Origin of the sequence: Pseudomonas sp. RL, assembly GCF_000647775.1 — a bacterium.
Lineage (GTDB): Bacteria > Pseudomonadota > Gammaproteobacteria > Pseudomonadales > Pseudomonadaceae > Serpens > Serpens flexibilis.
Genome location: NZ_JBOY01000053.1, coordinates 1 through 55,050, shown reverse-complemented (window position 1 = coordinate 55,050; position 55,050 = coordinate 1). Strand labels below are relative to the sequence as shown.

The 55,050-nt window shown below is 65.3% G+C and carries 53 protein-coding genes and 1 pseudogene (1 of these 54 only partly in view); 21 read left to right on the top strand and 33 right to left on the bottom strand.

Annotation, left to right across the window (positions count from 1 at the left end):
• The 5 genes from AS93_RS20615 to AS93_RS20605 form a co-directional block, all read right to left on the bottom strand.
• A protein-coding gene (locus AS93_RS20615) for a DUF6228 family protein (RefSeq protein ID WP_155956136.1) crosses the window boundary here: on the bottom strand, positions 1-109 show its 5' end (the start). It extends 281 nt beyond the left edge of the window; the window shows 109 of its 390 coding nt (coding positions 1-109); the start codon lies at positions 107-109; the stop codon falls past the left edge of the window.
• 115 nt (positions 110-224) lie between these two features.
• The gene (locus tag AS93_RS0109665; protein WP_155956135.1) at positions 225-725 is read right to left on the bottom strand and encodes a hypothetical protein; all 501 of its coding nucleotides are present in this window, start codon (positions 723-725) and stop codon (positions 225-227) included.
• Positions 726-791: 66 nt separating this feature from the next.
• Positions 792-1,388: a hypothetical protein gene (locus AS93_RS0109660; RefSeq protein WP_027590424.1), complete on the bottom strand. Its 597-nt coding sequence runs from the start codon at positions 1,386-1,388 to the stop codon at positions 792-794.
• A 420-nt stretch (positions 1,389-1,808) separates the two neighbouring features.
• A complete protein-coding gene (locus AS93_RS20610) occupies positions 1,809-2,333 on the bottom strand; it encodes a hypothetical protein (RefSeq protein ID WP_155956134.1) in 525 nt (174 codons plus the stop codon).
• Between the two features lie 11 nt (positions 2,334-2,344).
• Entirely contained in the window at positions 2,345-3,370 is a 1,026-nt protein-coding gene (locus tag AS93_RS20605) for a hypothetical protein (protein ID WP_155956133.1), read from the bottom strand.
• Between the two features lie 249 nt (positions 3,371-3,619).
• On the opposite strand from AS93_RS20605, the gene AS93_RS0109655 reads away from it, so the two are divergent.
• Complete coding sequence (locus tag AS93_RS0109655) at positions 3,620-4,585, top strand: integron integrase (RefSeq protein WP_027590423.1); 966 nt, start codon at positions 3,620-3,622, stop codon at positions 4,583-4,585.
• Between the two features lie 215 nt (positions 4,586-4,800).
• Here the strand turns inward: AS93_RS0109655 and hda are convergent, their stop codons facing one another.
• Positions 4,801-5,505, bottom strand: a complete 705-nt coding sequence (hda, locus tag AS93_RS0109650) for a DnaA regulatory inactivator Hda (protein WP_027590422.1) — start codon at positions 5,503-5,505, stop codon at positions 4,801-4,803.
• 118 nt (positions 5,506-5,623) lie between these two features.
• Positions 5,624-6,652: a DUF2066 domain-containing protein gene (locus AS93_RS0109645; protein ID WP_027590421.1), complete on the bottom strand. Its 1,029-nt coding sequence runs from the start codon at positions 6,650-6,652 to the stop codon at positions 5,624-5,626.
• A 194-nt stretch (positions 6,653-6,846) separates the two neighbouring features.
• On the opposite strand from AS93_RS0109645, the gene purM reads away from it, so the two are divergent.
• Genes purM through AS93_RS0109630 form a run of 3 tightly spaced genes read left to right on the top strand, consistent with a single transcriptional unit; the run spans position 6,847 to position 9,313 of the window.
• The gene (gene purM / locus AS93_RS0109640) at positions 6,847-7,905 is read left to right on the top strand and encodes a phosphoribosylformylglycinamidine cyclo-ligase (RefSeq protein ID WP_027590420.1); all 1,059 of its coding nucleotides are present in this window, start codon (positions 6,847-6,849) and stop codon (positions 7,903-7,905) included.
• Entirely contained in the window at positions 7,905-8,555 is a 651-nt protein-coding gene (gene purN / locus AS93_RS0109635) for a phosphoribosylglycinamide formyltransferase (protein ID WP_027590419.1), read from the top strand. The genes purM and purN overlap by 1 nt, the downstream gene beginning before the upstream one ends.
• Before the next feature lie 47 nt (positions 8,556-8,602).
• Positions 8,603-9,313: a DUF3108 domain-containing protein gene (locus tag AS93_RS0109630; protein ID WP_027590418.1), complete on the top strand. Its 711-nt coding sequence runs from the start codon at positions 8,603-8,605 to the stop codon at positions 9,311-9,313.
• 180 nt (positions 9,314-9,493) lie between these two features.
• On the opposite strand, the gene AS93_RS0109625 is transcribed toward AS93_RS0109630, so the two are convergent.
• The 6 genes from AS93_RS0109625 to argP form a co-directional block, all read right to left on the bottom strand.
• Entirely contained in the window at positions 9,494-10,036 is a 543-nt protein-coding gene (locus AS93_RS0109625; protein ID WP_027590417.1) for a DUF2058 domain-containing protein, read from the bottom strand.
• Between the two features lie 38 nt (positions 10,037-10,074).
• Complete coding sequence (gene mazG, locus AS93_RS0109620; protein ID WP_027590416.1) at positions 10,075-10,905, bottom strand: nucleoside triphosphate pyrophosphohydrolase; 831 nt, start codon at positions 10,903-10,905, stop codon at positions 10,075-10,077.
• Positions 10,906-10,922: 17 nt separating this feature from the next.
• Positions 10,923-13,175: a GTP diphosphokinase gene (relA, locus tag AS93_RS0109615; RefSeq protein ID WP_027590415.1), complete on the bottom strand. Its 2,253-nt coding sequence runs from the start codon at positions 13,173-13,175 to the stop codon at positions 10,923-10,925.
• A 91-nt stretch (positions 13,176-13,266) separates the two neighbouring features.
• A complete protein-coding gene (gene rlmD, locus AS93_RS0109610) occupies positions 13,267-14,625 on the bottom strand; it encodes a 23S rRNA (uracil(1939)-C(5))-methyltransferase RlmD (RefSeq protein ID WP_027590414.1) in 1,359 nt (452 codons plus the stop codon).
• A gap of 39 nt (positions 14,626-14,664) precedes the next feature.
• Entirely contained in the window at positions 14,665-15,567 is a 903-nt protein-coding gene (gene cysM / locus AS93_RS0109605; protein WP_027590413.1) for a cysteine synthase CysM, read from the bottom strand.
• A 301-nt stretch (positions 15,568-15,868) separates the two neighbouring features.
• Positions 15,869-16,765 (bottom strand): HTH-type transcriptional regulator ArgP, encoded by an 897-nt coding sequence (gene argP, locus AS93_RS0109600; RefSeq protein WP_027590412.1) that lies wholly within the window; start codon positions 16,763-16,765, stop codon positions 15,869-15,871.
• A gap of 116 nt (positions 16,766-16,881) precedes the next feature.
• Here argP and AS93_RS0109595 point away from each other — a divergent pair, with 116 nt between their 5' ends.
• Positions 16,882-17,514 carry a trimeric intracellular cation channel family protein gene (locus tag AS93_RS0109595; RefSeq protein ID WP_037008862.1) on the top strand — a complete coding sequence of 211 codons (633 nt, stop codon included), beginning with the start codon at positions 16,882-16,884 and terminating at the stop codon, positions 17,512-17,514.
• A gap of 79 nt (positions 17,515-17,593) precedes the next feature.
• The gene (locus tag AS93_RS0109590) at positions 17,594-20,347 is read left to right on the top strand and encodes a response regulator (protein WP_027590410.1); all 2,754 of its coding nucleotides are present in this window, start codon (positions 17,594-17,596) and stop codon (positions 20,345-20,347) included.
• 66 nt (positions 20,348-20,413) lie between these two features.
• Here the strand turns inward: AS93_RS0109590 and AS93_RS0109585 are convergent, their stop codons facing one another.
• Positions 20,414-22,072, bottom strand: coding sequence for a cation acetate symporter (locus tag AS93_RS0109585; RefSeq protein ID WP_027590409.1), 1,659 nt, complete (start codon positions 22,070-22,072; stop codon positions 20,414-20,416).
• Positions 22,069-22,380 (bottom strand): DUF485 domain-containing protein, encoded by a 312-nt coding sequence (locus AS93_RS0109580; protein ID WP_027590408.1) that lies wholly within the window; start codon positions 22,378-22,380, stop codon positions 22,069-22,071. The genes AS93_RS0109585 and AS93_RS0109580 overlap by 4 nt, the downstream gene beginning before the upstream one ends.
• A 273-nt stretch (positions 22,381-22,653) precedes the next feature.
• On the opposite strand from AS93_RS0109580, the gene AS93_RS0109570 reads away from it, so the two are divergent.
• From AS93_RS0109570 to AS93_RS0109560, 3 genes are all read left to right on the top strand, one after another.
• Complete coding sequence (locus AS93_RS0109570) at positions 22,654-22,872, top strand: DUF2061 domain-containing protein (RefSeq protein WP_027590407.1); 219 nt, start codon at positions 22,654-22,656, stop codon at positions 22,870-22,872.
• 69 nt (positions 22,873-22,941) lie between these two features.
• Entirely contained in the window at positions 22,942-24,489 is a 1,548-nt protein-coding gene (locus tag AS93_RS19105; RefSeq protein WP_051587426.1) for a beta (1-6) glucans synthase, read from the top strand.
• A 122-nt stretch (positions 24,490-24,611) separates the two neighbouring features.
• Positions 24,612-25,448, top strand: a complete 837-nt coding sequence (locus AS93_RS0109560; protein WP_027590406.1) for a DMT family transporter — start codon at positions 24,612-24,614, stop codon at positions 25,446-25,448.
• Positions 25,449-25,605: 157 nt separating this feature from the next.
• Here AS93_RS0109560 and pdxH read toward each other — a convergent pair whose 3' ends face one another.
• From pdxH to AS93_RS0109540, 4 genes are all read right to left on the bottom strand, one after another.
• The gene (gene pdxH / locus AS93_RS0109555) at positions 25,606-26,253 is read right to left on the bottom strand and encodes a pyridoxamine 5'-phosphate oxidase (protein WP_027590405.1); all 648 of its coding nucleotides are present in this window, start codon (positions 26,251-26,253) and stop codon (positions 25,606-25,608) included.
• 49 nt (positions 26,254-26,302) lie between these two features.
• Positions 26,303-26,896, bottom strand: a complete 594-nt coding sequence (locus AS93_RS0109550) for an OmpA family protein (protein WP_051587425.1) — start codon at positions 26,894-26,896, stop codon at positions 26,303-26,305.
• A gap of 174 nt (positions 26,897-27,070) precedes the next feature.
• Positions 27,071-28,219, bottom strand: a complete 1,149-nt coding sequence (locus AS93_RS0109545; RefSeq protein ID WP_027590403.1) for an EstA family serine hydrolase — start codon at positions 28,217-28,219, stop codon at positions 27,071-27,073.
• 128 nt (positions 28,220-28,347) lie between these two features.
• Complete coding sequence (locus tag AS93_RS0109540) at positions 28,348-30,633, bottom strand: beta-agarase (RefSeq protein ID WP_037008859.1); 2,286 nt, start codon at positions 30,631-30,633, stop codon at positions 28,348-28,350.
• A gap of 172 nt (positions 30,634-30,805) precedes the next feature.
• Between AS93_RS0109540 and AS93_RS0109535 the strand changes: the two genes are divergently transcribed.
• The 3 genes from AS93_RS0109535 (at position 30,806) to AS93_RS0109525 (ending at position 34,197) form a co-directional block, all read left to right on the top strand.
• The gene (locus AS93_RS0109535; RefSeq protein WP_051587429.1) at positions 30,806-32,188 is read left to right on the top strand and encodes an adenylate/guanylate cyclase domain-containing protein; all 1,383 of its coding nucleotides are present in this window, start codon (positions 30,806-30,808) and stop codon (positions 32,186-32,188) included.
• A gap of 66 nt (positions 32,189-32,254) precedes the next feature.
• Positions 32,255-33,544, top strand: coding sequence for a M18 family aminopeptidase (locus AS93_RS0109530; protein ID WP_027590400.1), 1,290 nt, complete (start codon positions 32,255-32,257; stop codon positions 33,542-33,544).
• Entirely contained in the window at positions 33,544-34,197 is a 654-nt protein-coding gene (locus AS93_RS0109525; RefSeq protein WP_027590399.1) for an HAD family hydrolase, read from the top strand. Before AS93_RS0109530 ends, AS93_RS0109525 begins: the two co-directional genes overlap by 1 nt.
• A gap of 79 nt (positions 34,198-34,276) precedes the next feature.
• Here the strand turns inward: AS93_RS0109525 and AS93_RS19950 are convergent, their stop codons facing one another.
• The 6 genes from AS93_RS19950 to AS93_RS19090 are packed head-to-tail and all read right to left on the bottom strand — an operon-like array spanning position 34,277 to position 38,054.
• The gene (locus AS93_RS19950; RefSeq protein WP_155956131.1) at positions 34,277-34,720 is read right to left on the bottom strand and encodes a cytochrome c; all 444 of its coding nucleotides are present in this window, start codon (positions 34,718-34,720) and stop codon (positions 34,277-34,279) included.
• Between the two features lie 13 nt (positions 34,721-34,733).
• A complete protein-coding gene (locus AS93_RS19100; RefSeq protein WP_027590397.1) occupies positions 34,734-35,174 on the bottom strand; it encodes a cytochrome c in 441 nt (146 codons plus the stop codon).
• Entirely contained in the window at positions 35,167-35,718 is a 552-nt protein-coding gene (locus tag AS93_RS0109510; RefSeq protein ID WP_027590396.1) for a methylamine dehydrogenase light chain, read from the bottom strand. The genes AS93_RS19100 and AS93_RS0109510 overlap by 8 nt, the downstream gene beginning before the upstream one ends.
• Positions 35,719-35,739: 21 nt before the next feature.
• Positions 35,740-36,330 carry a methylamine dehydrogenase accessory protein MauD gene (mauD, locus tag AS93_RS0109505; RefSeq protein WP_027590395.1) on the bottom strand — a complete coding sequence of 197 codons (591 nt, stop codon included), beginning with the start codon at positions 36,328-36,330 and terminating at the stop codon, positions 35,740-35,742.
• A gap of 15 nt (positions 36,331-36,345) precedes the next feature.
• A complete protein-coding gene (locus AS93_RS19095) occupies positions 36,346-36,903 on the bottom strand; it encodes a MauE/DoxX family redox-associated membrane protein (protein WP_051587423.1) in 558 nt (185 codons plus the stop codon).
• A 5-nt stretch (positions 36,904-36,908) separates the two neighbouring features.
• Positions 36,909-38,054 (bottom strand): amine dehydrogenase large subunit, encoded by a 1,146-nt coding sequence (locus AS93_RS19090; RefSeq protein ID WP_051587422.1) that lies wholly within the window; start codon positions 38,052-38,054, stop codon positions 36,909-36,911.
• Positions 38,055-38,365: 311 nt separating this feature from the next.
• Between AS93_RS19090 and AS93_RS0109490 the strand changes: the two genes are divergently transcribed.
• From AS93_RS0109490 to AS93_RS0109475, 4 genes are read left to right on the top strand one after another with little or no spacing between them, the layout of a single operon-like run.
• Positions 38,366-39,418 (top strand): extracellular solute-binding protein, encoded by a 1,053-nt coding sequence (locus AS93_RS0109490; protein WP_027590394.1) that lies wholly within the window; start codon positions 38,366-38,368, stop codon positions 39,416-39,418.
• 12 nt (positions 39,419-39,430) lie between these two features.
• The gene (locus AS93_RS0109485; protein ID WP_051587421.1) at positions 39,431-40,303 is read left to right on the top strand and encodes an ABC transporter permease subunit; all 873 of its coding nucleotides are present in this window, start codon (positions 39,431-39,433) and stop codon (positions 40,301-40,303) included.
• The gene (locus AS93_RS0109480; RefSeq protein WP_027590392.1) at positions 40,290-41,087 is read left to right on the top strand and encodes an ABC transporter permease; all 798 of its coding nucleotides are present in this window, start codon (positions 40,290-40,292) and stop codon (positions 41,085-41,087) included. The genes AS93_RS0109485 and AS93_RS0109480 overlap by 14 nt, the downstream gene beginning before the upstream one ends.
• On the top strand, positions 41,084-42,073 hold the full coding sequence (locus AS93_RS0109475; protein WP_027590391.1) for an ABC transporter ATP-binding protein: 990 nt from the start codon (positions 41,084-41,086) through the stop codon (positions 42,071-42,073). The genes AS93_RS0109480 and AS93_RS0109475 overlap by 4 nt, the downstream gene beginning before the upstream one ends.
• Positions 42,074-42,230: 157 nt before the next feature.
• Here the strand turns inward: AS93_RS0109475 and AS93_RS0109470 are convergent, their stop codons facing one another.
• Entirely contained in the window at positions 42,231-43,190 is a 960-nt protein-coding gene (locus AS93_RS0109470) for a zinc-binding dehydrogenase (protein ID WP_027590390.1), read from the bottom strand.
• A 100-nt stretch (positions 43,191-43,290) separates the two neighbouring features.
• Between AS93_RS0109470 and AS93_RS0109465 the strand changes: the two genes are divergently transcribed.
• Positions 43,291-45,399, top strand: a complete 2,109-nt coding sequence (locus AS93_RS0109465; RefSeq protein WP_081798273.1) for a carboxy terminal-processing peptidase — start codon at positions 43,291-43,293, stop codon at positions 45,397-45,399.
• A 129-nt stretch (positions 45,400-45,528) separates the two neighbouring features.
• Here AS93_RS0109465 and AS93_RS0109460 read toward each other — a convergent pair whose 3' ends face one another.
• The 6 genes from AS93_RS0109460 to AS93_RS0109435 form a co-directional block, all read right to left on the bottom strand.
• Complete coding sequence (locus tag AS93_RS0109460) at positions 45,529-46,002, bottom strand: sel1 repeat family protein (protein WP_027590388.1); 474 nt, start codon at positions 46,000-46,002, stop codon at positions 45,529-45,531.
• Position 46,003: 1 nt separating this feature from the next.
• On the bottom strand, positions 46,004-46,363 hold the full coding sequence (locus tag AS93_RS0109455; RefSeq protein WP_027590387.1) for a hypothetical protein: 360 nt from the start codon (positions 46,361-46,363) through the stop codon (positions 46,004-46,006).
• Position 46,364: 1 nt separating this feature from the next.
• A complete protein-coding gene (locus tag AS93_RS0109450; RefSeq protein ID WP_027590386.1) occupies positions 46,365-46,688 on the bottom strand; it encodes a helix-turn-helix transcriptional regulator in 324 nt (107 codons plus the stop codon).
• A gap of 89 nt (positions 46,689-46,777) precedes the next feature.
• The gene (locus tag AS93_RS0109445; protein ID WP_027590385.1) at positions 46,778-47,221 is read right to left on the bottom strand and encodes a YkvA family protein; all 444 of its coding nucleotides are present in this window, start codon (positions 47,219-47,221) and stop codon (positions 46,778-46,780) included.
• Between the two features lie 209 nt (positions 47,222-47,430).
• Positions 47,431-48,132: an FKBP-type peptidyl-prolyl cis-trans isomerase gene (locus AS93_RS0109440; protein WP_027590384.1), complete on the bottom strand. Its 702-nt coding sequence runs from the start codon at positions 48,130-48,132 to the stop codon at positions 47,431-47,433.
• Positions 48,133-48,736: 604 nt separating this feature from the next.
• The gene (locus AS93_RS0109435) at positions 48,737-49,717 is read right to left on the bottom strand and encodes a DUF1631 family protein (RefSeq protein ID WP_027590383.1); all 981 of its coding nucleotides are present in this window, start codon (positions 49,715-49,717) and stop codon (positions 48,737-48,739) included.
• 239 nt (positions 49,718-49,956) lie between these two features.
• On the opposite strand from AS93_RS0109435, the gene nadC reads away from it, so the two are divergent.
• A complete protein-coding gene (nadC, locus tag AS93_RS0109430) occupies positions 49,957-50,805 on the top strand; it encodes a carboxylating nicotinate-nucleotide diphosphorylase (protein ID WP_027590382.1) in 849 nt (282 codons plus the stop codon).
• Positions 50,806-50,899: 94 nt separating this feature from the next.
• On the opposite strand, the gene pap is transcribed toward nadC, so the two are convergent.
• Positions 50,900-52,390: a polyphosphate:AMP phosphotransferase gene (gene pap / locus AS93_RS0109425; protein WP_027590381.1), complete on the bottom strand. Its 1,491-nt coding sequence runs from the start codon at positions 52,388-52,390 to the stop codon at positions 50,900-50,902.
• A gap of 113 nt (positions 52,391-52,503) precedes the next feature.
• Here pap and mnmC point away from each other — a divergent pair, with 113 nt between their 5' ends.
• From mnmC to AS93_RS20600, 3 genes and pseudogenes are all read left to right on the top strand, one after another.
• Positions 52,504-54,468: a bifunctional tRNA (5-methylaminomethyl-2-thiouridine)(34)-methyltransferase MnmD/FAD-dependent 5-carboxymethylaminomethyl-2-thiouridine(34) oxidoreductase MnmC gene (mnmC, locus tag AS93_RS0109420; RefSeq protein ID WP_027590380.1), complete on the top strand. Its 1,965-nt coding sequence runs from the start codon at positions 52,504-52,506 to the stop codon at positions 54,466-54,468.
• An 85-nt stretch (positions 54,469-54,553) separates the two neighbouring features.
• Entirely contained in the window at positions 54,554-54,820 is a 267-nt protein-coding gene (locus tag AS93_RS0109415; RefSeq protein ID WP_027590379.1) for a metal-sensing transcriptional repressor, read from the top strand.
• Positions 54,821-54,872: 52 nt separating this feature from the next.
• Positions 54,873-55,050, top strand: a pseudogene (locus tag AS93_RS20600) (sulfite exporter TauE/SafE family protein); the annotation flags it as partial.

Genomic DNA, 55,050 nt, shown 5'->3' with positions numbered 1-55,050 from the left:
AAAGGAAGATATCATTACGTTTGTATGCCACAGTAAAATAGTCGCCCTCGATGTTTGATAGCACTAGCTGTGCGACTGTATCTGCTGATTTGATGACGACTTCATTCATTGCTATGGCTTCTAACACCTAAGTTAAGCCGAGACGCGTAGTGGAGCCAACCACATGGCAAGCTTTATCTGCCATGTGGTTAGTGGAACGAAGCGGCTTCGGCTTGAACGCATTGTTAGGGGTCATGCTCGAGATACTTTCCGTACTCTTTCATGGCCCTCTCCATGGTTGCTTCGGTGTAGCCGTAACTCTGCATTACTGGCCACACGAACGCCTCAAGCAACTCATCCGTAGCTTGGAAGAATGCACGATGTCCCTCAAGCTCGTCGATGCGCTTTTGGTAGTTCTTGAGGTAGATGTCGTCTGCGGCCTCCCGAAAGAAATGGTGGGCTACGTGAGCCCGACGGTCTTTGCTCTCTTGTAGCGCATCTTCCAAGTCTTTCGGAACGGTTGTGACAGACTTGAGTGTGCGAATCAGATTGCCGAGCGTCTTCTCGAACTGGTCCTCATAGAAAGCGTCGAACTGCTCAGGGCTGTATTTAGCGGAAGTTCTCGGGATGAGGTCGAGAAACAGAAGCGCGTTGGCAATTCCGTGCTCAAGAACTTGGGCAAAGTACATTGCCGCGCCGTAATGAGCGCACAGCTCCTTAAACGACTCGCCGTGATCTGCCTCCATGACCCCTAACGCGGATGTTAACCGGCGCGCACTGCGCAGCAGTGCGCGTCCGCGTTGAACTACTTGTTAGGCATATTCGTAATCAACGACCAAACCTTTACCAATTGCGGCGGCCATAAAATCACGAACCATGGCCATCTCTTCTGGCGTAATCAGCTTTAGAACCCGGAAAGTAAATGCCATTTCAAGATTCGCGGTCTTTGTATCAATCTTGGGGTTGAGCGGCCAAGGAAGCGGAATGCGAATTTCTTCCGATTTGCAAGCAACAGAAACTTCAAACCTAGCATTGGTGGACGAATACTTGAAGTAATAGTCGAGAATCTGCTTCTGAACCCACTGAGCCATTTGCTCGTTCTTCTCGTCCCCTTTTTCCTTCGCCGCCTTCATTAGCTCTTCGAAGTACAGACTGATCTTCTCAATTTTCTCAACATTCGAATCACGGCCGGTGAGCGATGTTGACCAACTTGAGTTGCCCCACTGGCTGATCACGCGGGGGATTGCTTCTAAGATTACAAACCCCTTATCCGCTTCATACACCGATTGTCCGGTACGGTAGTCGTTGCCACCGGCGTAGATGTGAATGTGTGCACCTTCTCGATGCTGCTCTGTACCAATTTCGACCGAAATGCTTGATTGCTCGGTCTTCAGTGTCAGTCTCGCCATTTTGCTCTCCTTGTCTCATGGGATGGCTGCACAATGAAGGCGGGCAGCCTTACGCCTCCAGCTACTTGTTAGAACGGTGGCCGGTCCCGCCACACGCGAACGAAGCCACCGCCCTTCTTGTTCTTATTGCCAGCCTCGCTAAGCGCACCGCGACGTGATGAGCACAGGCGCACCCAACGAAGCTATTGCCCAGAAAGATTAGCAGCCGCGGAAGCGATTGCCGCAATTGCGGATGAGCATGACCTCGACAGCACCTGATGCGGCCGCGCCTCGAACGAAGCTACCGGCCGGACAAAGCTCTCCGGCGACGAGGTAGGAAACTGTGCCGAACCCTCAGGGCTCCGCGGCATTCCGATGAAAACGAACAGGACCGGACACGTCTAACGCCGCATTCAGCGGCTTGTCCGCTGCAATGCTTTGTTAGTGCTTTTTTCTGCCTGGTTTCATTCTTTCAAGCATTTCTTCCCGAGATTTTATATCATCGAGATCATCCTTTATTGTGTCCCCCGGAACGAGAGTCAATATGATTGACCAAAACTGGAGAAGAGTAAGGAATGCAATTGCTCCAAAACTTACCGCGCGGAAAATCTCTTTATGGGGATGAAGATAGGTGATTTGTTTCGCTAAAGGCACAGCAAATGACACACCAATTACGACCATCAAAATAACGGTCGAATAAATCATGGGGCGGAAAAGTCTATTTATTTGGTCAATCTCATTTGCTTTTTCTTTGTATGGCTTCTGGCCAAAAGCCTGTGATAGTTTTCCTGGATACAACAAAGCAATCCATGCCCCCATCACTGCAAAGATAATAGCTGATGTGCTTCTTAATCCATCATAAATTGGCATTTGCTCATTGAAAGAAATTTTCCCACCAAAGAACACAGAAGATATGATGATACACGCTGCTGCAACAACAAATAGTAGCCTAATATTCTTGTTCATTCCGGCTCCTTCTATTTGAGCAGACCTAGAATTAAGTCCCTTTTTTCAGTGAGTTGTTCCAAGATACTTTTAGCATCTACGATCTCTTCATCAATTCTCTTTACATCCAACTCAAATTGATCTCTCGCTAGAGAATTGCTCAGCCATCGAGGAACCTGCTCTCCCTTAAGTGTAAACCCGATATCGTCCCATTTAGAGTCATGGCTTTTCTCCCACTCGGCAATCATTTCCTCAAGCTCAGGCTCTGATGGCGTAAATGAGAATTCATAAGAAAAATTTACTTCTGAGTTAAGGTTCCTCTGTTTCTTAAGACCAAGATTAAGCAAAGCCTTTTGCCACAACTCTTGACTCTCAGCTATCTTTGGCGACAGCCTGTTATGCCTCGTTATTTTCCTGATCTGGTTTTTCTGTTCAAGAATATAATCGATCTGTCCAGGCTTTCTGACTATTGATGTTTTAAATTGCGCATGAAGATTTAGAGGTTCGTCGCCATCTTTTTCCGAGTAACCGGCGACATTAAAATCAGCTTCGCCGTCATCAGCGAGAACAACATAATCAGAAAACTTAGAGATGAACTCCTTGAAATACTTGTCGAGATTTTTCTTGCCATTCAGTCTATGCTGGAACCGTATTGTCGCAAACACATTTTTTGATGGTATAAACCAAAAGTAAGTTGCATAACCAGGTATGCTACCCTTTGGAAGCTTCGTAAACTCAACTTTAGCGCTGCCGACTTTGGATTTTGCTTGAACTGCCGCCACTTTTCCTTCATAAGAAGGCGTTTCATTCCAAGTTGTCAGAAGAAAATCACCTGTCACGCCATTTGCAACTAAGTCATAGCAGAAAGTCCGATCCACGTCTTCACTTTCTTCTATTGCATATGTGCAGGTTTCATCTAAAGGCTTATCATTTTTCTTTACCCAAACTTTAAGTTGAGTTAAAAACTCGAGCACCCCTCCGAGCCTAGGATCGTCTGCCCCGTACTCATATAGTCCGCACTTCTCTATCTTATAAAAAGTGACTTTAGCTTCTTCCATTTCTCAGCCCTTGATTATGATTAACTCGGTGCACCAAAAAGCACTAACAGTGATTAGATGGAATCCATGCTAACGAATAACAGTGGATTCGGTATAACTCCACATTCGATCCTCCCGCAAAAGGACGATCCCCTTTTAAATCAATCAGTTGCCTTCGCTCTTCCCCACTACCCCGTATTCGCTTGACTGCCGTCTAACCCTCGCCTAAACCACTGTACAGACATACAGCCATAACCATCTGGAGCCGACATGGACAGCCCTGCTCCCCAACCCCGTCTTCGCGATCAGTTCGAGGCGGTGATGCGCCTGCACCACTACAGCATTCGCACGGAGCGCACCTACTGGTACTGGATTCGTTATTTCATCCGTTTCCACCGCATGCGCCATCCGTGCGAGATGGGCACGCTGGAGGTCAATGCCTTTCTCAGCTGGCTGGCCACGCACCGTCAGGTGGCGGCGGCGACGCAGAACCTGGCGCTGAATGCGCTGGTGTTCCTGTATGCAAAGGTGCTGCTGCAGCCGCTCGGTGAGATTGGCGAGGTGGTGCGCGTCAAACGGCCTGCGCGGCTTCCTCCGGTGCTGACCCATGCGGAGGCCACGGAAATCATCGGTCTGCTGGTCCAGCCACATCGCCTGCTGGCCTCCTTGATGTACGGCGCCGGGCTTCGCGTGGTGGAGGCCACGCGCCTGCGCATCAAGGATGTGGATTTTGATCGGCAGATCATCACCGTTCGCGACGGCAAGGGGGCCAAGGACCGCACAACCTTGCTCCCGGCCTCGCTGATCGAACCGCTTGCGGAGCGCAAGCAGCGGATGTTGAAGGCGTGGCAGCGTGGCGATCTCTTCTATCAGGCGGGCGTCAGCCTGCCCTTTGCCCTGGCGCGAAAGTATCCCGGCGCGCCGCGCGCGTTCGAATGGCAGTGGTTCTTTCCGTCCGCAAACCTGTGCCAGGACGCGACCGGCACGACCGTGCGGCACCATATCCATGAATCCTCGGTGCAGAAGGCCGTGAAGCTGGCGGTGCGCCGTTCCTCGGTACGCAAACCGGCCAGTTGCCACACCTTCCGCCATACCTTCGCGACCGAGCTGCTGTTGCGCGGCAGCGATATCCGTACGGTGCAGACCCTGCTGGGCCACGCCGATGTGCGCACCACGCAGATCTACACCCATGTGCTGGGGCAGGGTTTTGCCGGAGTGCGCAGTCCGCTGGGCTGAGTGGGCAGGCACGCTACCGCCCTCCCCTGACAATGGAGATTCCGTTCTCGTGGGCAGGCGCAGATGCGCCGATTTGTTGGGCAGCATAAGGCGATGTGCCAGTAGAGCCAAGGACTGGAGTGATGGCTTGTGGCTGGGTGGGCGCCGAGGCTAGAGCTCGCGAACGAGTTCGCTCCCACAGGGAGGGAAGGAGGGAGCTGGGGCTTAGGGGCTGTTTACCAGCCGAGGGTTTCCTTGAGGAACGGGATGGTCAGCTTGCGCTGGGCCTGCAGGGAGGCCTGGTCGAGTTGTTCGAGGAGGTCGAACAGGGCGCTCATGCTGCGCGCGCCACGGGTAAGGATGAAGCGGCCGACCTCGTCGGTGAGGTGCAGGCCGCGGCGCGAGGCGCGCAGTTGCAGGGCGCGCAGCTTGTCTTCGTCGGAGAGTTCCTGCAGCTGGAACACCAGCGACAGGGACAGGCGCGACTGCAGGTCGGGCAGCTGGATGCCCAGTTCGCGCGGCGAGGCACTGGCGGCCAGCAGCAGGCGTCGGCCAGCGTCGCGCAGGCGGTTGAACAGGTGGAACAGGGCTTCTTCCCAGTCGGCCCGGCCGGCGATGGCGTCCAGGTCGTCGAGGCAGACCAGTTCGTACTGTTCAAGGTTGTCCAGCAGTTCCGGGCCCAGCGTCACCACTTCGCCCAGCGGCAGGTAGAGGGCCGGTTCGCCATGCTGCTCGAAGCGCAGGCAGGCGGCCTGCAGCAGGTGGCTGCGCCCGACACCGTCGTTACCCCACAGGTAGATGAGGCTCTCCGCCCAACCGGCGTCGGCGTCGCACAGACGCTCGACATAGCCGAGGGCCGCCGCATTCGCGCCGGGGTAGTAGTTGGCGAAGGTGGCGTCATCTCGCAGACGCACACCCAGGGGAAGCTGGACTGGTTTCATGCAGGCCGCTGCAGCAAGGCACTCGGTCGAAAAAACGCGGCCAGTGTATCGCTGCGGCGACGGCCCACACAATGCGCGGGCAGATCAAAGAAAATCAAATACTTAGCCGGAGCCGGCCCTATTGGAAGTAGAGGGCGTTGTCGCTATACGCCTGGGCCAGTGCAGCGCCAGGCTGTGCCGGATCGCTGGCCAGGCGTACCGGCGGCGGCACTTCGCGCAGGCGCAGCAGAGCGAGCTGGGCACGCAACTGGTCGGGGCTGGCCTGCAGGCGGTAGGTCAGGCGCGCGCCCTCGACCTTGCGCAGGCGCGGATGGAAGGGTTCGAGCAGGCGTTCCAGCTCCGCATAGCGCAGCAGATCGGCGTGATCGACCACCAGGGTCACCGCCGCGCCCGCCTCGGGACGCACCACGAAACGCGGCGCCAGGGTCTGCTGGACGGCGAGCATCACCGCATCGCTGAGCGCGGCCAGGCTGTTGCCGGTGGCCTCGCCCTGCAGCAGGTCCTTGCCCATCCACACCTGCCAGTGGCCCTGCCAGTTCCCCCGGGCCGGCTTGGCCTGCACGGCCAGCAGGGCGTCCACGCCGTAGCGCACGGATACCTTGCGCAGCTCCTGGGCGTCGCGGGCCATCAGGACATTGGGGGTGATCAGCATCTGTTCGGTCAGGTCGGCCAGCGGCAGGCGCAGCGGCAGGCCACGGTGCTGGGCGGCCTTCTGCAACAGGGAGGCGCTGTCCTGGGCATCACCGACCAGTTGCGCACCGTCGGGGGTTTCGGTCATCCACCAGACCAGCAGCTCGGGACGATCCGCCCCCCACAGCGACAGGCCGGCCTCGCGCAGCGCCGCGCCGGTCGTGGCGGGATCGAAGTCCACCACCAGGGTATTGCCGTCGTACACATAGCGGCTGACCAGGCGCTGGGGCGCTTCGCGCAGCGCCAGCAGTTCCGGGCGCAGGCTGGCTTCCGGGTCGCCGGTCAGGCGCAGCACCAGGGTGTCCAGGGCTTGTTGCAGGACCAGCAAGCGCTCGGCGGCATGCTGGCTGCCCACGGTTTCGCGCACCTGGTAGAGGCCGGGAACCGGCGCGGCAAGTGCGTTCAGACTCAGCAGGGACAGGCTGCACAGGGCAAGCAGACGGGCGATGACACGCATGTGGGGTTCCCCGAGAAGGCCAGTGGCCATGAGCTGGAAAAGTTCCATACCTTAAACAGCCGCTCGACCAGCGGCAACCGCGACGGCACAGGATAGTCGCTGCCCGGCAAGCCTGCTAAAATCGCGCGCCTTCCCGGACCGCCCCCGATGGCCGGTCGCCTCCCCCGCACTCTCCCCCAGAAGGCCCGGATTTTATGAGCAAGCAACCCTCCATTAGCTACAAGGACGCCGGTGTCGACATCGACGCAGGCGAAGCGCTGGTCGAACGCATCAAGGGCGTGGCCAAACGCACCGCTCGTCCTGAAGTGATGGGCGGCCTGGGTGGCTTCGGCGCCCTGTGCGAAATCCCGGCCGGCTACAAACAGCCGGTACTGGTGTCCGGCACCGACGGCGTGGGCACCAAGCTGCGCCTGGCCCTGAACCTGAGCAGGCACGACAGCATCGGCCAGGACCTGGTCGCCATGTGCGTCAACGACCTGGTGGTGTGCGGCGCCGAGCCGCTGTTCTTCCTCGACTACTACGCCACCGGCAAGCTCAACGTGGACGTGGCCGCCACCGTGGTCACCGGCATCGGCGCCGGTTGCGAACTGGCCGGCTGCTCGCTGGTCGGCGGTGAAACCGCCGAGATGCCCGGCATGTACGAGGGCGAGGACTACGACCTGGCCGGCTTCTGCGTCGGCGTGGTGGAGAAGTCCGAGATCATCGACGGTTCCAAGGTGCAGGCCGGCGACGCGCTGATCGCCCTGCCCTCCTCCGGCCCGCACTCCAACGGTTACTCGCTGATCCGCAAGATCATCGAGGTGGCCGGTGCCGACATCGAACAGATCCAGCTGGACGGCAAGCCGCTGGCCGACCTGCTGATGGCCCCGACCCGCATCTATGTGAAGCCGCTGCTCAAGCTGATCAAGGACACCGGCGCGGTGAAGGCCATGGCGCACATCACCGGCGGCGGCCTGCTGGAAAACATCCCGCGCGTGCTGCCGGAAGGCACCCAGGCGGTCATCGACGTGGCCAGCTGGACCCGTCCGGTGGTGTTCGACTGGCTGCAGCAGCAGGGCAACGTGGACGAGGTGGAAATGCACCGCGTGCTGAACTGCGGCGTGGGCATGGTGATCTGCGTGGCCCAGGACCAGGTCGATGCCGCCCTGGCCAACCTGAAGGCCAGCGGTGAACAGCCCTTCGTGATCGGCCGTATCGACAGCGCCGCCGAGAACGCCCCGCGCGTCGTCCTGAACAACCTGAAGCAGCACTGATGAGCACACCCTGCAATGTCGTGGTGCTGATTTCCGGCAGCGGCAGCAACCTGCAGGCGCTGATCGACGACCTGGCCGCCGGGGATACCCCGGCGCGCATCCGCGCGGTGATTTCCAACCGCGCGGATGCCTACGGCCTGGTGCGCGCCGCCAACGCCGGCATTCCCACCCAGGTGCTGGACCACAAGGCCTTCGCCAGCCGCGAGGCCTTCGACGCCGCCCTGCAGGAAGCCATCGACGCCTACACCCCCGACCTGGTGGTGCTGGCCGGCTTCATGCGCATCCTCACCCCCGCGTTCGTGCGCCATTACCATGGCCGCATGTTCAACATCCATCCCTCGCTGCTGCCCAAGTACAAGGGACTGGACACCCACAGGCGGGCGCTGGACGCCGGCGATGCCGAGCATGGCTGCAGCGTGCATTTCGTCACCGAGGAACTCGACGGCGGTGCGCTGGTCGTACAGGCCTCTACCGCGGTGTTGCCGGGCGACACGCCGGAAAGCCTGGCACAGCGGGTCCATGGCCTGGAACACCGCATCTATCCGCTCGCTGTGCGCTGGTTCGCGGAAGGTCGCTTGCGACTGGAAGGCGATGGGGCAATGCTGGATGGCGAGTCATTGCTCCCGACCGGCAGGCTGATCCGCTCCTGAGGTGCGTTCCGGCCGATGGCGGCCGGAACCTATCCTGGGAGATGCCGATGGTTCGCACCCTGCTGTTGTTCGTCACCCTGCTTGTGCCGCCTGCGCAGGCCTTCGAGCTGCAACCCTTCTCCGCCAGCTATACCGCCGATTTCAAGAACGCGCCGTTCGCCGGCACCGCCGAACGCAGCCTGGCCCAGCTGCGCGATGGCAGCTGGGAACTGCGCTTCGAGGCCGCCATGCTGGTGGCGCGCCTTACCGAACGCAGCCGTTTCCGTATCGAACAGGGCGCCCTGGTGCCGGTGAGCTACCAGTATTCACGCAACGGCCTGGGCTCCTCGCGGACGGTAGAGCAGGACTTCGACTGGAGCACCCGGCAGATCCTCGGCCTGCGCAAGAGCAAGGCCTACCGCGTACCCCTGCATCGCGGCCTGCTGGATCGCTCGACCTATCAACTGGCCCTGCAGCAGGACGTAGCACGCGGCAAGACCAGCATGACCTATCAGGTGCTGGACGAGACCGAGGTGGAAACCTACGACTTCCGCGTGCTCGGCGAGGAGAACGTGCGCACCCGCGCCGGGCTGATCCGCGCGCTGAAGGTGGAGCGCGTGCGCGACCCGGGCCAGAGCCGCCGGCAGACCACCCTCTGGTTCGCGCCGAGCTGGAACTACCTGCTGGTGCGCCTGCACCAGCGGGAGAACGACGGCAAGGAGTACCAGATCATGCTGAAGAGCGGCGAGGTGAACGGCGAGGCGGTGAAGGGGCGGTGAGCGCTGGTTGGTTGGCGCGCCGTGCCGGCGCGATGGGGGACAAAAACAACGTTGTCCACCCTACGCCCCACGTACCCACGTACCCACGTACCCACGTACCCACGTACCCACGTACCCACGTAGGGTGGATCGCGCTCTACCGATCCACCAAGCGCGCCCCTGGGCGCGCCGTGCCGCGCGTTACCACATCAGGTCGTCGGGCACCTGGTAGGCGGCGTACGGATCGTCCGGATCCACGTCCTGGCTCTTGGGTTCGTTGAGCAGGATGATGCGCTGCGGGTCGCGCTCCTTGATCTTCAGCGCCGCGTCGCGGGGAATCAGTTCGTAGCTGCCTTCGTAACGCACGATCGCCAGCGAACCGCGGGACAGCTTGTCACGCAGGGCGTCGTTGACCGCCAGGCGCTTGACCTTCTTGCCATCGACGAAGTTGTAGTAGTCCTCGGTCTTCAGCTTGGGCAGGCGGCTGGTTTCGATCAGTTGCTTGATCTGCGCGGTGCGCGCCTTCTGCTCGGCTTTCTGTTGCTGCTGACGGTTCAGCTCCTGGTCGCGCGCCTGCTTTTCGGCGTACGCCTGCAGGGCGGCCTGACGCTGCGAATCGTCCTTCTCCACCTGGCCCTTTTTCTCCAGGCGTTCCTGTTTCTGCTTCTGCTTGACGGCCTGCTTGGCCTGCTTTTCGTTGACCAGCCCGGCCTTGAGCAGCTGGTCGCGAAGGGAAAGACTCATGATTCGACTCGTCGTTGATCGGTTCGTGAAAGGGGCGACTAACCGCAGGAAGCATCCTTCTCGGCCTTCTTGGCCTCGCCCCAGAGCGCATCCAGCTCGGCGAGGGGGCAATTCTCGATGGGCCGGCCGGCTTCCCGCAAGGCCTGCTCGATAAAACGGAAGCGCCGCTCGAACTTCTGGTTCGCGGCACGCAGGGCATCCTCGGGGTTCACGTCCAGATGGCGGGCCAGGTTGACCACGGTGAACAGCAGGTCGCCCAACTCTTCCTTCAGTGCCGCTTCGTCACCGGTACTCATGGCTTCCAGCAGCTCGTCCTGCTCCTCGCGCAGCTTGTCGAGGATCGGCAGCGCTTCCGGCCAGTCGAAGCCAACCCGCGCGGCGCGCTTCTGCAGCTTGGCGGCGCGGCTCAGCGCCGGCAGCACGGTCGGCACATCGTCCAGCAGCGACAGCTGTTCCGGCGCGGCGGCCTTCTCGGCGCGCTCCTCGGCCTTGATCTGCTCCCAGCGTTCCTTGATGGCCACCTCGTCGAGGCGCGGCAGGTCCGGCGAACCGTACAGGTCGCCATCCGGAAACACATGGGGGTGACGGCGCACCAGCTTGCGGGTGATGGCATCCACCACCTCGGCAAAGCCGAAGCGCCCTTCCTCGCCGGCCAGCTGGCAGTAGTAGACCACCTGGAACAAGAGGTCGCCCAGCTCGCCCGGCAGGTGCGCGAAGTCACCGCGCTCGATGGCGTCGGCCACTTCGTAGGCTTCCTCCAGGGTGTGCGGCACGATGCTGCGAAAGTCCTGCTGCAGGTCCCACGGACAGCCGCGCTGCGGATCGCGCAGGCGGGCCATCAGGTGCAGCAGGTCGTCGAGCTGGTACATGGGCTATTCCTCGGCGGTCACGACGCCCGCTGGCGCTTCGCCTCGATGACGTTGGGCAGGCGCGACAAGCGCGCCAGCAGCCGGCCGAGGGCATCCAGGCCGGGAATCTCGATGGTCAGCGACATCAGCGCGGTGTTGTCTTCCTTGTTGCTGAGGGTGTTGACCGCCAGCACGTTGATCTTTTCGTTGAGCAGCAGCTGCGACACGTCGCGCAGCAGGCCGGAACGGTCGTAGGCGCGGATGACGATCTCCGCCGGGTAGGTCTTGACCGGCACCGGTCCCCAGCTGACCTGAATGATGCGCTCCGGTTCGCGACCTTCCAGCTGCAGCACCGAAGGGCAGTCCTGGCGGTGGATGCTCACACCACGACCCTGGGTGATGTAGCCGACGATCGGGTCGCCTGGCAGCGGCTGGCAGCAGCCGGCCATCTGGGTGAGCAGGTTGCCGACGCCCTGGATCTGGATGTCGCCACGTCCGCCGGGGCGAACCACCTGGCTGGGCGCGCGGCGCGGAATCAGCTCCAGCTGGTCGTAGTCGCGCTCCGGCTCGACCAGCTGCTGGGCCTGGTTGACCAGGTGCGCCAGGCGCAGGTCGCCGGCGCCGAGGGCGGCGAACATGTCCTCCACCGACTTGAGGTTGGTGCGCTCGACCAGCTTGTCGTAGTCCACCGAGGCCAGGTCCAGGCGCGCCAGCTCGCGTTCCAGCAGCGTCTTGCCGGCGATCACGTTCTGCTCGCGGGCCTGCTGCTTGAACCAGTGGATGATCTTGGCGCGCGCCCGCGACGTGGTGATGTAGCCCAGGTTGGGGTTCAGCCAGTCACGGCTGGGCGCCCCGCCCTGCTTGGTGGTGATGATCTCCACCTGCTCACCGGTCTGCAGGCTGTAGTTGAGCGGCACGATGCGCCCGTTGACCTTGGCGCCCCGGCAGTTGTGGCCGATCTCGGTGTGCACCCGGTAGGCGAAGTCCAGCGGCGTGGCGCCCTTGGGCAGGTCGACGGCGTGGCCGTCCGGGGTGAACACGTAGACACGGTCCGGCTCGAAGTCCACGCGCAACTGCTCGGCCAGGCCGCCGATGTCGCCCAGCTCCTCGTGCCATTCCAGCACCTGACGCAGCCAGGAGATCTTCTCCTCGTAATGGCTGGAGGTGGCCTTGACGTCGGTGCCCTTGTAGCGCCAGTGGGCGCACACGCCCAGCTCGGCTTCCTCGTGCATGGCGTGGGTACGGATCTGCACCTCCAGCACCTTGCCTTCCGGGCCGATCACCGCGGTGTGCAGCGAGCGGTAGCCGTTCTCCTTGGGGTTGGCGATGTAGTCGTCGAACTCCTTGGGAATGTGCCGCCACAGGGTGTGCACGATACCCAGCGCGGTGTAGCAGTCGTGGATTTCCGGCACCAGCACGCGCACCGCGCGCACGTCGTAGATCTGGCTGAACTGCAGGCCTTTCTTCTGCATCTTCCGCCAGATGGAATAGATGTGTTTCACCCGCCCGCTGATGTCGGCCTTGATGCCGGTGGCGTTCAGGCGCTCGCGCAGCTGGTCCATGACGCGGGCGATGTACTGTTCGCGGTCCAGGCGCCGCTCGTGCAGCAGCGAGGCGATCTGCTTGTACTGCTCGGGCTCCAGGTAGCGGAAGGACAGGTCTTCCAGCTCCCACTTGATGTGGCCGATGCCCAGGCGGTGGGCCAGCGGCGCATAGATGTCGAACACCTCGCGGGCCACGCGGTGGCGCTTTTCCTCGTCGGCGTTCTTCACCGCGCGGATGGCGCAGGTGCGCTCGGCCAGCTTGATCAGCGCCACGCGCACGTCGTCGACCATGGCCACCAGCATCTTGCGCAGGTTCTCCACCTGCACCTGGCTGTTGAACACCGTGGTATCGCGCGGGTTCACGCTGGCGCTGATGGCCGCCATGCGCAGCACGCCTTCGATCAGCTTGGCCACCACCGGGCCGAAGCGCTCGGAGACCTTCTCCAGCGGCACCTGCCCTTCCCGGACGGCGCGGTAGATCACCGCGGCGACCAGCGAATCCTGGTCGAGCTTGAGGTCGGCGAGGATCTCGGCAATCTCCAGGCCGGTGCGAAAGCTCGACGCGTTCTCGGCCCAGCGGTGCTGACCTTCCTTGGCCTGCAGCTCGGCCTCGCGGGCAAACTCGCACGCCGCGCGCAGCCCTTCGCGGTCCACCGCCGGGTCGAGCGTCGCCATGTGCTCGAGCCAGGCGTCGAGGTTGACGCTCCCGTCGGTGTTGATCGGCTGCTGTGCCCTGACCTGTACCATTTCTGCTTCCCCTGTGGCATGCCACGCATGCCGGCAACTACATCACGCCGCCCTCTCGCGGGGTCGGTCGATCAACGCATGACAGCCCGGCTCAGGCCGGGTCGCGCACAAACAAGGCCATGGCTTCGACATGCGCCGTCTGCGGGAACATGTCGAGCATGCCGGCTCGCCTGAGCCGATAGCCCCTGGTCGCCAATTCGGCTGCATCCCGGGCCAGTGTGGCCGGATTGCAGGAAACATAGAGCACGCGGCGCGCACCCAGGGTTTCCAGCTGACGGACCATCTCCAGCGCGCCATCGCGAGGCGGATCGAGCAACACGGCGGGAAAACCACCGCGCGCCCAGCGCGCCTCGGCCAACGGCTGGGCCAGGTCGGCCTGGTGAAACTGCACGTTGTGCAGGCCGTTGGCGGCGGCATTGTCGCGCGCCCGCTCGACCATGCCTGCTATACCTTCGACGCCCACCACCTCGCCTGCCCGGCGCGCCAGCGGCAGGGCGAAATTGCCCAGCCCGCAGAACAGATCCAGTACCCGCTCATCGCTGCCCGGCGCCAGCCAGTCCAGCGCCTGGGCGATCATCGCCTCGTTCACCGGGGCGTTGACCTGCACGAAATCCCCCGGCCGGTAGGCCAGGGCCAGTTGCCAGTCCGGCAGTGCATAGCCCAGCGCCGCGCCTTCGCTGGCCGGCTGCGGCTCGCCCGCGCCGTGCAGCCACAGCTGCGCGTCATGGTTGTCGCAGAAGCTTTGCAGGCGCGCGAGATCAGTAGCATCCAGCGGCGCAGTATGGCGCACCAGCACGGCCTGCGCGGTGCCGCTGAACAGCTCGACATGGCCCAGGGCCTGCGGCCGGGACAGGCTGCCCAGCAATTCCGGCAGTGCACGCAGAATCGGTTGCAAGGGCTGTACCAGCACCGGGCAGTCGCCGATGGCGACGATGGCCTGGCTGGCGGCGGCGCGGAAACCCACCTCCAGGCGCCGGGCCTTGGCATCCCAGCGCACGGCGATGCGCGCGCGGCGCCGGTAGCCGAATTCGGGACCGCTCAACGGCGCCGCCCATTCCTCGGGCTGCAGGCCGGCGATGCGCTGCAATTGCTCTTCGAGGGTGCGCGCCTTCAGTGCCAGCTGCGCCTCATGGGGCAGGTGCTGCAGGGTGCAGCCGCCACACTGGCCGGCATGGGGACAGGGCGGCGTGCGGCGCTCCGGCGCGGCGTCAAGGATGCGCTCGGCGCGTGCTTCGACGACCTGGCTGCGCGCGGCCAGCACCCGCGCCTCGACCCGCTCGCCGGGCAGCGCGCCGGCGACGAACCAGCTGCGCCCGTCGACAAAGCCGATGCCACGGCCATCGTGGGCCAGACGTTCGATCTGCAACTGTTGTTTCTTGCCCGTGGGCAGCGACGCCGAACGGGTGCCGTTACCGGTCTGGAAACGCAGACTCGGTGCACGTTTGGCCATGTGTGTGATTCCTGGGGGAAGCGGATGCAACCCGGCGATTCAGCGCGCCGGGTCGAAGACTCCGGTGGACAGGTAGCGATCGCCACGGTCGCAGATGATCGCCACGATCACCGCGTTCTCGACCTCGCAGCTCAGGCGCAGCGCCGCCGCTACCGCGCCGCCGGAGGACACGCCGCAGAAGATGCCCTCTTCGCGGGCCAGACGGCGCATGGTGTCCTCGGCTTCGGCCTGGGACATGTCGACGACGCGATCCACGCGGCTGGCATCGAACACCTTGGGCAGGTACTCCTGCGGCCAGCGGCGGATGCCGGGAATCGCCGAGCCTTCCATGGGTTGCAGACCGACGATCTGCACGGCCGGGTTCTGCTCCTTGAGATAGCGCGACACGCCCATGATGGTGCCGGTGGTGCCCATGGAACTGACGAAATGCGTCACCGTGCCGCCGGTCTGCCGCCAGATCTCCGGGCCGGTGGTCTGGTAATGCGCCTCGGGATTGTCATCGTTGGCGAACTGGTCGAGCACCTTGCCCTTGCCCTGGGCCTGCATGGCCAGCGCCAGGTCGCGGGCGCCTTCCATGCCTTGCTCCTTGCTGACCAGGATCAGCTCGGCGCCATAGGCGGTCATCGCCGCCTTGCGCTCGGCGCTGGAGTTGTCCGGCATGATCAGGATCATCCGGTAGCCCTTGATCGCCGCGGCCATGGCCAGGGCGATGCCGGTGTTGCCGGAGGTGGCTTCGATCAGGGTATCGCCGGGACGGATATCGCCGCGCAGCTCCGCCCGCGTGATCATCGACAGCGCCGGTCGATCCTTCACCGAACCGGCCGGGTTGTTGCCTTCGAGCTTGACCAGCAGGGTGTTGCTGGTATCGCCGGGCATGCGCTGCAGGCGCACCAGGGGCGTGTTGCCAATGCATTCGGCGATGGTGGGATAGCGCTGGGACATGACTTCGCGATCGCAGGGTCAGGAAAAAGGGCGCCTATGATAGCCGCAAACCGCTCTGGCCTATATCGCAGAACGATCACAGGTTATAGCGCCAAGGCATAACCCGGCGGCGCTTGCGTGGATGGCACGCGGGCACCAACAGTCCCATCCCGCTTCCGTGGGAGCGGACCCGTCCGCGAGCTTTTCGGCGGGCTGACGCCACACGCTCGCGAATGAACTCGCTCCCACGGCACCTAGGACGGTCACGGCAACGCCTTGGCCGCCGGACGCGGCATCGGCGCAATCCGCAGCGCCGGCCGCCCTACGTCACGGGCATCAGCAGGCGCGGCGCGGCCTCGACGATCTGCCGCGACAGGTGCTCCATGCGCGGCGATTGCACCTTCCAGGTGTGCCAGTACAGCGCCACATCGCGCGGCGCGTCCGGAGTCAGGTCGAGCACCTCGCCGCCGGCCAGCGCGTCGCGGATCAGCAGCTCCGGCACCATGCCGTAGCCCAGGCCGTAGCGGATGGCCTGGTAGTGCGGCTCGGCCCCCGGCACGTAATGGGTCGGATAGGCGCCCGGCGGCAGGCCGAAACGCTCCAGCAGGAAGGCGGACTGCAGGCGGTCCTTGCGGGTGTAGGCGACAACCGGCGCGCGGCGTGCGGCGGCGCGCGTCAGGCCGTGGGGGAAGAAGCGCTGGCGGAACGGTTCGCTGGCCACCAGCCGGTAGCGCATGATGCCCAGCGGCGCCGCCGTGCAGCCTCGCATCGGCTTGGGCTCGGTGCTGATGCAGCCGATGGCCAGACCGCTTTCCAGCAGGCTGTAGGTGTAGTCCTGGTCCTCGACGGTCAGGTCCAGCAGCACCCGCTCGCGGATCAGCACCTCGGCCAGCGCCGGGAAGAACCAGGTGCCCAGGCTGTCGGCATTCAGCGCCGCGACCACCACCAGCGGCGCGTCGCTCTGCTCGGCCAGCTCGGCCAGCAGGTCTGCCTCCAGCAGCTGGGCGCGGCGCAGGTACTGCAACAGGCGCTGGCCCAGCTCGGTGGGCCGGCACGGCCGGCTGCGCACCACCAGCGGCGTGCCCAGGGTGCTTTCCAGGGCGCGCACCCGCTGGGAAATGGCCGGCGAGGTGAGGTGCAGGCGCGCCGCCGCCTGCTCGAAGCTGCCGCATTCGATCACGGCCCGGAAAGCCTGCGTTTGTCTAGGGTCCAACTGCATGACAGCGCCCGGATTAAGAAAATGTTTGTATACCCTAAAAAACCTTAGCCATGTTCATTTTCCCGGCGGCCCACGGATAATCGCGCCCCTCACATCCGCGTGCTCCGGAGCCTGTCGTGACCCTCACCCTGCTGTACGTCATCTACCTGATCGCCATCACCGCCGAAGCCATGTCCGGGGCCATCATGGGCATGCGGCGCGGCATGGATCTGTTCGGCATCAGCCTGCTGGGCACGGTCACCGCCTTGGGTGGCGGCACCGCCCGCGACGTACTGCTCGGTCACTACCCAGTGGGCTGGATCGCGCACCCCGAGTACCTGTCCTTCACCATCGGCGCGGCCATCGTCACAGCCTTCATCGCCCGCCAGATGCACCATCTGCGCAAGCTGTTCCTGATTGTCGACGGCCTGGGCCTGGTGGCCTTCACCGTGATCGGCTGCGACGTCGCCATGGGCATGGAGGCGCACCCCTCCATCGTGGTGCTGGCCGGCGTGATCACCGGCATCTTCGGCGGTCTGCTGCGCGACATCCTGTGCAACGAGGTGCCCATGGTGCTGCGCCGCGAGCTGTACGCCACCGTGGCCCTGTTCACCGGCGTGCTCTACGTGTCCCTCCTGTGGCTGGGCATCGACATCCAGATTGCCTCGCTGGCGGCGCTGGTGTCGGGTTTCCTGCTGCGCATGCTGGCCATCCGCTTCGGCTGGCGCCTGCCGCAGTACGATTCCGAGAACATTCGCGGACTGGATTGATCGGTATCACACCCTCCGACTGCCCGATGAGCGGTCGTCTCGCTACACTCACGCCATCGGTCAACCAGGGGACTCCAGTGTGTTAAGCCAACTCGGCATCAAGGGTCGCGTCCTATTGCTGACCCTCTTGCCCACCAGCCTGCTGGCCTTGCTGCTGGGTATCTACTTCACCTCGATGCAACTGGCGGACCTGCAGTCACAGTTGCTGCAACGCGGTCAGATGGTCGCCGAGCACCTTGCACCGCTCACCGCGCCAGCGCTGCCCAACAGCGATCCCGCACTGCTGCAGCGCATCGCCAGCAAGGCGCTCGAACAGCCCGACGTGCGTGCGGTGACGCTGTATGACCAGGACGGTCAGATGCGCGCCCATGCCGGGCCGAACATGCTGCCGCAGACCCGTCCCGTCCGCCGAACCGATCAGCCGCAACGGCTGACCGACCGGGATACCACGCGCTTCATCCAGCCGATCCTTATCAGCCACCTGACCCTTGGCGAGGCCGCTGCCACTGACGACCGGCCGCTGGGCTGGATCGAGCTGGAAATTTCCCACCAGGGCACCCTGCTGCGCGGCTACCGCAGCCTGTTCGCCAGCCTGATGCTGATCGGCGCCTGCCTGGGGGTGGCCGCGCTGCTGGCCCTGCGCATGAGCCGGGCGATCAACGTGCCGCTGACGATCATCCAGAAGGGCGTGGCGCGCCTGAAGGACGGCGATCTGCAGACCCGCCTGCCGGACCTGGGCAGCCGCGAGATGGACCAGTTGGCCGCCGGCATCAACCGCATGGCCGCTGCCCTGCAGAATGCCCAGGAGGAGCTCCAGCACAGCATCGAGCAGGCCACCGAGGACGTGCGCCAGAACCTGGAAACCATCGAGATCCAGAACATCGAGCTGGACCTGGCGCGCAAGGAGGCGCTGGAGGCCAGTCGCATCAAGTCGGAGTTCCTGGCCAACATGAGCCACGAGATCCGCACACCGCTCAACGGCATCCTCGGCTTCACCAAGCTGCTGCTGCGCAACGAACTGACCCCGCGCCAGCGCGACTACCTGCAGACCATCCAGAAGTCCGCCAACAACCTGCTGGGCATCATCAACGAGATCCTCGACTTCTCGAAGATCGAGGCCGGCAAGCTGGTGCTGGAGAACGCACCGTTCAACCTGCGCGACCTGCTGCAGGACACCCTGACCATGCTGGCCCCGGAAGCGCATGGCAAGCAGCTGGAACTGGTCTGCCTGATCTACCGCGATACACCGCAGTCGCTGGTCGGCGATTCGCTGCGCCTCAAGCAGGTACTCACCAACCTGGTGAGCAACGCCATCAAGTTCACCCACCAGGGCACCGTGGCCGTGCGCGCCATGGTGGAGGACGAAGACGACGAACGCGCACAGCTGCGCATCAGCGTCAGTGACACCGGCATCGGCCTGTCGGAGGACGATCTGCGCCAGCTGTTCCATGCCTTCAGCCAGGCCGACAACTCCATCAGCCGCCAGGCCGGCGGCACCGGCCTGGGCCTGGTGATCTCCAAGCGCCTGGTCGAGCAGATGGGCGGCGAGATCGGCGTGGAAAGCGTGCCGGGCCAGGGTTCGGACTTCTGGATCAGCATCAGCCTGCCCAAGGCCGAGCCGCTGGACGAGGAAACCTGCGAAGACCTGCGCGGCCTGCGCGTCGCGCTGCTGGATGGCCACGACCTGGCTCGCCAGGCGCTGCGTCATCAACTGGAAGACGCCGGTCTCGAGGTACTCGAGTACGCCAACCCCGGCGAGCTGCTGGAGGCGGTGGCCAACTCCCCGGATGCCCGCCCGATCGAGCTGACGGTGCTGAGCATCGACAGCCGCAGCCTGCCGCCGGAACGGCTGGGACAGTACCTGCACGAGCTGGAAGCCCAGGGCTGCAAGGCGCTCATCCTCTGCCCGACCACGGACCAGATGCTCTACAACCAGGAGCTCGGCGACGAACATCAGCAACTGCTCAGCAAGCCGATCTGCACGCGCCAGCTGCATAACGGCCTGTGGGAGCTGCGCGGCGGCCGTCCGGCGAGCCGCAACGAATCTCCTGCTCCACTGGCGGGCCAGTCGCGTCCGCCGCGCCTGCTGTGCGTGGATGACAACCCGGCCAACCTGCTGCTGGTGGAAACCCTGCTCGCCGACCTGGGGGCAGAGGTCACCGCGGTGGACAGCGGCTTCGCCGCCGTCGAGCAGGTGCGCCGGCACAGCTTCGACCTGATCTTCATGGACGTGCAGATGCCCGGCATGGATGGCCTGAAGGCCACCGAGGTGATCCGCGCCTGGGAAACCGAGCAGGCCCGGGCACAGACGCCCATCGTCGCCCTTACCGCCCACGCCCTGGCCAACGAACGGCGCGCCCTGCTGCAGGGCGGCATGGACGATTACCTGACCAAGCCGATCAACGAGCACCAGCTCAGCCAGGTGGTGCTCAAGTGGACCGGTCTGAGCCTGCGCGGCGGTCAGCCGGTACGTCCGAGCGAGCCGGCGGGCGAACCCGGCAGCGGCCTGCCGGTACTGGACTCCGAGGAAGGCCTGCGCCTGGCCGCCGGCAAGGCTGACCTGGCGGCCGACATGCTGGCCATGCTGCTGGATTCGCTGAACGCCGACCGTCAGGCCATCCTGATCGCCTGGGAGCGCTGGGACCGCGAGGCGCTGATCGAGCGCATCCACCGCCTGCATGGCGCCACCCGTTACTGCGGCGTGCCCCAGCTGCGTGCCGCCTGCCAACGCTGCGAAACCCTGCTCAAGCAGGACGCGCCGGAGGCACACGAAGCGCTGGAAGTGCTCGACGAAGCCATCCAGCGTCTGTCGCGGACGGCGGTGACGGCCTGACGCTCATCCATTCCGGAAACGAAAAAGGCAGCCTCGCGGCTGCCTTTTTCATTGGTGGGACAGGGATCAGTGCGCGACAGCGCCGCTGGCACCGAGGCCGGTCTGCGAGCGGATGAACTGCGGCAGGAAGCGCGCGCGCTCCTCGCTGGCGGCCTGGGACTTGTCGGTGACCGAGAAGAACCAGGTGGTGGCGAAGGCGACGATCATCGAGAACAGCGCCGGGTACTCGTAGGGGAAGATCGCCTGGGCGTTGCCCAGGATGCTCACCCACACGGTCGGGCTGAGGATGGTCAGCACCACCGCGGTACCCAGGCCGAGGATCCCGCCGAACAGCGCGCCGCGGGTGGTCAGGCCCTTCCAGTACATGGAGAGGAACAGCACCGGGAAGTTGCAGCTGGCGGCGATCGAGAAGGCCAGGCCGACCATGAAGGCGATGTTCTGCTTCTCGAAGGCGATACCCAGCAGGATGGCGACCACACCCAGGGCCAGGGTGGTGATCTTGGTGACCTTCAGCTCGTCCTGCTCGCGGGCCTTGCCCTTCTTGATGACGCAGGCGTACAGGTCATGGGACACCGCCGAGGCACCGGCCAGGGTCAGACCGGCCACCACGGCCAGGATGGTGGCGAACGCCACGGCCGAGATGAAGCCCAGGAACAGGTTGCCACCCACGGCGCTGGCCAGGTGTACAGCGACCATGTTGTTACCGCCGACGATGGCGCCCGAGGCGTCCTTGAACTCCGGATTGGTGCCCACCAGCAGGATGGCGCCGAAGCCGATGATGAAGGTCAGGATGTAGAAGTAGCCAATGAAGCCAGTGGCGTAGAACACCGACTTGCGGGCTTCCTTGGCGTCCGCCACGGTGAAGAAGCGCATCAGGATGTGCGGCAGGCCGGCGGTGCCGAACATCAGCGCCAGGCCCAGCGAGATCGCGGAGATCGGGTCGCTGACCAGACCGCCGGGGCTCATGATCGACTCGCCCTTGGCGTGCACGCTGATCGCTTCGGAGAACAGGCGGCCGAAGTCGAAGCCGACGTGCTTCATCACCATGATGGCCATGAAGGTGGCGCCGGAGAGCAGCAGGATCGCCTTGATGATCTGCACCCAGGTGGTGGCCAGCATGCCGCCGAACAGCACGTACATGACCATCAGCACCCCGACCAGCACCACGGCGACCAGGTAGTCCAGGCCGAACAGCAGCTGGATCAGCTTGCCGGCGCCGACCATCTGGGCGATCAGGTAGAAGGCCACCACGGTCAGCGAGCCGAAGGCGGAGAGGATGCGGATCTGGGTTTGGCCGAGGCGGTAGGAAGCCACGTCGGAGAACGTGAACTTGCCCAGGTTGCGCAGGCGCTCGGCGATCATGAACAGGATGATCGGCCAGCCCACCAGGAAGCCGATCGAGTAGATCAGGCCGTCATAGCCGGAGGCGAACACCAGGGCGGAAATACCCAGGAACGAGGCGGCGGACATGTAGTCGCCGGCGATCGCCATGCCGTTCTGGAAACCGGTGATGCTGCCACCGGCGGTGTAGTAGTCGGAGGTCGAGGTGTTGCGCTTGGCGGCCCACTTGGTGATGCCCATGGTGGCTGCGATGAACACCAGGAACATGACGATGGCCGTGTAGTTGGTGGCCTGCTTGACCACTTCGCCTTCCAGGGCACCGGCCGCCCACAGGCTGGGGGCGACGAACAGCAGGGCGGCACCTGCCAGGAGACGGGACATCATTGCTGCGCCTCCTCGATGATTTCCGCGGTCAGGTCGTCAAACTCGCCGTTGGCGCGCTTGACGTAGATGCCGGTCAGGATGAAGGCGGAGAAGATCAGGCCCAGACCTGCGGGGATGCCCCAGGTGATGGACGAGTCGGCGCTGATGCGCGTGCCGAACAGCTGGGGATCGAATGCGATCACCAGGATGTAAGCCACGTAGAGGCCGAGCATGATGGCGGACAGGGTCCAGGCGAAGCGACCGCGACGGGCCACCAGTTCTTTGAAGCGCGGACTTTGTTCAATCCGCTGGGTTACAACGTCGTACATCTTGTTCTTGTCCTAAAAGCCAGGGAATTCTGGACGGGGGGCACTCTAAGCCCCTGCCCCGTCAACAAAAGTCGACATTGGTCGAATTGGCCGCCGGTCGCAAAAGGTTGCTGTGGTCGACATTTCCTGAGTTGGCCTGCCCGAAGGCCGCGCCGTTATTCCATCGTCAAAAAGCTATCACCCCCATACAGGAGAAAAATTTTCTCAATCGACCCGTCCCCGCTAAGGTTCACGCAAACGACAACGATTCCCAACTCAATCCGGGGACTCCACATGCTCAAGACCGCTACCTTCACCGTCATGCACTTCTGCATTGCCTTCGCGGTGACCTATGTCCTGACCGGCAGCGTGGCCATCGGGGGACTGGTGGCGGCCATCGAACCCCTGTGCAACTCGGTGGGCTTCTACTTCCACGAGAAGCTCTGGGAGCGCTTCGGAAAGTCGGCCCCCGCCCCCGTTCCGGAACATGCCTGGCTGCACCATCAGGCCTGATCCGCCAAGCGGACCGGCAGGGTCGTTGGACGGCGCTAAGCTGCAAGGACGCTTCCGCCGGCCCGCCCCATGCGACCACGCCTTCACTACCTCGCCTTCCTGCTGTTTTTCGCCCTGCTGCTGAGCGCCTGCTGGGCCTGGCTCGGTCGCAGCCATCCGCTGGCCGACGCCATCGCCGACGACCAGCGTCTGCAATGCGTGTCGTACAGCCCGTTCGGCCGTGAGCAGTCGCCCTTCGACCTGCCGCTGCGTCTGGACAGCGCCCAGCTGGATGCCGATCTGGCACTGCTCGCTCAGCGCTTTTCCTGCATACGCCTCTATTCGATGAGCGGGCTGGAGGCCCTGCCGGCGCTGGCCCGCAAGCACGGCCTCACGCTCCTGCTGGGCGCCTGGGTCAATGCCGATCCACGGGATACCGAAGCCGAGATCCGCCTGCTTATCGAGACCGCCCGCGCCTACCCCGATGTGGTCCGGGCGGTGCTGGTGGGCAATGAAACCCTGCTGCGTCGTGAGGTCACCGCCGCGCAACTGGCCCGCTTGATCGAGCGGGTCCGCGACAACGTGCCGCAACCGGTCAGCTACGCGGATGTGTGGGAATTCTGGCTGCGCCACCCGGAAATCGCCCCGGCGGTGGATTTCCTTACCGTACATCTGCTGCCCTACTGGGAGGACGAACCCAAGGGCATCGACAGCGCGCTGGACGAGGCTGCCCGTGTTCACGACGAGTTTGTTCAACGTTTCGCTCCCAAGGACATCCTGATTGGCGAAACCGGCTGGCCCAGCCAGGGCCGGCAGCGGGAAACCGCCGTGCCCAGCCCACTCAACCAGGCGCGCTTCATTCGCGGCTTCGTGCAACAGGCCGAGGCCCAGGGCTGGCGCTACAACCTCATCGAAGCCTTCGATCAACCCTGGAAGCGGCGCAGCGAAGGCACCGTGGGCGGCTACTGGGGGCTGTTCGACGCCGATCGCGCCGACAAGGGGGTACTGAGCGGGCCGGTATCCAACCTGCCGGACTGGCCGGTGTGGCTCGCGCTCGCGCTGGCCCTGTACGGAGCGGCCCTGTTGCTGGCCGGGCCGGGTACGCGGCTCTGGCTGCCGCCGCTGGCGGCACTGGGTGCGGGCTGCGTGGCGTTCCAGGCGCAACAGCTCGCGGTGATCAGCCGCAGCCCGGCGGAGTGGCTGTGGGGTTCCACACTGATATGCCTCAATCTGCTGGTGCTGGCCCAGGCGGCGTTGTCAGCCACCGCACGGCGCCGAACCTGGCCATGGCTCGACGCGCCGCTGTTGCTGGCCAGCGGTTTTGCCGGCGCGGTGCTGATGCTCGGACTGGTGCTGGATGCCCGTTATCGTGGGTTTCCCTGGTACGCGCTGTTGTTTCCGGCCATCTTCTTCCTGCTGCACCCGCGCCCCATCCGCCCGCGCGAGGGGCGTTTACTGGCAGGCGTGCTGGCGCTGGGCATCCCGTTGGAGCTATGGCAGGAAGGAATCGTCAATGGCCAGGCCGTGGCCTGGGCGCTGACCTGCGCACTGCTGGCCGTGGCGCTCATGCGCGCTGCGCGGCGAGCACTGCCCGCACATAGCCCGCTTCCGAAACCCGAGCCCTGCACGAACCAGTAGGAGCGAACCTGTTCGCGAGCCGCCCGGTGTGGCCGGCCAGGTGTCGGCCTGCCTCGCGGACAGGTCCGCGCCTACCAAAAGCGCTTACCCTACCCACCCTTGCCCTATCTACCGGAGCCCCCATGACCCCACGACGCGCCCTGCTCGGGCTGCACATCGGCGCACTGGCGTTCGGCCTGACCGGCGTGTTCGGCAAACTGGCGCTCGCCGCACCGCTGGTGATCGTCTTCGGACGCGCGCTGTTCGCGGTGATCAGCCTGCTGCCGCTGGCCTGGCGGCATGCCCGGCCAGGCTGGCGCCAATTGTTGCTGCTGGCCGGTGGCGGCCTGCTGCTGGGCGGGCACTGGCTGACGTTCTTCCACGCGGTGAAGCTGTCCGGGGTAGCCGTGGCGACCCTGGGCTTCGCCAGTTTCCCGGCCTTCACCGTGTTGCTGGAAGGGCTGCTGTTCCGCGAGCGCATTCGGGGCATGGAATGGCTGACTCTGGTGCTGGTGAGCGCCGGGCTGCTGCTGGTGACCCCCCAGTTCGAACTGGCCAGCACACAGACCACCGGGCTGCTGTGGGCCGTGCTATCCGGACTGCTGTTCGCCCTGCTGTCGGTGGCCAACCGCGCCTCGGTGAAGGGCATCCACCCGTTCCAGGCGGCACTCTGGCAGAACCTGACCATCGCCCTGTGCCTGCTGCCGCTGGCGTGGCATCTGCTGCCAGCGGTGAGGCCACTGGACTGGCTGTGGCTGGGACTGCTCGGCGTGTTCTGCACGGCCATTGCCCACAGCCTGTTCGTGGCCAGCCTGAGCGTACTCAAGGCGCGCAGCGCGGCGCTGGTCTTCGCCCTGGAGCCGGTCTACGGCATCGCCGTGGCCTGGTGGCTGTTCGACGAACAGCCCACCCTGCGCATGGCGGCCGGCGGGGCGCTGATCCTACTGGCGATTGCCCTCTCCGCCCGCCAGAAGCATTAGCCACGAGGCTCGGCAGACTGCGTTTGCAGGGCGATCGGCGCCTTTCCGGCCGCCGATGAGTCGAGAACCCTGCAGCCTCGTAGGGTGGACAACGCCTTGTTTGTCCACCGTGGCGACCCACACCCGGTCGCGGCTGAAGCCCCCCCTACAAGATCTCTTACGGCGCCAGTCGTTCGCGCACCCAGGCGTCGCCGACCCTGCGGTAATTCAGGCGGTCGTGCAGTCGGCTGGGCCGACCCTGCCAGAACTCGATGCGCTCCGGTACCAGACGGTAGCCGCCCCAGTGCTCGGGGCAATGCGGTTCCTGGTCGCGGAAGCGTTCCTCGGTGTCGCGCAGCAACTGTTCCAGCTCGTGGCGCCCTGCGATCACCCGGCTCTGCGGCGAGGCCCAGGCGCCGAGACGGCTGCCCAGCGGACGCACACGGTAATAGGCATCTGACTCCTCGGCGCTGACCCGCTCGATGCGGCCTTCGATGCGCACCTGGCGTTCCAGGGTTGGCCAGAAGAAGGTCATGGCTGCGAAGGGATTGGCCCTGAGCTGCTCGCCCTTGGCGCTGTCGTAGTTGGAGAAGAAGGTGAAGCCCTGTTCGTCGAGGCCCTTGAGCAACAGCACCCGACAATGCGGGCGACCGTTGGCATCCACGGTGGCCAGGGTCATGGCGTTGGGCTCGACCGGCAGGTGCTCGGTTTCGACGGCCTGGGCGAACCAGGTGCGGAACAGGGCCAGCGGTTCGGCCGGCGCCTGTTCTTCGGTGAGACCGTCGCGAACGTATTCGCGACGCATATCGGCAAGGCTGGGGGACATGGTCGTCTCCGGAAGGTAGAAACGGCCCCCAGCTTAACCGAGACGCCGCTTACTTGGCTGCAAGCTTGGTGGCGCTGGCGCGGTAGTCGGCAGCCACGGCGGCCAGGGCCTTCTGCTCGGTCACCAGGATTTCCACGCGACGGTTCTTGGCACGGCCGTCAGCGCTGTCGTTGCTGGCCACCGGCTGGGCGCCGCCCAGACCCAGCGCCTGCAGGCGATCGTGCTTCAGACCACTCAGACGGAAGATGGATGCCACGGCGCGGGCGCGGGACTGGCTCAGCTTGGCGGCGGCTTCGGTGTTCAGGGTGTTGTCCAGGTGACCCACGATCAGCACGCCGGCTTCGGTGTTGCCACCCACCTGCTTGGCCACGGTGGTGATGGGTTTCAGGCTGGCCGGCAGCAGCATGTCGGGGCGATCGGCGTTGAAGGTGGTATCGGCCGGAGCGGTCACCACCAGCGCGTTGTCGATGCGGCTGAGGGTGAAGCTGCTGCCCGCCATTGCGGTGCGCAGGGCGGTTTCCTGGCTGTCCAGCCAGGACTGGGAGACCTCGGGACGCGCGCTGCCAGTGTTGCCCGTGGAGCTGCAACCCGCTACAGCCATGCAGAGCATCAGGGTCGCGGAGTGGATCATTTTCATATTCATGGACGGTTGCCCTAGCACAAAAGTTGATAACAGCAGTCGGTTTCAGACCGCCCGTTCATTGGCATGCCAGTGGCATTTTGCCGGCAGGCGAGGAATACGCAAGATATTGGCGCCAGCCAGCTGACGGACGGTAAGCACTTGAAAGACTGCGTAAATCGCTCGCCTATCGGCCGATCAGGCCAGACAGGCGGCTACCACCCGGGCCAACTGCTGCGCACGCGGATCCATCAGCACATAGGGTCCCAATGTATTTGTCACGAAACCGAAGCTAAGTTCCCGCTGCGGATCGGCGCAGCCGACGGAGCCGCCAGCGCCAGGGTGGCCGAAGGTACCCGGTCCGAGACCATAGGTGGCATTGGCGACGCCCGGCTGGTCGAGCATACAGCCGAGACCGAAGCGGGTGGAGGTCAGCAGGGTGCGGTCCTCACCCCGACAATGTTCACGGGTCAGCTCGGCGAGCAGCTCCGGCTCGAGCAACCGACCCTCCAGCAGGCCGGTGTAGAAGCCGGCCAGCGAGCGGGCATTGCCATGACCGTTGGCCGCTGGCTGGTGCATGCGGCGCCATTCCGGGCGGTTGGTGCTGGTCAGCACGGAAGGCGGATTGGTGAAGGCACGGGTGGTGAGCGACTGCGGCTCGCGCATGATGGTGCGCAGCAGCCGCTGGGCGGCTTCGTCTCCGACGGGTCCCTTGCCCCGGGCGATGTGGGCCACGCGGTGAAATTCGGCGTCGTCCAGGCCGATATGGAAATCCAGACCCAGCGGTTTGGCGGTGCGCGCAACGATGACCTCGCCCGGCTCGCGGCCTTCGACACGGCGCAGCAACTCGCCAACCAGCCAGCCAAAGGTGATCGGCGCGTAACCGTGGGCGGTCCCCGGCGTCCACCACGGCTCCTCGGCGGCCAGTGCCGCGCACATGGCTGGCCAGTCGTACAGCGCCTCACCCGACAGCGGAGCGCGAATGGCGGGCAGTCCGGCCTGGTGGCAGAGCAACTGGCGCACGGTGATGCGCTCCTTGCCGGCGGCGGCGAATTCCGGCCAGTAGCGGGCCACCGGAGCATCCAGTTCCAGCTTGCCCTCACCCACCAGTTGCAGGGTCGCGACGGCGGCGAAGGCCTTGGTGCAGGAAAACAGGTTGAGCAGGGTGTCCTGCTGCCACATTTCCTGGCCGTCCTTGTCCGCAGGGCCGGCCCACAGGTCCACGACCGTCTCGCCGGCGACCTGCACGCAGAGCGCCGCGCCGCGCTCACCGGGATTGTCGAACAGAGCGGCGAACGCGTCGCGAACCGCCTCGAAACGCAGGTCGAAATAGCCTTGGATCTGCACGCTCGCACTCCGGGGTATCGATTGGATGGGCGGTATTGTCGGCGCGGCGCGGCGCGTGCGGCAAGTTTGTGCGCAGCAACCCTGCAGGGCCGGCCTTAGGCGGGCCGACGGCGTATAGGGGACGGCGGTTATGGCGCCGTGCGCTCGGCCGGGGGCAGCCAGCGGCGCAGCAGGCGCAGGTTGGCGCGACGCACGGCGTCGACGAAGCCGTCGAACGGCACGTCGGTGATGGCCACCAGGCCGACATGGCCGTTCTCGCCGTCCAGCAGGCGGCCCGTCACCGGCTGGTCCAGATACTGGAACCAGTGCAGGCCGACAATCACCGGCTCCTGCAGGGCCCGCTCGAGAAAGTGTGCATAGGCGGCGCCTCGCGCGGTTTCGCCTGGCACCTCCAGCGGCCCCGGCCAGAAGGGCCCGCGATCCCGCGAGCCGAAGGAAAACTCAGCGATCAGGACCGGCCTGTTCAACGCGTGCAGCGCGGTGAAATCCTGGCCCTGCTGGGGTGCACGCGTGTAGGTGTTGAGGCTGAGGACATCGCAATAGCGCGCGCAGGCGGCCAGCGCTTCCGGCGTGGCGATGGAGAAGCGCCCGCCCAGCAGCAGGTGGTTCGGCGCATGCCAGGCCAGCGCCTCGGCGACGGTGCGGAAGTAGGTGTCGGCGTACAGCGCCAGGAAGCGCCGCAGATCGTCTTCGATGGCCGGATGGGCCGGGTCGGGCAGCGGCGCCTCGAAGCCGGGGTCCTCCATCAGCTCCCAGGCCGGCAGCTCGATGCCCCAGGCGGCCGCCAGCCCCTGCTGGTTGCGGTAGCGGTCGCGCAGCTGTTTCAGGAAGGCGCGTTTGGCCGGCACATCGGTGGTCTGGCGCAGGGTGTTGTAGGCCAGCGCGTAGCGGGCCTGGGGCGTGTCACCAGGCGCCGCCCAGGGCAGTTCGTTGTCGACGAAGTAGCCGATCAGCCACGGATCCTCGCGCCGCCCGCGCGCGGCAATGGCCACCGCGCGCTCGGCGGCCATCGCGAAACGCGGATCGAACGGGTCGGGCATGGCACCCCACCAGTCGTGGCCGGTGGGGATGCTGGCGTAGTCACCGGCAATGGACAGCGGCAGCACATAGGGCATGCGCGGCTGTTCGTGCAGCTCCGCATCGCTCCAGTTGCCCAGCGTGTTGAAGCCCCAGGCCTGCAGGCGTGCCAGGGTCTGTTCGGGCCACAGGGCGTTCACCGCCTGGGTGCGCAGGACGAGGCAGGCGGTCTCGTCGCGGCGCTCGGCGTCGGGCAGCGATTGCCGCGTCCGGCAGGGTGCACAGGGCTCGTGGCGCTCGCAGGCCTGCTCGGCCTGGGCGCGGTAGCGGTTGGCGCTGTAGAAATCGAACCAGCGACCGTGGGCGAACTGCCGCTCGCGCGTAGCCATCACACCGGTGCGGCTGTCGCCCTGGCCATAGAACAGCGCCAGCGGCTCATGGGGCGCCGGCAGCGACTGGAACATTACTTCGCGCCCCTGCACGTAGGTCTGGCTGTGCTGGCGGCTCACCGCATTGACCCCCAGCGAGAAGAACGGGTGGCCGTCCGGTGTCACCAGGTACCAGCGCTCCGCCTGTTTCTCGGTGCGGAAGAAGCCGGTGGCCTCGAAGCGCGCACCGCCGCGCAGGCCACCGAAACGATCACGCTCAGGCAACTGGCGGTTCCAGCTGTCCAGCGCCGCGCTGGCATTGTCGAGCAGACGGCGCAGCTGGCTGTCAGCGTTGATCTTGTCGCCCCAGGCGCGCCGGGTGTACTGGCCATAGCCATCGACCAGCCCCTGGTAGGCGGTCACCAGCTCATCGCTGGCGCTGACGCCGAACTGGCCGAGCAGGATGTGCTGCGGCACATCGGGATTGCGCAGGTAGACCTTGACCGCGCGCACCCGATCCAGGCTGATCTCCCCCTGCACCTGGGTGGCCACCAGCAAGCGCCGGCCGCCCTGCGACCAGGGCATAGGCGGACCGGCGCGCATGCCCCAGGCCTCCGGCGAGGTGGCCTGCAGGGGCACGGCGAGGGTCTGCGTCGGCCCGGTTGGCAGGCCGATCCGCGCCTCCAGCGCCTGGCCATCGCCACTTTCGATACGCACATGCAGGGTCAGGTCCCACTCCATCGCGTTGCGCAGGCGCAGGGTCATGGTGCGCTGGCCGGTCCAGTCCCAGACGCCGTCCTGCGGTTCGAGCGACATCGTCGGCTGCGCGGCATTGTTGAAGCTCAGGCGTCGCAGGATGGCGCCCTCCGGGGTGGTTTCCGCGGTCAGTTCCGGGAACCAGGCATCCTCGGTGGACACCTGCACCACATCCAGCGGGCGAACGAAGCTGAACAGGGTCTGTTCGTCAGCCTGCAAGAACAGGGGCAGGCCGCTCCCCACCAGCATCAGCACCCAGCGCCACCGCCGCATCGCCCGCCCTCCTTTCCTTGCGCCCGGGCCAATAGACCACGACGACCGGCAAGGGTGCGGAGGGCGGCCCAAAGGCTGGCGCGGCACGTCGCACCGCTTGGCCCCTTCCTTCCGCTTGGTTATGATCCGGCACCTGGCTTTGCAGTAGCGTACACAGGGAAACGTCGTGCCTATCAAGTCCGCCATCGTGTCCGGTTCCCGGGGAAGCCTCCTGCCCCTTCGCGACTACTACTCCCGTGTGCTCGCCTACCTCACTGTGGCCGCCACCGTCGTAACCGGCACCTATGTGCAGCACTGCCCGCAGGAAATCCTCTGGATGGTGCCCTACACCCTGCTGTACCCCCAGCTGGCCCACCTGCTGAGCCGCCCGTTCCACCGGCGCAACCCGCAACGAACCGACCAGGCGCTGCTGCTCCTGGATGCCCTGCATGCCGGCTTCGCCCTGGTGCTGCTTGGCCTGTCGGCCATCCCCGCGCTGATGATCCTGCTGATCCTCGGCTTCAGCGCCATGATCGGCGGCGGCGTGCTGTCATTCCTGATGACCCTGCTGGTAGCCGGCCTCACGGCGCTGGGCTACGCCTACCACCGGCCGCCGGAACTGCACCTGGACACCCCGCCGCTGGTGGTGCTGGTGAGCATCCTGTCCAGCGGCCTGTACATCTGCATCACCGCCTATTTCGTGCACCAGCAGAGCCTAAAGCTCTACCTGGCACGCAGCGAGATCCAGCGCGAACAGGAAAAGGCCGCGCGGCTGGCACGCAGCCTGTCCAAGTACCTGTCGCCGCAGATCTGGGAATCCATCTTCAGCGGCCGCAAGAGCGTGTGCCTGGAAACCCAGCGCAAGAAACTCACGGTGTTTTTCTCGGACATCAAGGGCTTCACCGAACTCTCCGAGGAGCTGGAGGCCGAGCAGCTCACCGACCTGCTCAACACCTACCTCAACGACATGTCAAAGATCGCCCTCAAGTACGGCGGCACCATCGACAAGTTCGTCGGCGACTGCGTGATGGTGTTCTTCGGCGACCCGACCACCGAAGGGGCGCGCAAGGATGCCGTGGCGGCGGTGTCCATGGCCATCGCCATGCGCAAGCACATGAAGGTGCTGCGCCAGCAATGGCGCGCCCAGGGCATCACCAAGCCGCTGGAAATCCGCATGGGCCTGAACACCGGTTACTGCACGGTGGGCAACTTCGGCGCGGAAACGCGCATGGACTACACCATCATCGGCCGCGAGGTGAACCTGGCCAGCCGCCTGGAGAACGCGGCGGAGATCGGCGAGATCCTCATTTCCCACGAAACCTATTCACTGGTGAAGGACGTGATCATGTGCCGCGACAAGGGACAGATCACCGTCAAGGGCTTCGCCCGGCCGATCCACATCTACCAGGTGATCGACTTCCGCCGCGACCTGGGCGCCTCGCCCAGCTTCATCGAGCACGAATTGCCCGGCTTCTCCATGTACCTGGACACCAACAGCCTGCAGCAGCTCGACAAGGAGCATGTGATCGAGGCGTTGCGCGAGGCGGCGGACAAGCTGCGCAACAAGATCATCTGAGCCTGTGCCGCGCCTCAGCCGCGGACAAATCCGATACACTGCCGCCACTGTTGTTCGGAGTCCGTCATGCGTGCTGAGCTCACCCAAGGTCTGATCGATTTCCTCAAGGCGTCACCCACCCCCTTCCATGCCACCGCCACCCTCGCCCAGCGACTCGAAGCCGCTGGCTACCAGCCGCTGGATGAACGCCAGCCCTGGCAGTGCGAGCCGGGCGGCCGCTACTACGTCACCCGCAACGATTCCTCGCTGATCGCCTTCAAAGCCGGCACCCGCAGCCCGCTGGAAGGTGGCCTGCGCCTGGTCGGCGCGCACACCGACAGCCCCTGCCTGCGCGTCAAGCCGCAGCCCGAGATGCAGCGTCACGGCTTCCTGCAACTGGGCGTGGAGGTCTACGGCGGCGCGTTGCTGGCGCCCTGGTTCGACCGCGACCTGTCGCTGGCCGGCCGCGTGACCTTCCGCCGCGACGGCCGGGTGGAAAGCCAGTTGATCGACTTCCAGGCGCCCATCGCGGTCATTCCCAACCTGGCCATCCACCTCAATCGCGAGGCCAACCAGGGCTGGGCGATCAACGCGCAGAACGAGTTGCCGCCGATCCTCGCCCAGATCGCCGGCGCCGAGCCCTACGATTTCCGCGCCCTGCTGGCCGACCAGCTGAGCCGCGAGCATGAGCTGACCGCCGACATCATCCTCGACTTCGAGCTCAGCCTGTACGACACCCAGCCCGCCGCCGTGGTGGGCCTGCATGGCGATTTCATCGCCGGCGCGCGCCTGGACAACCTGTTGTCCTGCTACGCCGGCCTACAGGCGCTGCTGGCCGCCGACGACGAGCAGAGCTGCGTGCTGGTGTGCACCGACCACGAGGAAGTGGGCTCTACCTCCTGCTGCGGCGCCGATGGCCCGTTCCTGGAACAGACCCTGCAGCGCGCCTTCGCCGCCGGCGAGGACCTGGTGCGCATCACCCAGCGCTCGCTGCTGATCTCCGCCGACAACGCCCACGGCCTGCATCCGAACTACCCGGACAAGCACGACGGCAACCACGGCCCGAAGCTCAACGCCGGCCCGGTGATCAAGGTGAACAGCAACCAGCGCTACGCCACCAGCAGCGAAACCGCCGGCTTCTTCCGCCACCTGTGCCTGGAGAACGAAGTGCCGATGCAGAGCTTCGTGACCCGCAGCGACATGGGTTGCGGCTCGACCATCGGCCCGATCACCGCCAGCCGCCTGGGCGTGCCGACGGTGGACATCGGTCTGCCGACCTTCGCCATGCACTCGATCCGCGAGCTGGCCGGCAGCCAGGATCTGGAGCATCTGGTGAAGGTGCTGACCGCCTTCTACAACAGCGCCGAGCTGGCCTGATGGCGCTGGCGATCTTCGATCTGGACGAAACCCTGATCGCCGGCAATAGCCCCAGCCTCTGGGGCCGTTACCTGGGCGCGCAGGGCTGGCTGGATCTGGAACAGTTCGTGCCGCGCGAGCAGGCGATGGTACGGCTGTATGCCGAGCGCCAGTTGACGCTGGAAGACTACCTGGCCTTCACCCTGCAACCGCTGGCCGGTCGCACGCCCGCCGAATGCCGGGCGCTGGCTGATCGATTCGCGGTCGAGGTGATCGCGCCGCTGTTCTATGCCGAGGCGCTGCAGTGCCTGGAGCGCCATCGCGAAGCCGGTGACCAGATCCTGGTGATCTCCGCCACGCAGCGCTTCCTGGTCGAAGCCATCTGCGCGCAGCTGGACATCCAGCACGCGCTGGGCACCGACATGGAGGTGATAGACGGTCGCTACACCGGCCTCACCCAGGGCATCCTCACCTACCGGGAAGGCAAGATCGCAGCGCTGCACGCCTGGAAACGCCAGCAAAGCCGGCCCGCCGAAACCTGTCACTTCTATTCGGATTCGCAGAACGACCTGCCGCTGCTCTGCGCGGTCGACGTCCCGCACGCCGTCAACCCGGATGCGACCCTGCGCGCCCACGCCGAGGCGCAGGGCTGGGACATTCTCGACTGGCGCTGACTGCGCAGGGTGGTCAACGCTATGCCTTGGCCACCACGGCGGCCAAGGCTGCGCCTTGACCGCCCTAAGGTTCAAAACGTCACGGCCAGGGATAATCCGGAACCTCGTAGCCCGCGAGGTTCAGCTCTTCCGTAACATCGCGGCGCAGCGCCACCACATCCTCCACGGGCCTGGCTCGCAGTGCCGTCACTTCCTCTGCCGTGAACGGCTTGCGTGCACCGGGCTCGCCCCAGCGTTCGCCCACATAGTTCATCACCGCGGCGATCTCGCGATCCGTGAGACTGGCACCGTTGATGCCCGGCACGTGCATCAGGTACAGGCGGCTGTTCTCGGTCGAGAAGAAGCCATCGACATACTTGGGAAACGGCGGGATGCCACCCGCTGGAACCCCCATGCCGTCCTGCCCGTGGCATCCGGCGCAGCGCAACTGATAGTTGACCGATGCCGAATACTCCTGGGCCGACAGCACGGGGGCAGCCAGTGATAGCCACATCGCTACCACCCACGACTGCCACCGTTGCATAGTGCTACCTCGCTTACAGATTCTGCGGCCGCAGGGCACGCAGTTGCGCATGGGTCTGAGCCGGACTGCGCGCCTGCTCCACATCCGCCGCGCTCACCGAGGCCGGCACACCGTTGAGCTTCAACAGGTAGCTGGCCACTTGCGCCAGCTCGTCGCTGGGCAGGTTGCTTTGCGGCGGCATCACCAGGCCGATGTACAGCTGGCCCATGGCGGTGAGCTTGCCGCTCATGCCGGATGCCATCACGCCGGTGAGATACTGCGGAGCCTGCTCGCCGAGGCCCTGCCACAGCGCGGGATGCGCCAGCGGCGGGGCCAGTCCGGGGATGCCTTCGGCACTGGCGCCATGACAGCTGGCGCAGTGCTTCTGGAACAACGCTTCACTGGCCTGGGCAGTACCGCCCAGGGCCAGCAGCAGGGCGCAGAGCGCCCCGCCTTTTACAGCCAGATCACGCATCGGCCAGCCCCACCACCACCGACACCGTGCAGTGGTAGCCCTTGTTGGTGTTGGCCATGCACCAGTTGATGTCGTTGTGCAGACCCATGCGGTAGCCGGGACGCTCGCGCTCGCTGCGGAAGCAGAAGGTGGAGCTGGCCACCGAGGCCTTGCCGCAGCAGTCGTTGTAGGAGACCAGGTAGTCCTTGCCGTCGTTGGGGTTACGGCAGGTTCCGACCCAGGCTACCTTGGACGCTTCGCTGCCGGGCGGGCAGGACGTCATGGTGCCGCCGGAGGTGCTGCACAGGTTGCCGTCCAGGGCGCAGTGGCGCCAGTAGTCACAGCTGTATTCGTCATTGACGTCGCCACCGGCGCCGGTGGCGGCCATCGCCAGGCCGCCCAGGGAGCGGTCGAACGGCAACAGCGGCATGGCCATGGTACCGGCCAGCGCCACGCCGGCCTTGGCCAGGAAGGAGCGGCGACCGGTTTGCATGGCCGTCTTTCGCGCGCCGGCTTCGGCGGTCTTGTCGATGACGGTGAACAGGCGATCAAAGAACTTGGACATGATTGATGACTCCACGGGGGATCAGGAATGTGCGGTACGGCTGGCGAAGTCCTGGATCGACGCGTAACCGGTTTCGGCGGCGTTGAAGAGGCTTTCCAGCTGTTCGCGGGTGTTGACCAGACCCTTGGCCTTGACCACACCTTCGCCATCGAGCAGGACCGCGAACGGCAGACGCGCCACCCGGAAGGTCACGCCCAGCTGCTCGGAGATCACGTAGGGGAACTGCTCCAGCTCGGCACGGGCGATGAAGTCGCGGTGACGCGCTTCCTCGCCATCGCTGGCCAGCACCACGTCCAGCCAGGTTTCGCTCTGGCGAATGGACGCAAGCACCGGCAGCAGCTTCTTGCAGATCGGACAGGTCGGCGACAGGAAGAAGATCAGGGTGTGTTTCGGAGAAACCGCACCGATCTGCACCAGGCCGCCGGTCAGGCTCGGCAGGTTGAAGGCGGGAGACACCTCGCCCAGCTTCGGCCCGCTGTCATTGACCATGGCGCCGACGGGAGAGATACGTTCGAACAGGATGCCGATCTGGCGGGCCAGGGCGAAGACCATGACGATCAGTGCCAGGACCAGCACAGTGAGCACACAGACGGCGAAGATAAGTAAGGACATGGGACGGCTTCTTCTTCAGTTCGGTTGGGAAAGCGAGTTGGCCTTGCGTGCCAACAACAGGGGGCCCGGATTCGCCATCACCTGTTCGGCGATGACGTAGAGGCTGAAGGCCAACGCGCCTGCCAGCAGCGCAACAGCGGTTTCCAGCACACCAGCGAGCGTGTAGGGGATCGACAGGGCCAGACCGGCCAGCGCCATCAACACCCCGTTGCGCACCACCAGCAGCCAGGACAGCGGCTGCGCCGCCCCGCCGCAGCCACACTCGATGCGAGTGCGACCGCGCAGCAGGTTCACAGCGATGCCCAGGGCATACAGCCCCAGCAGCACCAGCGCGCCCACTGCCCCCCAGACCGCCAGCGGCGGCCAGACCAGCAGGGCCACGACGGCGAACTCGGCGGCGACCAGCAGGCGGCTGGCCACGCCCAACAGCGCGTCGGGGACCAGGCGGTAGTCGGCCACGAAGCCAACGAAGCGCCCGTAGTCAGCCGCCTTGTGCCAAGCGGCTCGCAGGAACAGCAGCGCCAGGAAGACCACCGCGGCCAGGGCTGCCAGATGAAGGACAGAGGCATTCATGGCACTTACTCGCCGGTAACTGCGTACACGGTCCACTCACCCACGCCTTCCACCGTGTGGGTCGGCTTGGCGGCGAAGCGGGCCTGCGGGTCGATCGCGTAGCGGATCAGTTCACTGTCTTCATTCAGGCCGAACAGCACCGGCTGCTTGCCATTGGTGACGGCAATAGAGGCCAAATGCGGAACCACCGAGCGGTACAGGACCTGCTTGCGCTTGAGGTCAATCGCCCACAGCTCCTCGGCACCGTTCTTGTGGCTGCCCTCCTGGGCACCGGAGTGCATGGTCAGGAACAGCACGTTGTGAGCCGCGTTGTAGGCGGACACATCGACGCCACCCGGCGCCCAGTCGCCGTCGATGCCCTCCACTACCGAGAACTTCTCGACCAGCTTCGGCGCCTTGCCGCTGTCGGAGACGCGGTACAGGTTGCCCTTGAAGGACGGGAACACCAGGTCCTGGCCAACCCGCTCGGGCACGATGAACAGGGCGTCGGCATCCGGATCGAAGAGCTTGGCGCTGCGCGCCGGGGCGGAGGCTTCGCCATTGGCCTTGACCTCGAAGGTGGCCAGGGTGCCGTCACCGCACACGGTGGTGAAGCGGCTGCCCGCCGGGGTCGGGAAGATGCCGAAGCAGCCCGGGGTCGGGATCTCGGTGAGGAACTTGCCGGCCTGCAGATCCACCACGGTCACCGAAGTGGCCGGCGTGGCGTTCTGCACGAAGGCGAAGCGCTCGTCACCGGACAGCGCCAGCACGGCGCTGGAGGGCGCGACCTGCGCCATCTTCTCGGGAATGATCACCTCGCGCTTGAGCGTGAGCGTGTCGACATCGAACTCCTGCAGCACCGCTTCGGTCGGACCGTAGGTGATGCGAGTGGCATACGCCGACATGGCGTAGGCCGTCTTGCGATCCTTGCTGTAGACCATCTGGCCGGTGATACCGACGCTCAGGATGCCCTTGTGCTCAAGGTCATCGGCCGACAGCACGTTGATGCGACTGGCTCCCTTCCAGCTCTGATCCAGAACGAAGACGTTCGCGCCCGGCTTGATGGCCTTCTCGACCGTCAATACTTCCGGAACGAAGGTTTCCGATGCCTGAGCGATGCCGACCGACAGCACACCCAGCATTGCACCCAGCGTAATACCCAAGGCTTGCATGATGTTCTCCACGTCTAGGGATACGCGCGGCCAGTATTTCGAACACCGCGCTGAACACCTCATAGCAGCAAGCGTGCCACCTTAAAAAACAAAGGGTTACGGGCACTTTTGCATGGTTTTTCGTTCCTTTTCGGTGCTTTAGCGGCCCTTCGCCATTATCCGGCGCACCTCTATGGTGCAGCGACAACGGGCTGAACGCGGTCCAGCCTGGTCTACGCTTTGCCAACGCCCCGCCTGTCATTCACCGGTCATCCAGGGCCGCCACAGTGGCGGTACCGCCCCAAGGACTCACCCCTGCAAGGAGCTGCACGATGAAACGACTGCTACTGGTTTCTCTGATGAGCGCGGCGCTGGCCGTAGGCAATCCGGCCAACGCCCAGGACCTGGCACAGCTGGAACAGGCTGCGCGCGCCGAGGGTCGCGTGGATAGCGTGGGCATGCCGGACAGCTGGGCCAACTGGAAGGACACCTGGGCCGACCTCAAGCGCCTGTACGGTCTGGAACACAGCGATACCGACATGAGCTCGGCCCAGGAGATCGCCAAGTTCGCCGCCGAGAAGAACAACGCCACCGCCGACATCGGCGACGTGGGCGCGGCGTTCGGCCCCATCGCCGTGCAGCAGGGCGTCACCCAGCCCTACAAGCCGAGCACCTGGGCGCAGATTCCCGAATGGGCCAAGGATGAGGACGGCCACTGGATGCTGGCCTACACCGGCTCCATTGCCTTCATCGTCAACACGCAGCTGGTCAAGGAGGTGCCCCGTTCCTGGGCCGAGCTGAAAACCGGCCGCTACAAGGTGGCCATTGGCGACGTCAGTTCCGCTGCCCAGGCGGTGAACGGTGTGCTGGCAGCGGCCCTCGCCAACGGCGGCGACGAGAAGAACATCCAGCCGGGCCTGGACTTCTTCGCCGACATTGCCCGTCAGGGCCGGCTGTCGCTGGCCAACCCCACCATCCAGACCCTGGAAAAGGGCGAGGTGGAAGTCGGCGTGGTCTGGGACTTCAACGGCCTGGGCTATCGCGAGCAGATCGACCCCAACCGCTTCGAAGTGCTGATCCCCTCCGACGGCTCGGTGATTTCCGGCTACACCACCATCATCAACAAGTACGCCAAGCACCCCAACGCCGCCAAGCTGGCCCGCGAGTACATCCTTTCCGACGCCGGGCAGATCAATCTGGCCAAGGGCAACGCCCGCCCCATCCGCGCCGAGCACCTGACCCTGCCGGCGGATGTGCAGGCCAGGCTGCTACCCAACGAGCAGTACGCCAACGTCCAGCCGATCAGAGACGCGGCTGCCTGGGAGAAGACCTCCCGGGCGCTGCCGCAGCTCTGGCAGGAACACGTGATCATCGAGATGCGCTAGCACGGCCAGCCCATGACGGCTTCTGCACGCCGCGCGCCGCCGTGGAGCGCCGCACGTCGCGGCCGCTGGCTGGCGGCGCTCTGTCTGTTGCCATTCGCGATGGTGTTCTTCGCCTTCCAGATCGCGCCGCTGCTCTGGGTGGCGGTCAACAGCCTGCAGACGGCCGACGGCTGGAGCCTGGCCAACTTCACCCGCATCCTGGAGTCGCGCTTTTATCGGCAGGCGATCAGCCACAGCCTGCAGGTGTCCTTCTGGTCGAGCCTGTTCGGCCTGCTGATCGCCCTGCTGGGCAGCTATTCGCTGCATCGGGTGGATTCGCGCCTGCGCGACTTCGTCAACGCCTTCGCCACCATGACCAGCAACTTCGCGGGAGTGCCGCTGGCCTTCGCCTTTATCATCCTGCTGGGCTTCAACGGTGCGCTCACCCTGCTGCTGCGCCAGATCGGCTGGATCGAGGACTTCAATCTCTATTCCAAGACCGGGCTGATCGTCGTCTACACCTACTTCCAGATCCCCCTCGGGGTGCTGCTGCTCTACCCGGCCTTCGATGCCCTGCGCGAGGACTGGCGCGAATCCGCCGCCTTGCTCGGCGCGCCGACCTGGCGCTTCTGGCTGCACATCGGCCTGCCGGTGCTGACGCCGGCGCTGGTCGGCACCTTCGTCATCCTGCTGGCCAACGCCCTGGGCGCCTACGCCACCGTGTATGCGCTGACTACCGGCAATTTCAACATCGTGCCCATTCGCATCGCCGCACTGGTGGCCGGCGACATCAACCTCGACCCCTGGCTGGCCAGCGCCCTGGCCATGTTGCTGGTCGGCCTGATGGCGTTCATCACCCTGGTACATCAGTGGCTGCTGAGGAGGAGTTACCATGGCGCGCGCTGAACGCCGAGCAGCGGCGCTGTATCACCGGCTGGTGGTCTGGCTGCTGTTTCTCATCCTGCTGCTGCCCCTGGCCGGCACCCTGCTCTATTCGGTGTCCACCAGCTGGTCGGCCACCATCCTGCCCAGCGGGCTGACCCTCAAGTGGTACCTGGCGCTGTGGAGCGATGCCCGCTTCCTGAACGCCTTCGGCCATTCGCTGCTGGTGTGCTTCGGCGCCCTGCTGTTGTCGGTGGTGCTGATCCTGCCGCTGCTGTTCGTGGTGCATTACCACTTCCCGCGCCTGGACGGCCTGATGAACGTGCTCATCCTGCTGCCCTTCGCTATCCCGCCGGTGGTCTCCGCCGTGGGACTGCTGCAGCTTTACGGCGGCGGCCCGGTACCCCTGGTGGGCACGCCCTGGATCCTCATCGGCTGCTATTTCACCGTGGCCCTGCCGTTCATGTACCGGGCGATCAGCAACAACCTCCTGTCGCTGAACCTGCGCGACCTGATGGATGCCGCGCGCATCCACGGCGCCAGCACCTGGCAGGCGGCGTTTCTGGTGATCCTGCCCAACCTGCGCAAGGGGGTGATGGTCGCCCTGTTCCTGTCATTCTCCTTCCTGTTTGGCGAATTCGTGTTCGCCAATCTGCTGGTGGGCACCCGCTACGAGACCCTGCAGGTGTACCTGAACAACATGCGCAACAGCAGCGGCCACTTCAACAGCGCCCTGGTGATCTCCTATTTCTTCTTCGTGCTGCTGTTCACCTGGGCGGCCAACCGCCTGAACAAGGATCTGCCATGAGCTTTCTGGTCATTCAGGGACTGCACAAGCGCTACGGCGCCACACCGGTGTTCAGCGACATCGACTGCACCCTCGAGCAGGGCGAATTCGTCACCCTGCTCGGCCCCTCGGGCTGTGGCAAATCCACCCTGCTGCGCTGCGTGGCGGGCCTGACCGAGGTGGACGGCGGCACGATCCGGCTGGACGGCCAGGACCTGCTGCCCCTGCCGCCCCAGAAGCGCGGCATCGGCATGGTGTTCCAGAGCTATGCGCTGTTTCCCAACATGACGGTGGCCCAGAACGTGGCGTTCGGCCTGCGCATGCAAAGGGTGCCGCGCGCGGAAAGCGCACGGCGCGTCGCCGAGGTGCTGGCCCTGGTGGAGCTGGAAGCGCTCGCTGACCGCTATCCGCAGCAGCTGTCCGGCGGCCAGAGCCAGCGCGTCGCCCTGGCCCGTTCGCTGGTCACGCGGCCACGCCTGCTGCTGCTCGATGAGCCGCTGTCGGCGCTGGATGCGCGCATTCGCAAACACCTGCGCGAGGAAATCCGCCGTATCCAGCGGGAACTGGGCCTGACCACGCTGTTCGTCACCCACGACCAGGAGGAGGCGCTGACCCTTTCGGATCGCATCCTGCTCATGGACGCCGGACGCATCGTCCAGAGCGGCAGCGCCGAGGCCCTGTATACCGAGCCGGCCAGCGCCTTCGCCGCCGGCTTCATCGGCCACTACAACCTGCTGGATGCCGAAGCGGCCGGGCGCCTGCTCGGCCGCCCGATGAACCGTCGCGTGGCGATCCGCCCGGAAGCCATCCGCCTGGGCAGCGGCGACCTCAGCGGGCTGATCCGCAGCCACAGCCTGCTTGGCAACGTCATTCGCTACCACGTGGAGAGTCGCGGTGTGGAACTGTACGTGGATGTGCTCAACCGCTCCGCCGGGGACCTGTTGCCCAGCGGCCGCTCCGTGGCGCTGGAGATCGCCCCGGAGGCGGTTCGCGAGCTGGAGGGGTAAAGCGCACTGATGTGATGCCAGCCGCAAAGCGCGGCCCGGAGCGTAGTGGCGGTCGGCGCTGTTCCGGCCGCCGACTGGCGGGCCCGAGGTTGGCCAACGCGACGCGTTGACCAACCTACCGAAACCTGCGGTTTCAAAGACTTTGGAGGCCTCTCGACTAGAGACTGTCGTCGAGCAGCAGCACGATCTTGCCATTCACCTGGTTGCTCTCCAGCAGCGCGAAGGCTTCCTCGGCCTGATCGGCACGGAAGGTCCGCTCCAGCTGGGGCGCCAGCCGCTTTTCGGCGAACAGCGGCCAGACCTTGTCGCGCAGTTCGGCAATCAGCGCCGCCTTGAAGGCATCGTCGCGGTTGCGCAGCGTCGAGCCGGTGATCTGCACGCGCTTGGCCAGGAACTTGGCCAGGTCCAGCTCGGCGCGACGCCCGCCCATCATGGCGATGACCACCCAGCGGCCATCCAGGGCGATCAGACTGAGGTTCAGCGCCGCATAGCTGGCGCCCACCGGATCGAGGATCACGTCGAACGGCGCGAAGTCCTTCAGGCTGTCCAGATTCTCGCCGCGCAGCACACCGCCCTGGGCGCCGAGGCTCTCGCAATAGGCCAGGCGATCGGCCGAGCCGACGCTCACCCAGCAGGGATTGCCGAATGCCTGGCACAGCTGGATGGCCGCCGAGCCGACCCCGCCGGCGCCGGCATGGATCAGCGCCTTCTCGCCCGGTTGCAGGCGGGCCAGTTGGAACAGGTTGAGCCAGGCGGTGGCATACACCTCCGGCAGCGCTGCGGCTTCGGCCAGGCTCAGTCCGTCGGGTACCGGCAACGCATGCCCGGCATGCACCACCACCTCTTCGGCCATGCCACCGCCGGCCAGCAGTGCGCAGGCCCGATCGCCCACCCGCCACGGACTGCCGGCGCCCACCTCGCTGACCACCCCGGCGCATTCCAGGCCGAGGATGTCACTGGCGCCGGGCGGCGCCGGGTAGTGACCGGCCCGCTGCAACAGATCGGCACGGTTAAGCCCTGCCGCGGCCACACGGATGCGAATCTGCCCGGAACCGCACGGTTCACTGCTCCGTTCGGCCCACTCCACGCGTCCCTCGATACCTTGCAATGCCTTCACGCTGCCTCCATAGTGACTCTCACATCGAGCCCGGACGATGCCGGGCTTTCGCGCCATTACGCCGGTTTCGTGCGAAACCGGTATCAATAGACGGCCTACTATGCGTTATCACTTGTCCTTGCGTCGACCCACTCTCCCGCGCCTGCTTGGCGGTGCGGCCCTGGCCCTGGTGATGGGCCTGAGCCTGCCCCTGCAGGCCAAGACCACCGATCTCGACTGGGCCAGCCTCAAGCCCGACCGCAACCAGGTGATCGCCAGCCTCAACGTCGTCGAGTTGCTGCGCCGTCACCACTACAACAAACCCCCACTGGACGACGCCCGCTCGGCCAAGATCTACGACAGCTACATCAAGCTGCTCGATCCGGCGCGCAGCTATTTCACCGCCGACGATATCGCCGAGTTCGAGCCCTGGCGCCTGCAGTTCGATGACTTCCTTAAGGAAGGGCAGCTGGAGCCCGGTTTCACCATCTACCAGCGCCATCTGGAGCGGCTGATCCAGCGCATCGAGTACGCCCTGAGCCTGCTCGAGAACATCGACAGCCTGGACTTCACGATCGATGAAGAACTGGAAATCGACCGCGAGACGGCGTCCTGGGCGCGCGACCGCGCCGAGCTGGACGACCTGTGGCGCAAACGGGTCAAGGATGAGGTGCTGCGTCTGAAGATCGCCGGCAAGGAGCCCGCGGCCATCCAGGAATTGCTGACCAAGCGCTACCGGAACCAGCTGACCCGACTGAACCAGACGCGCAGCGAGGACATCTTCCAGGCCTACATCAATGCCTTCGCGCAAACCTACGACCCGCACACCAGCTACCTCTCGCCCGACAACGCCGAAAACTTCGACATCAACATGAGCCTGTCGCTGGAGGGCATCGGCGCGGTGCTGCAAAGCGACAACGAGATGGTCAAGATCGTTCGCCTGGTGCCCGCCGGCCCGGCCGAGAAGAGCAAGCAGCTGGTGCCTGCCGACCGCATCGTCGGCGTGGCCCAGGGCAACGACGAGATGGTCGACGTGATCGGCTGGCGCCTGGATGAAGTGGTCAAGCTGATCCGCGGCCCCAAGGGCTCGAAGGTCCGCCTGGAGATCATTCCGGCCAGCAACGCGCCGAATGACCAGACCAGCCGCATCGTGACCCTGACCCGCGAGGCGGTGAAGCTGGAGGAGCAGGCGGCCAAGAAATCGGTGCTGAACCTGGAGCACGAGGGCCGCAGCTACAAGCTCGGCGTCATCGAGATTCCGGCGTTCTACCTGGACTTCAAGGCCTACCGGGCCGGCGATCCGAACTACAAGAGCACCACCCGCGACGTGAAGAAGCTGCTGACCGAGTTGAAGCAGGAGAAGGTGGATGGCGTCGTCATCGACCTGCGCAACAACGGCGGTGGCTCCCTGCAGGAAGCCACCGAGCTGACCGGCCTGTTCATCGAGCAAGGGCCCACCGTGTTGGTGCGCAACAGCGATGGCCGCGTCGATGTACTGGCGGACGAGAATCCCGGCGCCTACTACACCGGGCCGATGGCCGTGCTGGTCAACCGCCTGTCCGCCTCGGCCTCGGAGATCTTCGCCGGCGCCATGCAAGACTATCACCGCGCGCTGATTATCGGCGTGCAGACCTTCGGCAAGGGCACCGTGCAGAGCATCCAGCCGCTCAACCACGGCGAGCTCAAGCTGACCCTGGCCAAGTTCTACCGGGTGTCCGGGCAAAGCACCCAGCACCAGGGTGTGGTGCCGGACATCAGCTACCCCTCCGAGGTGGACACCGACGAGATCGGCGAAAGCGCCCTGCCCGAGGCGATGCCCTGGGACCGCATCCATCCGGCGATTCGCCCGGAAAGCGATCCGTTCAAGCCGTTCCTGGCAGACCTCAAGGCCCGCCATGACGCCCGCGCCGCGCAGAACCCAGACTTCGTGTTCACCCGCGAACGCCTGCAGCTGTCCCAGGAACTGATGAAGGAAACCCGGGTTTCCCTGAACGAAGCCAAGCGCCGCAGCCAGCAGGCCGCCATCGAGGCGCGCCAGTTGAAACTGGAAAACGCACGTCGCCTGGCACGCGGCGAGGAACCGCTGAAGAAGATCAAGACCGAGGACGAAGAACCGGCGATTCCACACACCGCCGACAAGCCCAAGCCGGAAGAAGATGCCTACCTGGCGGAAACCGGGCACATCCTGCTCGATTACCTGACCCTGGAAAGCCGCGTGGCCAGGCACTAAAGGGGCGACATAGGGCTGGAGTAGCCGCCTTGGGCGGCCATAAACAGCGTTGACCTGGCCGCTCTGGAAGCTTCGCGACGCTGTACAAATGAAAAAGCCGGCTCACGCCGGCTTTTTCATTCAAGCGAACTACAACCCGAGCTCCTCGGCACGGCGCTTGTAGCGCTCGGCGAGGTCGGCGTCGGCCATCAGGCCATAACCACCGTCGCGATACAACTCGGCCAGCTTGCGGGCCGCCAGCGGATGCCCCGCCTGGGCGGCCAGCATCCACCAGCGGGCGGCTTCCTGACCGTCGGGCTCCTGCTGCGGGCTGCCCGCCAAACTGGTCACCCCCAACTGATAGGCGGCCTTGCTGTCCCCCCCCTGGGCGGCCAGGCGCAGCAACCGCAGCCCTTCCTCGCGCGCACCCAGGCCACGCCCACGAAACAGCAGCACATGCCCATAGAAACTCTGCGCCGGAACATGACCGAGCGTGGCCATGCGCGCGAACTGACCTTCCATCCAGCGCCAGGCCCCAGGTTTCTGCATCAGCCAGCGCCAATGAAACAAGCGACGCGCCAGCGCATAGCCCAGTCGCGCCCGAAGCCGCCACCACCACGCCATATCAAGGCTCCTGTGGGTAATCGAATTCAAAAACCCGCGCCACCTCGGCGGCATGCCAGGAAGCGGCGGCGGCGCCATCACTCGGCCCGGTGAAACGACCCAGGCGCGTCACACATTCGAAGAAGCCCGGACGCGGCAACCGGCTTGCCCCCTGACTGATGACCAGCGAGCTGCGCAACGGTCGCTCGGACCGCGCATCCAGCGTAGCCAGATATTCCAACGCAGCCACCAGGGTCTGCATGGCCGGCGCCGGCAGTTGCAGGCGCTCGATCAGCGCCCGATAGGTCAGCAGGTGACGCTGGCGGCAGGCATCGTTCAATTCAGCGAGCAGGGCTTCCCAATGCTGTCGGCTGATACGCATTTCAGACCCCCTCGGTGGCGACACCGAGTACCCGGGCCAGGGAACGACGAATCGCATCGTCGGGCTCGCGCTCGCCCTGCTCGATCATCGCCAGGTAGGACGGGCTGATGCCCACGCTGCGGGCCAGTTCCGCCTGACTCATGCCCACGCCCTCACGCAACGCGGCGAGCCGCTCCAGAACCAAACCGCTGGTCGGCGTCGGCGCGGGTGCAGCCTCTTCCTGCCCCCCGGACTGGCCGGCGGCACTCAGCAGCGCCTGGTATTCATCCCAGGGCAGCACGGCATACTCCGGCTGGCCTTCGCGCAATATCACTTGAACACTCATTGATACGTCTCCTGAAAGTACGACCACCGATCCCTCGGCGACCACATCTTAACAAGCACAGCCTTCTTGTTACGTCCGCCGAGCGCACATCAGTCCGAACGGGAACGAATTTCCGCCTCGTCCGGCAAGCGCTCCAGCGCTTGCCGCCGCACGGTGGACTGCGCATCCCGCCAGGCGGCGAACGCATCCAGCTCGCTGCTCCAGGTCCGCATGATCCAGGACAGCACAGCCACATCGTCGAGCAAACCCAGACCCGGCAGGAAGTCCGGAATCAGGTCCAGCGGCGAGAGGAAATACGCCAGGCCCGCGACCACAGTCAGCAGCGCCTTGCCACTGACCGCCCGATACTCGCCGCGCCACCAGGCCAGGCAGAGCGCCTGAAACAGTCCCAGATTCGCGACCAGCCCGCGCTGACCGGCACCCCGGCGCGCCGCCTTGCCGGACACTGCCAGCAGCAACGCGGGCAGCCGCTTGCCGCGCAGGATACGCGCCGCAAGGGGCAGGAAGCGGGCCAGATGCCGCGGCACATTCATGGTGATCTCCGCATTGCCGGCACTCCTATCTCGACGCGAAACAGGGGGACTGCCCTGAAAGGGTACACAGGACTCGGACGGGTTGCCGGCATTTCATCCGCACGCCGATCCCGGACTCCTATTCTCAGACCTGTCGCCGTCAATGCGGGTTTCCACCGGTAGAAACGAAAGCGCCCCGTCAGGACGGGGCGCTCGACATTCACGCACGCTTACTGGGCGTTCTTGCCCTTGATACCCAGCAGCTCCAGCTCGAAGACCAGCACCGAGCTCGGCGGAATCAGCGGGCTCGGGCTCTGATCGCCATAGGCCAGCTCGCTGGGGATGTACAGCTTGTACTTCTCGCCCACGTTCATCAGTTGCAGGCCTTCTACCCAGCCCTGGATTACGCCACCCACCGGCAGGTCGATGGGCGCACCGCGCTCGACCGAACTGTCGAACACGCTGCCGTCGGTAAGGGTACCGACATAGTGGACGGTCACCACGTCATCGGCCTTCGGCTTGGCACCGTTGGCTTTCTTCAGCACTTCGTACTGCAGCCCGCTGGCGGTGGTCACCACGCCTTCACGCTTGCCGTTCTCTTCGAGGAATTTCTTGCCCGCAGCAACATTTTCCGCCTGCTGGGCTGCCATACGCTCGTCGACACGGGCCTGCAGGGCAGAAAACGCCTCGATCAGCTCTTCGTCCTTTACACGCGGCTCGCGATCGGCCAGCGCATCCTCGATACCCAGGGCGACTGCCTGCGGATCCAGATCGTCCATGCCGTCACGGGCCAGACTCTGTCCCATGTTCAGGCCAATGCCGTAGGAGGCTTTCTGGGCGGGGGTTGTCAGTTCCACACTGGTCTGCGAATCGCAGCCGGAGAGAACCAGACCCACCAGCGCCATGGACGCCGCCAACCGATGTTGTCTCATGCTGTTTCCTTCTTCCGCCTTGCGGGGGTATCGATCAAGCGGCGAGCTTAGCAGCCCGCCGCGAAAACTGGCTACCGCGATAGGAGTGACACGCGGCTGCCAAGGTTCCGCAGTCACGGATTCAGCGACTACCTCGCGGAATTGACGACGGTCATTCAGCCCTCAGACGCGGGCGGCGAGAATGGCCGCGCCTGTTCACTCCCGCTCGTCCCCCTCGCAGGCCATTGGCCACGGACGGGAGGAGCAGGCGCTTCCTCGCGGCGCTCCTTGTAGGAAATTGCTTACACCCGCTGTAGGAGAGCCGCCCGAAATACGTCAAGCCCGCACCCCGGCATTCGCCTAACCATCTGAAATACTTGAATTTTTCCTCCATCCTCAGTACCTGAAGCGTCCCGAATGAACGGGGCGGCAAGGTTGCCGCCGTCGGCCGGCACACTAGAATCCACAGCGTGTCGAGGGAGCGACCGGGTTGCCAGGAATGCGACCCGCAGGAACCGATGCAGGATGTATCGTCGTCAGGACGACGGGGGAGCACAGGGATCGGGACGAAAGGGGCGGAGCCATCCTCCGCCCCTTTATTTTTTTGCTTACAACCCAGGAACCGTCAGGGTTGGTCCGTCTTTACCCGACGCAGATTGATCACTGATTCCAGGGCACGATCGAAGATCTGCGCATCATCCAGCAGACGAACCGCCCCCGCCGCGAGATCGGCCGCCAGCTCGGCCCGCGTCCTCTCCAGAACCTTCACGCCGCTGCGGTTGACGAAGATGTAGCGGCCGGTCGGCCGAATGAAAGCGGCCAGCTTGCAGCGCAGCTTCTGTTCGTCATCCATGCGCAGCTCCAGCCAGCTGCCCACTCGCAGCTGATCGACCTGCGCATCTGCGGGCTCGGCAGCGGCGTCCATCGCCGCCTCCTGCTCAGTGACCGCCGCTGGCGGACTCTCGGCGGACGGCACGCCTTCCGCTTCCAGCAATCGATGGGCTTCCTTGCAGAGGACGCCCAGGCGGCCCAAACAATGCCGCTCAAACAGTTTGAGCACGATCAGCTTGATGCGGATCGGCATGTCCGCTTCGCTGCAGGCCTCGGCGAAGAATGTGCAGAGGGCATGCGGCCCCAGCGGATTGCCGCCCTCCCCCACCGGACGCCCGAGCAAAGCGCCGAAACGCAGGCTCAGCTGGCCGAGCCCCGGTTCCAGCTGGCCCAACGCCTTGCCGATCATCGCTTCGTCTGCCACGCGGGCCTCCAGTTCGGCATGGCCGAGCGTACGCAGCTCCGCCCCCTGCTCTTGCAGCAGGCTCTCGAAGCCGCCCGCACAGCGATCGAGGAAGGTGCGTTCGATGCCTTGCCGTTTGAGGCGCAGATCGCGCATGGCCTCGAAGTACAGCTCCTGCTCCTGGCTGTTGTCGGCACGATCGGCGCGATCGAACAGCGCATCGTCAACGTCGTCGAACAGCGCCTGTATCCCCTGGCGCAACTGGGCCTGGGCCAGGTCACGGATCTGCTCAAGCGGAACCGGCAATGGCTGATCGTTACGGCGGCGCGACGTCGGCAGACCGAAGGCCACCACCTTGGCTTCAGTTTTCATCGTAAGAACCTCGGGATAGAGCGGCCGACAGCATTGGCTGCCGGCCGCGGACGCCTGTGCCAGGCGCCGGAGAAACCAACGGGCCGAATTATTGGCCGACGCGCCAAGGGCTCAAGTGCGGAGCGGCCCGGACATGATGCGGTTCACAGGGCGCCGCTTTGTTCCGACGAACGCAACCCGGGCACGCCGGCGCCAGGGCTCGTATAATCGCCGCCCTCCCCACCCCGCAGGAGTCCGCCATGGCCAACCTCACCCTTGCCGAGCTGAGCGCCGAGATCGAGTCCAACGTCCGTCTGGCACTGGCCGAGGACCTCGGCAGCGGTGACATCACCGCACAGCTGATCCCCTCCGAACGCCTGGCACACGCCAGCGTGATCACCCGCGAGGCGGCCGTGGTCTGTGGCACTGCCTGGGTCGACGCGGTGTTCCGTCAGCTGGACGCCCGCGTGGCCGTGCATTGGCGGGTGAAGGATGGCGACCGCGTGGAGCCCAACCAGGTGCTGTTCAGTGTCGAGGGGCCGGCGCGCGCGCTGCTCAGCGGCGAGCGCAGTGCGCTGAACTTCCTGCAGACCCTGTCAGCCGTGGCCACCCGCTGCCGGCACTACGCCGATCTGGTGGACGGCACCGCGGTGAAGCTGCTGGATACCCGCAAGACGTTGCCGGGCCTGCGCCTGGCGCAAAAGTACGCGGTGACGTGCGGTGGCTGCCACAACCACCGCATCGGTCTGTACGACGCCTTCCTGATCAAGGAAAACCATATCGCCGCCTGCGGCGGCATCGCCGCGGCGGTGGCCACGGCGCGCAGCATCGCGCCCGGCAAGCCGGTGGAAGTGGAAGTGGAAAGCCTCGACGAGCTGCGCCAGGCCCTGGAGGCCGGCGCCGATATCGTGATGCTCGACGAGTTGAGCCTGGATGATATGCGCGAGGCCGTACGCCTGACGGCCGGCCGGGCCAAGCTGGAAGCCTCCGGCGGCATCAACGAGCGCACGCTGCGCGGCGTGGCCGAGACCGGCGTGGATTACATCTCCCTGGGCACACTGACCAAGGACATCAAGGCCATCGACCTGTCGATGCGCCTGAGTCTCTGATCCTTGAAACTGCGGCAGCTAACTCCGTAGGGCGGTCAAGGCCTCGCCTTGGCCGCCGTGGTGGCCAAGGCTGCGCGCCGACCACCCCTACGTGCTACCGGTCCCGCGCGAACGCCCGCTCCAGCGCATCGTTGATGGTGCGCAGCACCTTCACCCGGGCGAAGCGCTTGTCGTTGGCTTCCACCAGGGTCCACGGGGCCAGGCCAGTGCTGGTGCGGTCCACCATGTCCTCCACGGCATCCAGGTACTGGTCCCACTTCTCGCGGTTGCGCCAGTCTTCCTCGGTGATCTTGAAACGCTTGAAGGGCGTGGCCTCGCGCTCCTTGAAGCGCGCGTACTGGGTGTCCTTGTCGATGGCCAGCCAGAACTTCACCAGCACCACGCCGTGCTCCACCAGGCTTTCCTCGAAGTCGTTGATTTCCCCGTAGGCGCGCAGCCAGTCGGCCTGCGAGCAGAAGCCTTCGATGCGTTCCACCAGCACGCGGCCGTACCAGGAACGGTCGAAGATGGTGAACTGCCCGCGCGGCGGGATATGCCGCCAGAAGCGCCACAGGTAGGGCTGCGCGCGCTCCTCGTCGCTGGGTGCGGCGATGGGAATGATGCGGTATTCGCGGGGGTCCAGCGCCTCGGTCACGCGGCGAATGGCGCCACCCTTGCCGGCCGCATCGTTGCCTTCGAACACCGCCACCAGGGCATGCCGGCGCATGCGCTTGTCGTGCAGCAGTGCGGAGAGTCGCGCCTGTTCGCGAGCCAGCTGCGCCTTGTAGTCGGCTTTTTCCAGCACCTGGCCCAGGTCCAGGCTTTCCAGCAGGCGACGGGTGCCCAGGTTGACCGCCACCGGCGCGGCATGCGGCGCCGGCTGCGGGCCGCGCGCCGCGTCCAGCGCCGCGCGCAAGCCCTGCAGGAGAATCTTGCCGACGGTCAGGTTGCGGTAGTTGCGATCACTGCTTTCCACCACGTACCAGGGCGCATAGTCCCGGCTGCTGCGGCGGATGATGTGCTCGGCATGCTGCACCACCTGGTCGTAGGTCTTGCTCTGCTGCCAGTCCAGGGGACTCAGCTTCCAGCTGTGCAGCGGGTCGTCGGCCAGGCTCTTCAGGCGCGCTTCCATCTGCTCGCGGGACAGGTGGAACCAGAACTTGAAGATCAGCGCGCCCTCGTCGCAGAGCATGCGCTCCAGGCGCTGCGAACTCTCTATCGCCTGATCCAGCTGGGCATCGTCGATCTTGTCCTTGACCCGCGCCTGCAGCATCTGGCTGTACCAGTTGCCAAAGAAGATGCCGGTGCGCCCCTTGGCGGGCAGCTGGCGCCAGTAGCGCCAGGCCGGCGGGCGGGCCAGCTCCTCGTCGGTCTGCAGGTCGAAGGTGGAGACCTGAATCAGGCGCGGGTCCATCCATTCGGTGAGCCGCTTGACCGTGTCCCCCTTGCCGGCGCCCTCGATGCCATTGATCAGGATGATCACCGGGAAGTTCGCCTGCTCGCGCAACTGGTACTGGACTTCCAGCAAGGCCTGGCGCAGCGCGGGCAATTCGGCTTCGTAGGTTTTCTTGTCGACGGCATGGCCGATTTCGGCGGATTCGAACATGGAGAAAGCTTCCTGACTGCAAGGCGGCCAGACTACCCAAATGTGCACTCGCCCACAAAGTCGAAATGCCATCACGCAGGCTACAATGCCGCACCTTTTGCGGAGCCAGATTCATGACCGAGAGTTCCCGGGCCCAGCTCGACTGGGACGAGCAGGGCCAGCCCTTGTCCCGCCAGTTCGGCGACGTGTATTTCTCCCGCGCCAGCGGCCTGGAGGAAACCCGCCACGTGTTCCTGCGTCACAACCGGATCACCGAGCGCTGCGCCGCGCTGGAAAGCGACGGCCGCCTGGTCATCGGCGAGACAGGCTTCGGCACCGGCCTGAATTTCCTCTGCGCCTGGCAGGCGTTCGCCGAGCAGGCGCCAGCTGGCGCGCGCCTGCACGTCGTCAGCGTCGAAAAGTACCCGCTCGGCCAGGATGACCTGCGGCGCGCCCTGGCACTGTGGCCGGAGCTGGCCCCGTTCAGCACACCGCTGCTCGAACAGTACGCCGGCATCCAGCCGGGCTTTCAGCGGCTGCTGTTCGACGGCGGCCGGGTGGTGCTGACCCTGCTGGTCGGCGACGCCCTGGAATGCCTGCCGCAGCTGGAGGCGCAGGTGGACGCCTGGTTCCTCGACGGCTTCGCCCCGGCCAAGAACCCGCAGATGTGGACGCCCGAACTGTTCGCGCAGCTGGCGCGGCTGTCCGCCCCCGGCGCCAGCCTGGCCACCTTCACCTGCGCCGGCACGGTGCGCCGTGGCCTGATCGCGGCCGGCTTCCGCATGGAGAAGGTCAAGGGCTTCGGCCACAAGCGCGAAATGCTCGCCGGGCTTTATGAAGGCCAGCCGGCGCCGGGCGGCAAACCCTGGTTCGCCCGCCCACCGCGCCCCGCCGCGCGCCGCGCGCTGATCATCGGCGCCGGGCTGGCCGGCTGCGCCAGCGCCGCCAGCCTGGCCGCGCGCGGCTGGCAGGTGACGCTGCTGGAGCGCCACGGCGAAGTCGCCGAGGAAGGCTCGGGCAACCCGCAGGGCGTGCTCTACCTGAAGCTGTCGGCGCACGGCACGCCGCTGTCGCGCCTGCTGCTCGCCGGCTTCGGCTTCACCCGCCGGTTGCTGGAGCGCCTGGAACGTGGCGTCGACTGGGACGCCTGCGGGGTGCTGCAACTGGCCTTCGATGCCAAGGAAGCCGAGCGCCAGGCGCAACTGGCGGCAGCCTTCCCGCCCAGCCTGCTGCAACCCATGAGCCAGACGGAGGCCGAACAACGTGCCGGCATCGCCCTGCCCTGCGGCGGCCTCTTCTACCCGGAGGCCGGCTGGGCGCACCCGCCGGCGCTCTGCCGGCTGCTGGCCCATCACCCGAACATCCAGCTGCTGACGCACCGCGAAGCGCTGTCGATTCGCCGCGAAGCCGGCGCATGGCAGGCCCACGGTGCGGACGGCCTGCTCGCCGCCGCACCGATCCTGGTGCTGGCCAACGCCGCCGACGCCACCGCCTTCGAGCCGACCCGCGCGCTGCCGCTCAAGCGCATTCGCGGCCAGATCACCCGCGTGCCCGCCACGCCGGAGAGCCGCGCCCTGCGCACCGTACTGTGCGCCGAGGGCTATGTGGCGCCGCCGCGCGGCGACGAGCACACCCTGGGTGCGAGCTTCGACCTGCACAACCGCTTCCAGGGCGTCACCCCCGAGGAGCACATCGGCAACCTGAATCGCCTGCGCGAGATCGCGCCCGAGCTGGCCACGCGCCTGGACGCCGGCCAGCTCGATCCGGCGAGCCTGCAAGGCCGCGCCGCCTACCGCTGCACCAGCCCGGACTATCTGCCCCTGGTCGGCCCGCTGGCTGACGCAGCGGCATTCGCCGACTGCTATGCCGTACTGGCCCGCGACGCGCGCCAGGTGCCGGATATTCCCTGCCCCTGGCTGGACGGCCTGTATGTGAACCTGGCCCACGGCTCGCGGGGCGTGGTGACCGCGCCGCTGTGCGGCGAGCTACTGGCCGCCTGGCTGGAGGCCGAACCCCTGCCGGTGCCAATGGCGGTTGCCGAGGCCTGCCACCCCAACCGCTTCCTGCTCCGGCAGCAGGTGCGCGGACAAGGCGGATGATCCAGGGCTCGCCACCGGTCCGTCGCGTTGCCGCGTCGTTGCGCCCGACAGTACACTTCGCCACCGATACCCCCAGGGAGTAGAAATGCCCGATTCCATCCAGTTGCACCAAGAGGCCATGCTCAAGCGCCTGGCCCGCGTCGAAGGCCAGATACGCGGCATCCAGGGCATGATTCGCCGGGGCGAGGACTGCGAGGCGGTCGCCCAGCAGTTCGCTGCGGCGCGCAAGGCGCTCGACAAGGCCTATCAGGAGATGCTCGCCTGCCTGCTGGAAGAGACCGTGCTGGACCCCGAGCGGGACGATGCACAGATGCTCAGCCGGGTACGCACCATCTTCACCAAATACACCTGATACCCGGAGGCAGTATCCGCATGACGCTGCCCCTCCACCCCGGGACCCGCTGATGGAACTTCTACTGGCCGAAGCGCTGGGCATCGGGCTGGTGCTCGGCCTGCTGCTGGGCCTGACCGGCGCCGGCGGCTCCCTGGTCGCCCTGCCCCTGCTGCTCAGCCTGCACCTGCCGCTGCGCGACGCCATCGGCGTGAGCCTCGGCGCGGTGGCCATGTCCGCGCTGATCGGCG

What these genes read in the sequence shown, in the direction of transcription:
- AS93_RS0109510 (WP_027590396.1), bottom strand. Translation starts at nt 35,718, where the DNA reads ATGTCCAAGTTCTTTGATCGCCTGTTCACCGTCATCGACAAGACCGCC.
- nadC (WP_027590382.1), top strand. Translation starts at nt 49,957, where the DNA reads ATGGCCAACCTCACCCTTGCCGAGCTGAGCGCCGAGATCGAGTCCAAC.
- purM (WP_027590420.1), top strand. Translation starts at nt 6,847, where the DNA reads ATGAGCAAGCAACCCTCCATTAGCTACAAGGACGCCGGTGTCGACATC.
- AS93_RS0109540 (WP_037008859.1), bottom strand. Translation starts at nt 30,633, where the DNA reads ATGCGGCGGTGGCGCTGGGTGCTGATGCTGGTGGGGAGCGGCCTGCCC.
- argP (WP_027590412.1), bottom strand. Translation starts at nt 16,765, where the DNA reads ATGCAGTTGGACCCTAGACAAACGCAGGCTTTCCGGGCCGTGATCGAA.
- AS93_RS0109525 (WP_027590399.1), top strand. Translation starts at nt 33,544, where the DNA reads ATGGCGCTGGCGATCTTCGATCTGGACGAAACCCTGATCGCCGGCAAT.
- AS93_RS0109490 (WP_027590394.1), top strand. Translation starts at nt 38,366, where the DNA reads ATGAAACGACTGCTACTGGTTTCTCTGATGAGCGCGGCGCTGGCCGTA.
- AS93_RS20605 (WP_155956133.1), bottom strand. Translation starts at nt 3,370, where the DNA reads ATGGAAGAAGCTAAAGTCACTTTTTATAAGATAGAGAAGTGCGGACTA.
- AS93_RS19100 (WP_027590397.1), bottom strand. Translation starts at nt 35,174, where the DNA reads ATGCGTGATCTGGCTGTAAAAGGCGGGGCGCTCTGCGCCCTGCTGCTG.
- AS93_RS0109630 (WP_027590418.1), top strand. Translation starts at nt 8,603, where the DNA reads ATGGTTCGCACCCTGCTGTTGTTCGTCACCCTGCTTGTGCCGCCTGCG.
- AS93_RS0109440 (WP_027590384.1), bottom strand. Translation starts at nt 48,132, where the DNA reads ATGAGACAACATCGGTTGGCGGCGTCCATGGCGCTGGTGGGTCTGGTT.
- mauD (WP_027590395.1), bottom strand. Translation starts at nt 36,330, where the DNA reads ATGTCCTTACTTATCTTCGCCGTCTGTGTGCTCACTGTGCTGGTCCTG.
- AS93_RS0109665 (WP_155956135.1), bottom strand. Translation starts at nt 725, where the DNA reads ATGGAGGCAGATCACGGCGAGTCGTTTAAGGAGCTGTGCGCTCATTAC.
- purN (WP_027590419.1), top strand. Translation starts at nt 7,905, where the DNA reads ATGAGCACACCCTGCAATGTCGTGGTGCTGATTTCCGGCAGCGGCAGC.
- AS93_RS0109570 (WP_027590407.1), top strand. Translation starts at nt 22,654, where the DNA reads ATGCTCAAGACCGCTACCTTCACCGTCATGCACTTCTGCATTGCCTTC.
- cysM (WP_027590413.1), bottom strand. Translation starts at nt 15,567, where the DNA reads ATGTCCCAGCGCTATCCCACCATCGCCGAATGCATTGGCAACACGCCC.
- pap (WP_027590381.1), bottom strand. Translation starts at nt 52,390, where the DNA reads ATGTTCGAATCCGCCGAAATCGGCCATGCCGTCGACAAGAAAACCTAC.
- AS93_RS0109445 (WP_027590385.1), bottom strand. Translation starts at nt 47,221, where the DNA reads ATGAATGTGCCGCGGCATCTGGCCCGCTTCCTGCCCCTTGCGGCGCGT.
- pdxH (WP_027590405.1), bottom strand. Translation starts at nt 26,253, where the DNA reads ATGTCCCCCAGCCTTGCCGATATGCGTCGCGAATACGTTCGCGACGGT.
- AS93_RS0109645 (WP_027590421.1), bottom strand. Translation starts at nt 6,652, where the DNA reads ATGCGTGTCATCGCCCGTCTGCTTGCCCTGTGCAGCCTGTCCCTGCTG.
- AS93_RS19950 (WP_155956131.1), bottom strand. Translation starts at nt 34,720, where the DNA reads ATGCAACGGTGGCAGTCGTGGGTGGTAGCGATGTGGCTATCACTGGCT.
- AS93_RS0109625 (WP_027590417.1), bottom strand. Translation starts at nt 10,036, where the DNA reads ATGAGTCTTTCCCTTCGCGACCAGCTGCTCAAGGCCGGGCTGGTCAAC.
- AS93_RS0109480 (WP_027590392.1), top strand. Translation starts at nt 40,290, where the DNA reads ATGGCGCGCGCTGAACGCCGAGCAGCGGCGCTGTATCACCGGCTGGTG.
- AS93_RS0109560 (WP_027590406.1), top strand. Translation starts at nt 24,612, where the DNA reads ATGACCCCACGACGCGCCCTGCTCGGGCTGCACATCGGCGCACTGGCG.
- AS93_RS0109415 (WP_027590379.1), top strand. Translation starts at nt 54,554, where the DNA reads ATGCCCGATTCCATCCAGTTGCACCAAGAGGCCATGCTCAAGCGCCTG.
- AS93_RS0109655 (WP_027590423.1), top strand. Translation starts at nt 3,620, where the DNA reads ATGGACAGCCCTGCTCCCCAACCCCGTCTTCGCGATCAGTTCGAGGCG.
- AS93_RS0109455 (WP_027590387.1), bottom strand. Translation starts at nt 46,363, where the DNA reads ATGCGTATCAGCCGACAGCATTGGGAAGCCCTGCTCGCTGAATTGAAC.
- mnmC (WP_027590380.1), top strand. Translation starts at nt 52,504, where the DNA reads ATGACCGAGAGTTCCCGGGCCCAGCTCGACTGGGACGAGCAGGGCCAG.
- AS93_RS0109460 (WP_027590388.1), bottom strand. Translation starts at nt 46,002, where the DNA reads ATGGCGTGGTGGTGGCGGCTTCGGGCGCGACTGGGCTATGCGCTGGCG.
- AS93_RS0109450 (WP_027590386.1), bottom strand. Translation starts at nt 46,688, where the DNA reads ATGAGTGTTCAAGTGATATTGCGCGAAGGCCAGCCGGAGTATGCCGTG.
- AS93_RS0109485 (WP_051587421.1), top strand. Translation starts at nt 39,431, where the DNA reads ATGACGGCTTCTGCACGCCGCGCGCCGCCGTGGAGCGCCGCACGTCGC.
- AS93_RS0109530 (WP_027590400.1), top strand. Translation starts at nt 32,255, where the DNA reads ATGCGTGCTGAGCTCACCCAAGGTCTGATCGATTTCCTCAAGGCGTCA.
- mazG (WP_027590416.1), bottom strand. Translation starts at nt 10,905, where the DNA reads ATGTACCAGCTCGACGACCTGCTGCACCTGATGGCCCGCCTGCGCGAT.
- AS93_RS19105 (WP_051587426.1), top strand. Translation starts at nt 22,942, where the DNA reads ATGCGACCACGCCTTCACTACCTCGCCTTCCTGCTGTTTTTCGCCCTG.
- AS93_RS0109435 (WP_027590383.1), bottom strand. Translation starts at nt 49,717, where the DNA reads ATGAAAACTGAAGCCAAGGTGGTGGCCTTCGGTCTGCCGACGTCGCGC.
- hda (WP_027590422.1), bottom strand. Translation starts at nt 5,505, where the DNA reads ATGAAACCAGTCCAGCTTCCCCTGGGTGTGCGTCTGCGAGATGACGCC.
- AS93_RS0109475 (WP_027590391.1), top strand. Translation starts at nt 41,084, where the DNA reads ATGAGCTTTCTGGTCATTCAGGGACTGCACAAGCGCTACGGCGCCACA.
- AS93_RS19090 (WP_051587422.1), bottom strand. Translation starts at nt 38,054, where the DNA reads ATGCAAGCCTTGGGTATTACGCTGGGTGCAATGCTGGGTGTGCTGTCG.
- AS93_RS20610 (WP_155956134.1), bottom strand. Translation starts at nt 2,333, where the DNA reads ATGAACAAGAATATTAGGCTACTATTTGTTGTTGCAGCAGCGTGTATC.
- AS93_RS0109550 (WP_051587425.1), bottom strand. Translation starts at nt 26,896, where the DNA reads ATGAATATGAAAATGATCCACTCCGCGACCCTGATGCTCTGCATGGCT.
- relA (WP_027590415.1), bottom strand. Translation starts at nt 13,175, where the DNA reads ATGGTACAGGTCAGGGCACAGCAGCCGATCAACACCGACGGGAGCGTC.
- AS93_RS19095 (WP_051587423.1), bottom strand. Translation starts at nt 36,903, where the DNA reads ATGAATGCCTCTGTCCTTCATCTGGCAGCCCTGGCCGCGGTGGTCTTC.
- rlmD (WP_027590414.1), bottom strand. Translation starts at nt 14,625, where the DNA reads ATGGCCAAACGTGCACCGAGTCTGCGTTTCCAGACCGGTAACGGCACC.
- AS93_RS0109465 (WP_081798273.1), top strand. Translation starts at nt 43,291, where the DNA reads ATGCGTTATCACTTGTCCTTGCGTCGACCCACTCTCCCGCGCCTGCTT.
- AS93_RS0109580 (WP_027590408.1), bottom strand. Translation starts at nt 22,380, where the DNA reads ATGTACGACGTTGTAACCCAGCGGATTGAACAAAGTCCGCGCTTCAAA.
- AS93_RS0109585 (WP_027590409.1), bottom strand. Translation starts at nt 22,072, where the DNA reads ATGATGTCCCGTCTCCTGGCAGGTGCCGCCCTGCTGTTCGTCGCCCCC.
- AS93_RS0109660 (WP_027590424.1), bottom strand. Translation starts at nt 1,388, where the DNA reads ATGGCGAGACTGACACTGAAGACCGAGCAATCAAGCATTTCGGTCGAA.